This is a genomic window from Dyella sp. BiH032 (assembly GCF_031954525.1).
Classification (GTDB): Bacteria; Pseudomonadota; Gammaproteobacteria; order Xanthomonadales; family Rhodanobacteraceae; genus Dyella_D.
On the sequence record NZ_CP134867.1, the window covers coordinates 228852 to 285538 of the forward strand.

Here is a 56687-nt window from a genome sequence, read left to right on the forward strand (position 1 = left end):
ATGCGCTGGCTCCTGTTGATCGGCACTCTCCTCTCGCTCGTCCTGAGCTTCACCCGCCACAGCGGCGGGGCGATGGGACTTTGGCTGTTGCTGGCCATCGTCGGCGCCTTCGCCACTACGCTGGCTTTCGCGCAGGCGAGAATCAGCGCCAGCTCGCGCATGGAAACACTTTCCGAGTACGACCTGCAGCGCCTGCGCGAAGGGAAAACGCCCTTCCGGCATTGAGCGGCTGGCAGCGCCGCCGCACATTTTCGTAGTGCTTCGATTGCCTCTCCGGACCCTCCTGGATGACGTTCCGTTTCGCAACTGAAAGTTGCGAAAACGTCCAAAGGAGCAACTCATGATTGGCAAACTGGTGGGCATCGGCCTGCTCATGCTGGCGGCGTTTCCTGCCGCGGCCGCGGATCGCGTGAACCTCTATTTCTGCGATGGCTGTTCGGTGGAGCAGGAACGCGAGATGGTAAAGGGATTGACCGGCGAGATGGGCACTTTCGACTTCTACGTCGGCAACTTCCCTGCCCAGACCATCCACAAGTACCAGTTGTCGCGTGGCTGGTCGCAGCCGCCGTGCAGCAATGGCCCAGGCGATCCCAACTGCAACCAGGAGATGACGGTGCCGACGCTGACCGCCCAGCCGACGTGGGCGCGCGCGACGGTGGAAACTTACGTCTACAACAAGGAGGTGGAGCAGCCGTATCTGGAGGCTTATCAGTATCTGGTCCAGTTTTATTACACGGAGCCGATGGGCTTTAAGAAGTTCTACGAGTTCCAGATCATCGATCCGGCGCAGACCGCGTCGACGGCTTATCAGTCGTTCTACGAGAACGGCCGGTTCCTTCCCCGGAACAGCGGGATCCTGGGCAATCCGGTCAACCCGGTGATCGATTATCCCGACCCCAGTACGACGGCGTTCGACATTTCGCGTGCCGGGGCGAAGCGCGATCTCCTGCTGGAGTTCGTACGCAGCAACATGCTGCAGCGAGTGAATATCGGCATGGACAACGTGGCCAAGGTGCTATCGGCACTCGGGATCATCGACAACAGCAAGTTGCCCGGCATCGACGTCATCGTGTACCTGGCCGATGGCGGCAAGGCGACGCTGCGGCTCAATAACAGCACGACCGTTCCGGTCTATGAAGTCGTGGAAGACTCGCTGCGCGACTCGCATGGCAACCCGGTACCCATGCAGCCGGAGCAGCTGGCGAATCAGATCATGGAGTTCGATTACACCGGTTCAGGCAAAGCCTATGACATTACGCTGATGCGCAATCAGCTCGAGTTCCTCGGCGCCGGCGTGCAGGAAATCCAGGTTGCGCCGCGCTGGCAATGCGGAAGCGTCATGAGCAGCCAGGGAACGGTCACCGTGACTTGCCGACCCCGCTGACCATCGAGGCGGTGACGCGGAGGTCACCGCCTATTTCATGCCGCTCATATCGGTCACGAAGGAACGAGCTTAGCCATGGATATGAAGACACGGGTCCGCACGGTCGCCTACGCCGTTTTCATGACGGCTTTCTCGTCGACGGCGGCAGTCAACAATCTTGATGCTCCGTACCGCGCGGAACGCGTGCGGTTGCCGCGAACGCGCTATGAATTTCAGATCATCGATCCTGCCGACACCGGGTCAGCGATCTATCGAAGGTTCTGCGACAAAGGGGAGTTTCATCCGCAAGAGGCCGATACGGCTGGCGTACACGTCCTGCCGATCACCGACTATCCGAATCCCGCCACGACGGTGTACGACGTCGTTCCTCGCGGCCGCGCGAGAAGCCAGCTGCTCGATGCCGTTCGCTACAACATGCTGCGTCGGGCCAACGTCGACATGGATAGCGTTGCAGGCGGGCTATCGCGCCTGGGTTTGCTAGGCCGGATTCTCCAGCCATCGATCAACGTCGTGGTGTACTTCGCGGACGGCGGCCACGTCGCACTCGCACTTGGAAACACGACGGCGCTTGTCTTCGAGCTGGATGAAACGTCTGCGCGTGACTCGCATGGAAACACGGTCCCCGTACTTCGGGAACAGATCGCGACGGGGAAATGGACATTCGATTTCCATGGACCGGGCAATCCCCGGGACGCAGGGCATCTGCGCGATCAACTTCGATTTCTTGGCGTCGACATCGACCGGCTTCCGCCAGACGCCGCGGGCTACACCTGTGGCGTTATATCCGGCGCCGATACCTTGTCCTGCGGGGTGCATTAATGAAACAGCGGCCGAAGGGCCGCTGTTTCCGGGATGGTGGCAACCTCAGTCGATGATGTCGACGTCCTTCGTTTCCTTCAGGAACAACAACCCGATGAAGAACGTCCCCACGGCCACGATGATCGGATACCAGAGGCCGTAGTAGATGTCGCCTTTCCATGCGACCAGCATGAAGCCGATGGTGGGCACGAAACCGCCGAACCAGCCGTTGCCGATGTGGTACGGCAGGCTCATCGAGGTGTAGCGGATGCGCGTGGGGAACATCTCCACCAGCCAGGCGGCGATCGGGCCATAGACCATGGTCACGTAGATCACCAGGATCGCCAACAGCACGACCAGCATGACGTAGTTCGATTGCGCCGGATCGGCCTTGTCGGGATAGCCGGCTGTCTTGAGCGCCGCGCCGGTGGTGGCACCGAATGCCTTGCTCTGCGCCGCGAACGTGGCGCTGTCCAGGCTGCCGCCCTCGAACGAATCGATGGTCTTGTCGCCGATCTTCACCTGGGCGACCGCGCCAGCGGGTGCGGCTTCGTTGCGATAGGGAATGCCCTTTTTCGCCAGGAAGGTCTTGGCCACGTCGCAGGAACTGGTGAACTTGCTCTTGCCCACCGGATCGAACTGGAAGCTGCAGGCATTCGGATCGGCGACCACCGTGACCGGCGCGCTGGCCGCGGCGGTTTCGATGGCGGGATTACCGTAGTGGGTCAGACCCTTGAAGATCGGGAAGTAGGTGAGCGCGGCCAGCAGGCAGCCGGCAAGCACGATGCTCTTGCGGCCGATGCGGTCCGACAGCCAGCCGAAGAACACGAAGAACGGCGTGCCGATGATCAGCGCGCAGGCGATCAACAGGTTCGCCGTGGTTCCTTCGATCTTCAGGCTCTGGGTCAGGAAGTACAGCGCGTAGAACTGGCCGGTGTACCACACCACTGCCTGGCCCGCCGTGGCGCCGAGCAGCGCGAGGATCACCAGCTTCAAGTTCTTCCACTGGCCGAACGCCTCGGTGAGCGGAGCCTTGGAGTGCTTGCCTTCGGCTTTCATCTGCCGGAACACCGGCGACTCCTGGAGCTGGAGCCGGATGTAGACCGAAACCGCCACCAGCACCGAGGAGATCAGGAAGGGAATACGCCAGCCCCAGTCCTCGAACGTCTTGTCGCCCAGGCTCAGGCGCGTGCCCAGGATCACCAACAGCGAGAGGAACAGGCCGAACGTGGCGGTGATCTGGATGAAGCTGGTGTACAGACCGCGCTTGCCGTGTGGCGCGTGCTCGGCGACGTAGGTCGCCGCACCGCCGTACTCGCCGCCGAGTGCCAGACCCTGCAACAGTCGCAGAGCGATCAGCAGCACCGGCGCGATGATGCCCACCGTGCCGTAGCTGGGCAGCACGCCGACCAGGAAGGTCGACAAGCCCATGATGATGATGGTGATCAGGAAGGTGTACTTGCGCCCGACCAAGTCGCCTAGGCGACCGAACACGATGGCGCCGAACGGCCGTACCGCGAAGCCGGCGGCGAAGGCCAGCAGCGCGAAGATGAAGGCGCTGGTCTCGTTGAGGCCGGAAAAGAAGTGCTTGCCGATCAGCACGGCGAGCGAACCGTACAGATAGAAGTCGTACCACTCGAAGACGGTGCCCAGGCTGGAAGCCAGAATCACCCTGCGGTGACTGGTATCAAGCGCGGCGGCGTCCGTTGCAGTCGTAGCCATGTTGCTCCCCTACGGATATCAGTGTCCGGCCGTTGCTGGCGGCCGGAGGGCGAAGGACGTCGTCCCGTGAAGCCCGGAAAGGCGGCGCACCCCCGTGCGCCGCCCCGCGGGTCAGAACTTGTAAAGCGCGTTGAGGCTGACCTGGTTGCCGCCCAGCTTCTTCCGGTCGGTGCCGTTGGTCGTGTAGTCGAGCTTGTCGTAGATCCACTCCGCACCCAGTTCGTAGGCGCCAGAGGCGTATTGCAGGCTGAGCGCGGTCTGCCGGTTGCGCAGGCGGCCATTGGTGAAGGGCGCCTTGCCGGCCCAGCGGATCACGTCCTTGTCGTCCGGATTGCTCTGCGCGTAGAACGCGTTGACGCTCCAGTTCTTGGTGAAGTTGTAGCCGACCTGCAGGTAGCCGCCCTTGTCGGAGATGTCGCCGAATTGCGACAGGTCGCCGAACACCTGGCCAATGCCTTTGCCGGCATAGACGAGGGCCTTGAGGTTCCACGGGCCGGGCTTCCAGTTGGCGCCGATCTCGTAGACCAGGCTGTTGACCTTGTCCTTGATAGGCGCGGCCACGGTGTCGCCGACACCCTTGAGGTTGACCTGGCTGTAGTGCGCGACGAAGAAGGCCAGCCAGTCCTTGTCCTGTACGTGCAGGCGCGCTTCCACTTGCGGGCGGAAGCCGGCATTGCCCGCGGTCAGATAGTTCAGGTTGTCGCCGGGGCCGTTCCAGGTGCCTTCGAAGGCACCCAGGTCGAGCCGCCACTTAGGTCCGGACGAGGAGCCGTGGTTGAGGTCCTGCATCCACACCACGCCAGGGAAACGCCAGCCGATCAGGCCGGTGCCGAAGCCCAGCGGGAACGCGATATGCGACAGCGAGTTGGGGACCATGTCCAGCGGGAAAAGGAGTTCCCACTGCTGGCCGATGCGCACGGTGCTGCCGATCTCCGGATTGGTCAGGTCCATGTAAGCCTGGCGCAGGCGCGGCACGGGTTGCTGCTCGCTGTACGGGCCGGTGCCGTTGAAGCCACCGAAGAAGTCCATCTCGATGCGGCCGCCGCCGCTCCAGTTGTCGGTGAACTTGGCGCCCTTGAAGTCGAGCCAGAAGCGCGTGTTGCGCACGTCCACGCCGCTGAGCGAGCCGGACGAGGGCGCAGCACTGGTGCGCGGAATCGGGTACTCCGCGTTCTGGCCGTTGCCGAACGAGAAGTTCTTGCTCTGGCTGAAGGCGCTGGCACTGATGAAGCCATGCAGTGCGACCGACACGCCAGGTGCGGCGCTGAAGGTTTCCTTCGGCGGCGGCGCCGCGGCCACTTTCTGCGCGGTGGCATTGGCTTCGGCCGCCTGTTGCTGCGCCTGCGCCACTTGTTGCTGCTGTTGCTGCTGCTGAGTCTGTTGCTGACGCAGCATGTCCTTCAGTTCCGCCAGTTCCTGTTCGAGCTGGGACACGCGGGATTCGAGCTGCTGCTCACGCGTGGCGGTCTTGGGCTTGGCTTTGGCCGCCGGCTCGGCCTGCGCCCCCAGCGGCAGGCCCAGCGCGACGGCGATCGCCAGCGCGACAGCGGTACGGTGACCGCCCGAACGAATCGACACCATGGTCTTTGCCTCCCCGGGGCTATGGCGAGACCGAGCTTGGTGATGCTGCAATGCGTACGCCTATTCCCCATTGGTCGAACCTCGACCAAAGTCGAACCGACGCTGTCACGACCGCTTTGCCGGCCTTTCGCTACACTCGCCCAACGCGCCGTCGGCAAAGGGTTTGTCGCGGCCATCCACGTCCGCGGGCGCACATCCGCCCGGCCAGCAGGAGCCGTCCATGAGCAAGGTCTACCCCGTCAAGCCCGAGTTCGCCGCCAAGGCCCGTGTCCGCAAAGAGGATTACGAGCGCCTTTATGACGTATCCGTGCGCGATCCGGAGGGCTTCTGGGGTGACATCGGTCAGCGCCTGGCATGGACGAAGGCGCCGACCCGCATCAAGAACGTGTCCTTCGACCCGAGCGATCTGCACATCCGCTGGTACGAAGATGGCGAACTGAACGTCTCGGCCAACTGCCTGGATCGCCACCTGGCGACGCGCGGCGACAAGACGGCGATCATCTTCGAAGGCGACGATCCGAACGAGTCGCGCCACCTCACCTACCGCGAGTTGCATGCTGAAGTGTGCAAGTTCGCCAACACCCTCAAGAACCTCGGCGTGGTCAAGGGCGACCGTGTTGCTATCTACATGCCGATGATTCCCGAGGCCGCCGTGGCCATGCTGGCTTGCGCACGCATCGGCGCGATCCACTCGGTCGTGTTCGGCGGTTTTTCGCCGGATTCGCTGGCCGGCCGCGTCGCCGACTCCACCGCCAAGGTGATCGTCACCGCCGATGAAGGCGTCCGCGGCGGCAAGAAGATCCCGCTCAAGACCAACGTCGACGCAGCACTGGAACGGCCCGGCACCAACAGTGTGGAGACTGTGATCGTAGTACGCCGCACGGGCAGCGCCGTGCCCATGCAGTCGCCACGCGACCGGTATTACCACGTACTGATGGAAGGCCAGTCGGTCGATTGCCCGCCGACGCCGGTGGAAGCCGAGCATCCGCTGTTCATCCTCTACACCTCCGGTTCCACCGGTAAGCCGAAAGGCGTGCTGCATACCTCCGGCGGTTACCTGGTCTACGCCAGCTACACCCACGAGATGGTGTTCGACCTGCGCGAGGACGACGTGTACTGGTGCACGGCCGACGTGGGCTGGGTGACCGGTCACAGCTACGTGGTCTACGGCCCGCTGGCCAACGGCGCCACGACGCTCATGTTCGACGGCGTGCCGAACTATCCCGACACCAGCCGCTTCTGGAGCGTGGTCGACAAGCACAAGGTCACGCTTTTCTACACCGCGCCCACCGCGATCCGCGCGCTGATGCGCGAAGGCGAGGCGCCGGTGAAGAAGGCCTCGCGCGCGTCGCTACGCCTGCTCGGCTCGGTGGGCGAGCCGATCAATCCCGAGGCGTGGGAGTGGTACTACCGCGTGGTCGGCGACGAGCGTTGCCCGATCGTGGACACCTGGTGGCAGACCGAGACCGGCGGCATCTTGATCACGCCGCTGGCCGGCGCGATCGATGCCAAGCCGGGTTCCGCCACCAAGCCGTTCTTCGGCATCAAGCCTGCCATCGTCGACGCCGGCGGCACCGTGCTGGACGGCGCGACGGAAGGCAACCTGGTGATCACCGACTCCTGGCCCGGCCAGATGCGCACGGTGTACGGCGACCACCAGCGGTTCATCGAAACGTATTTCACCGCTTACCCGGGCAACTATTTCACCGGCGACGGCGTGCGCCGCGACGAGGACGGCTATTACTGGATCACCGGCCGCGTGGACGACGTGATCAACGTGAGCGGCCACCGCATCGGCACGGCGGAGGTGGAGAGTGCCCTGGTCGCGCATCCGAAGGTTGCCGAGGCCGCCGTCGTGGGTTGTCCGCACGAGATCAAGGGCCAGGGCATCTATGCGTACGTCACCCTGATCGCCGGCGAGCAAGGCAGCGACGAACTGCGCAAGGAACTGATCGCCTGGGTGCGCAAGGAGATCGGCCCGATCGCCACGCCGGACTACCTGCAGTGGGCGCCGGGCCTGCCGAAGACGCGCTCGGGCAAAATCATGCGCCGCATCCTGCGCAAGATCGGCGAGAACCAGCCCGACCAGCTCGGCGACATCTCCACGCTGGCCGATCCAAGCGTGGTGAAAAACCTTGTCGACGAACGCCTGATCAAGTGAAGGAACCAGGCATCGGGCATGGCACATCGGTGAACGCGCCGCATATTCCATTCCCGATGCTCCCTTCCCTGCCGCCGCCCCCATGCCCGACGTCCTGATCGCCGACGACCATCCGCTGTTCCGCGATGCGCTCCAGCGCGCGGTGCTCAGCGCCATGCCCGAAGCCAGCGTGCATTGCGCCGACAGCGTGCACAGCCTGCTGGTGTTGGTCGAGCAATTCCCGGAAGCCGACCTGCTGCTGCTCGACCTGCACATGCCCGGCGCGCGCGGCTATTCGGCGCTGGCGCACATCCGTGGGCAGTTTCCCGGACTTCCCACGATCGTCGTCTCCGGTCACGAGGAGGCCCAAGTCGCCAGGCGCGCGCTCGCGCACGGTGCCTCGGCCTACATTCCCAAGTCCAGTTCCGGCGAGGACATCGTGCAGGCGATCCGCACCGTGCTCGATGGCGACGTATGGCTGCCGCACGCGCTGTTGAGCGACGCGGGGTCCGCGCTGAAGGACGACGAAGCGGAGATCGCCACGCGCGTGGCGTCGCTGACTCCCCAGCAGTTCCGCGTGCTCACGATGATCGCCGAGGGTCTGCTCAACAAGCAGATCGCCTACGACCTGGGCGTGTCGGAAGCCACGGTGAAAGCGCACATGACCGCCATCATGCGCAAGCTCGGCGTGAACAACCGCACGCAGGTGGCGCTCGCGGCGAGCCAGCTCGCCGTGGAGCCCGGCAGCATGCAACAGCCCTTACCCGACGACGACGAATGAACCGGCACTAGGCGGTGGTCTTGCGCAGCCTGGCGCTGAGCAGCGCGCGCAAGGCGGCCGGCCGCACGGGCTTGTGCAGCAGCGGATAGCCCAATAGCCGCGCACGTTGCTTCAGTTCGCTACTGCCGTCGGCGGTGATCATCGCCACGGGCGGCAGATCGCCGAGAACGCCGCGCAAGTATTGCAGCGCCTGTAGCCCGTTCATGTCGTCGGCGAGGTGGAAGTCCGCCAGGATCATGTCGACGCCGCCCTGCCTGAGTTCCTGCTCCGCCTGCTTCAGGTCGAGCGCCACGCGGCAGTCCACGCCCCAACGCGTCAGCAGGGCGCGCATGCCGTCGAGGATGGCCGGATCGTTGTCTAGGCACAGCACGGTCAGCGGAAGGCGCTCGACCACCACCGCGGGCTGCGTGATCGCGCGGCGACGCGGCGGCATGGCATCCACGCGCGGGACCACCACCGCGAAACGGCTGCCGCGGCCGACGCGGGAGGACAGTTCAAGGCGATGGTCCAGGATGTGCGCAATGCGATCGCAGATGGACAAGCCCAGGCCCAAGCCTTTCTCTCCCCAGGGCGAGGGCCGCTCCAGGCGCTGGAATTCATCGAAGATACGCGCGCGCTGTTCTTCCGCGATGCCCGGTCCGGTGTCCCACACCTCGATGCGCACCTCCTTGCCGATGCGCCGCGCGCCGACGAGGACGCCGCCGCGCTGGGTGTAGCGCAGCGCGTTGGAGACGAAGTTCTGCAGGATCCGGCGCAGCAGCTGCGGATCGCTGCGGACGGCGAGGCGGGTGTTCACGATGCGGAATTGCAGGCCGCGCTGTTCCGCGATCACGGCGAACTGGGCCTTGAGCGAGTCGAACAGGTCGGCGACAGCGAAGCTGCCGATGTCCGGGCGATAGCTTCCGGCGTCGAGTCGCGAGGTATCGAGCAAGGCGTCCAGCAGATCTTCGGCGGCGCGGAAGGAGGCGTCGATGCGCTCGGCGAGTTGCGCCGAATCCGGGTCCAGGCCCGGCTGCTGGCGCAGCGCGGAGGTGAACAGGCGAGCCGCGTTCAGCGGTTGCAGCAGGTCATGGCTGGCAGCGGCGAGGAAGCGGGTCTTGGACGCATTGGCTGCTTCGGCCTCGCGTCGCGCGCGCGCCGTGGCGGCGAGTGCCTCGCTCAGTTCGGCGGTGCGCTGGCCCACGCGCTGTTCCAGCGTCTCGTTCGCTTCGATGAGCGCCTGTTCGGCGTGCTTGTAGGCGGTGACGTCGGTGTAGGTAGTGACGTATCCGCCGCCAGGCAGCGCGCGTCCGCGCATCTCGATCACGGTGCCGTCGGGGCGGATACGCTGGAACAGATGAGGCGAGCCGGCGCGCATGTAGCCGATGCGCTTGGCAACGTGTTCTTCCACTTCGCCGGGGCCACACTCGCCATGCTCGGCGTTCCAGCGGATCAGGTCGGCCACCGGCACGCCGACATAGACCATGCCGTCGGGATAGTCGAACAGTTCCAGGTAGCGGCGGTTCCATGCCACGAGCCGCATGCCGGCGTCGACCACGCTGATGCCCTGGGAGACGTTCTCCAGCGTGGTGGATAGCAGCTCGCGGTTGAAGCGCAGTTCCTGCGAAGCCTCGTCCATCAACGCCATGGCTTCGGCGATATCGAGGCCAGATCCGGACAGCGCGCCCATCAGGATGCGCCGGGCGCTGGCCGCGCCCACCGCGGAGGCCAGCAGGCGTTCGGTGTACTGGATGAGCGCGCGGTCGGCCGATTCGCCGGCGGTCAGGGCGCGTCCGCGCCGCTCGCCGTATTCCTCGAAGGCTCGCTGGCTGCTGCGTTCGCCGACGATGCGCTCGGCGATCGTGCGCAGGTCGGCCACCGAGACGCGTCCGCGCCAGTCGCTCGCACCGCCGCTGTCCACAGCGTAGGGCTCGATGAACATCGCCGCGTGGAGTCTTTCCTCCAGGCTGGGGCGGAAGCGCAGCGAGATGAAGACCAGGCAACCCACGTTCGCGAGCAGCGACCAGAACGTGCCATGCATGACCGGATCCCAGCCGCTGAGGTGGAACAGCGCCTGCGGCTGCAGCCAGCTCAGGCCCAGCGGACCTTCTTTCAGCCAGGACGCCATTGGATTGGTCGCGGGAATCAGCAGCGTATAGACCCATACCCCGAAGCCGGCGAGCAGGCCGGTGGCGACACCGCGGCGGCTGGCCCCGCGCCAGTACAGCGCGGAGACGATGGCCGGCGCGAACTGTGCCACGGCGGCGAAAGCCAGCAGACCGGTCGCCGCGAGATCGGCGCTGTCCGCGACCGCGCGGTAGTAGACGTAGGCCATGCAGGCCAACGCGACGATGGCGATGCGCCGCACCAGCAGCACCAGCTGCGACAGGTCGCTGCGCTGCTCCAGGCGCAGGCGCCGGATGCGCAGCAAAGCCGGCATCACCAGGTCGTTGCTGATCATTGTCGAGAGCGCCACGGAGGACACGATCACCATGCCGGTCGCGGCCGAGAAACCGCCGATGAAGGCAAGCAGGGCCATGCCCCGATCGCCGTTCGCCAGCGGCAGGTTCAGTACCCAGGCATCCGCGATGCCGTGGCTGACTGCGGGAAGGCGCAGACCCGCGGCCACGATCGGCACGACAGCCACGCTGACGATCAGCATGTACAACGGGAACATCCATCGTGCGCGATAGAGATCGTTGGGGTCTTCGCACTCCACGACGCCGATCTGGAACTGGCGCGGCAAGCAGAACATGGCGCAGAACGCGAGCAGCGTCTGCGCCATGAAGCCGGGCGAAATGCCTTGGGCAAACTGCCGTACCGGCAGCTCGACGGTCGCTTGGAGTCCGGGGCCATGCCATAACGCGTAGACCGCCAGTGCAGCGAACGCGGCCAGCTTGATCAGCGACTCCAGCGCGATCGCCAACATCATGCCGTGGTGATGTTCGGTCGCGTCGATGGTCCGCGTACCGAACAGTATCGAGAACGTGGCCAGCAGGATGGCGCACCACAGCGCGCTGTCGCCGAATTGCGAGCTGCCGCCGCCGAGCGCGGCGTAGGACATGGATACGGCTTTGAACTGGAGGGCGAGGTAGGGAACGATCGCGATCACGGCGATCAGAGCCACGGCCGCCGCGAGAGCGTGCGATTTGCCGAAGCGCGCGCCGATGAAGTCGGCGATCGAGGTGATGTTGCGCTGTCGGGCAACTACGGCGAGCCGGCGCATCAGGCCGAAGCCGAAGATAAAAAGCAGCGCGGGCCCGAGGTAGATGGGCAGATAGCCGAGGCCTTCCCGCGCGGCCGTGCCGACGGCGCCGTAGAAGGTCCACGACGAACAATAGACGGCCAGGGCCAGGCTATACACGATCGGACGCAGTTTCGGCTGCCGCGGATAGAGCGGACGGCGATCGCCCGCGTAGGCCACCACGAACAGCAGGCCCACGTAGAGCAGCGACGCGAGCAGCAGCAGCCAGCCGGCGATCAAGGGTAGTTCTCCCGTCATGGGCACTCCGTCGCCTCTAGTGCACGCAAGCGGGCGGCCATGGGCCTGTCTGCCGCTTGTTCCATCCCCGTCCGGCCGGCACCATGCGCGCATGACGACGACGCACGGCCAGGTGCCAGCGAAAGTAGCAGAGCACCTGCGCGATGACGAGATACACGTATGGCGGATGGCTTACGACCACCACCAGGGGCGGTCGCCATTCCGGGTATTGCTGGCCGCCTACGTGGGGTGCCCGGTCGAGCAAGTGCAGCTGGAGTCCGGCGAGTTCGGTCGTCCGCGACTGGTCGGCGCCGGCGCCGGAGGATTGCATTTCAACTGGTCGCACAGTGGCGACAGGGCCTTGTTCGCCGTGGCGCGGGGCGTCGAGCCTGGCGTGGATCTCGAGCGCCTTCGCCCCAGGCCGCGCGCGCTGGCCATCGCGGAGCGGTATTTCAGTCACCAAGAGGCGGCAGCGCTGGCGGCGCTTGCCCCGGAACGGAGAGACACCGCCTTCCTGCAGCTATGGACCGCCAAGGAGGCGGTGCTGAAGGCAACAGGGCGCGGGCTCGCGTTCGGCCTGCATCGCCTGCATATCGAGCACGCAGAGGAACGATTGGCTCTGCGCTTCCTGGATGGCGAGCTGCCAGCGGACTGGCAACTGCATCGCCTCGAGGTCGATGCGTGGCACGTGGGAAGCCTGGCATGGCGCGGCGGGCCACGGACCATTCGCTTGCGGACACTTGCTCCCGCCGCCGGTTAAGCGCAATGTTGCCGGTCCCATTCCCAGCGGGATGCCGGGTTGTCGTGGTCCCGCAGGGCTTTCCTTTGGCGAGCCGACGTACCCATGACCCTGCTTAGCGTCAACCTCAACAAGATCGCCGTGCTGCGCAATTCCCGTGGCGGCGACGAGCCCAGCATGATTCGCGCCGCGCAGACCTGCATCGAAGCCGGATGCGGCGGCATCACGGTGCATCCGCGTCCCGACCAGCGACATGTGCGACCGGACGACGTGCGCGCGTTGGCGGCGTTATTGCGCGGGCGGGTCGAGTACAACATCGAGGGCAATCCGTTCGCCGGTGCTCGCGGTACGTATCCAGGGCTGATCGAGCTGGCACGTGAAGTGAAACCTACCCAAGTCACCCTGGTACCGGACAGCGATAGTCAGATCACTTCCGACCATGGGTTCGATCCGCAGGATCAGCGAGATCTCGACAAGCTGCGCCCGCTTGTGTTCAAGCTGCGCGAACTAGGTTGTCGGGTGAGCGTGTTCGTCGATGCGGGTTCAAGTGCCTTTGAAAACCTGGCCGCGATCGGTGTGCAGCGCATCGAGATCTACACCGGGCCTTATGCACATGCGTTCGCCGAAGGCGATGCGCACGGCATGCTGGAGTTGTGTGCGGAAACCGCACGGCGTGCGCAGCAGGCGGGCCTTGCGGTCAACGCTGGTCACGACCTGAGTCAGGCCAATCTCGGCGCTTTCCACGCTGCGATTCCGGGGCTTGCCGAGGTGTCGATCGGTCATGCCTTGATCGGCGAGGCCTTATACGAAGGCTTGGCGAACACTGTCAGGAATTATCTGCAGATTCTGCGTTGACGTTGGATTCCCGTGTCGCTTGAGGGGCCGCTGCGCGCGATGCGCAGCGTTTCCTTTATGGACGTCTGGACGTCCATAGAGCTGTTGCCCTCGGGGATTCCCGCAGCAATGCTGCCGTGAAGGCGAACGACTGATCTGCGGGCGTCGAGCCCATCGCCCAAAAAAAACCCCCGCCGAAGCGGGGGTCTCATGGGTAGTGTTACTGGATCCGTCGCCGGATCACTGTCCTTCCGTAAAGCCGATCTTGGTAAGGCCGTAGCTCTTGGCAGCAGCCAGGACTCGGGCCACGTGCTCGTAAGCCACGCCGTCATCCGCATTGATCTGCAGCTCGGGCTGGTTGGACTGGCTGGCGATCACCGCGATCTGGGCACGCAGGCCCAGTTCGTCGACCGGCGTATCGTTCCAGTACAACGCGCCCGACTGGTCGATCTTCAGACGGATCGGATCCGGCGGGTTTTCCGGCTGAACCACGTTCGGGTTCGGCTGCGGAAGGTCGATCTTCACTTTGTGCGTCAGGATGGGCGCCGTGATCATGAAGATGATCAGGAGCACCAGCATCACGTCGACCAGCGGCGTGACGTTGATGTCAGCCATCGGCCCCTTGCCGCTGCCACTACTGAAAGCCATGACTCTTACTCCTTGCCGGTCGTAATGAAACCGACATGGACCATGCCCTGCTCCTTGGCGCTGCCAAGGACCTTACGCACGATCTTGTACTCCGTCGTCTTGTCCGCGCGGATCTGGAGTTCGGGCTGCGGCGACTTCGCCGCCGCAACCGCGAACTGAGCCTTCAGCTCGGCTTCCGTGACCTCGACATCGTTGAGGTACATGGTGCCGTCAGGCTTGATGGCCAGATCCATGGGTTCGACCGGTTCCGTATCCGTAACCTTCGGATTCGCGGTCGGCAGTTCAACGGTGATCCGGTGGGACATCAGAGGCGCGGTGATCATGAAGATGATCAGCAGCACCAGCATCACGTCGACGAGCGGCGTGACGTTGATTTCCGACATCGGACCGCCGGAACTGTCTCCAGTGCTCATCGCCATGGGTCAATCCCTCACTTGCCTTCGACGCGAGCGCCGGTGGCGAAGAAGTCGTGCAGGTCGTGCGCGAACTCGTCGAACTGAGCGTAGGTCAGGCGGTTGGAGCGGTTGAAGAAGTTGTAGGCGAGCACCGCCGGGATCGCGGTGAACAGACCGAACGCGGTCATGATCAGCGCCTCACCCACCGGACCGGCCACCGCTTCCATCGAAGCGTTACCCGACGCCGAGATCTTGATCAGCGCGTGGTAGATGCCCCACACGGTACCGAGCAGACCGATGAACGGAGCCGAGGAACCGACCGTGGCGAGCAGGGTCAGGCCGCCTTCGAGACGCAGGCTCTCGCGAGCCACGGCCTGGCGCAGGGCGCGATCGATGAACTCGGAGCGGCTCAGCGACTCGGCCAGGCGACCACCGCCAGCCGAAGCCTGCTGGTGGTGAGCCACCGCGGAAGCGGCGTCCAGAGCGATCTTCGAGAAGGGTTCGCCCTTGGGCTGGGCTTCCAGCTCGCGGATGGCGTCCTGGGTGGAGCCATTGTTCCAGAAGCCGTTGATCACCTTGTCGGCGCGGCTACGGACCATCGCGTTGCGAATGGCGTTGGCAATGATGAAGTACCAGGAGGCGAAGGACATGACCACCAGCACCACGAACACGATCCAGCCAAGGAAATCGAAGTTGTGGATCAGGTGGTCGAAGCCCATCGACTTCATGGCTTCGGCGTTGGTGGTACCGCCCGCAGCCGGGGTCGGAGAAGGAGTCTGTTGGAACATAACGCTACCCTTGGAAAGTCAAGCGTGAACTGGCGACCGTAACTTGTGGTTACAGCTGATTGAGGTTGAAGTTGACCGGAACGCGGACGTAACCCTCGGTCTTCTGTCCGTTCCTGATGTTCGGATTGAAGCGCCACTTACGTGCCGTTTCAACCGCGGCCTGATCCAGCTCACGGTAACCGCTGGACGTTTCCACCTTGATGTCCTTGGGCGTGCCATCCACGCCGACCAGAATCATCAGAGTGACCGTGCCCTCGTGACGCTGGCGAATCGCCTGCGGCGGATACTTGGGCTGAATACGGCTGTTGTAGCTGATGTCCTGGCTGGCGCTGATGTCCGCAGGCGGAGCCGGGGGAGCAGGCGGAGCCGGCGGCGGAGCCGGGATCGGATTCGTCGTCGCTTCTTCGACAGCCGGCGGCGGAGCCGGCGGCGGCGGTGTCGGCGGCGGCTTGACCTGCTGGATGATTTTCGGCGGCGGCTGCTTCGGCGGTTCCGGCGGCGGCGGCGGCGGGGGAGGCGGCGGCGGCGGCGGCTCGATGAAGTTCACCTGGACGATGCGTTCCTTCTTCTGCTGATCCTGCTTCGGCGGGGCCATCGGCGCCACCAGCAACAGGAACGCGAACGCGTGCAGCGCGATGGCAACAGCCAGCGCCCAGGTACGCCTCCAATTGAACGGCCCTTGGCCGGTTGCTTCGTTACTTGAGGCCATCTGTCACTAATCTGAAGCTAGACAATCGGTGAGACGTGGTCACGACACTTGGCGGCAAGTTGCCTCCACGAAGGACGACATTTGCCACTGGACACGAACACGGGAAGGTTTTCAACGGTACACCAGCACATGGCGTTTGTATAGCATCTGAGGGGCAGATAAATGGACGTCCATCCGCCCCTTCAGACAGCACTTGAAAACGCCGCGGCTGAACTTACTTGCCGGCTCCTGCCGTCTTCAGCCACGCCTTCGCTTTGTCGGCCGTGGCAGGGTCCTGTGCGGCTTTCTGCATGGCCGCGATCGCTCCCTGCTTGTCCTTGAGTCCGCGGCACGCTTCGGCGAGCAGCATGTAGGCCGTGCCCTTGTGCTGGACGCCCTTGTCGATGCCCTGCTGGATCAGCGTCTTCGCCTCGGCGTTCTTGCCCTCGCTGATGAGCAGCTGGCCCGCGCGGATGGCGGCTTCGCCATCGCTCGCCTTGCCCATCGCCTTCTTGTAGGCATTGATAGCGTCGGACGGCTTGTCGGCCACGTAAGACGCGTCGCCGAGAAGCTTCAGATTGTCGTAGCTGTCGGTCACGACGCCCTTGCTCATGCCCTCGTTGAGGGTGGCGACCGCCTTGGCGGCGTTGGGCTTCGGATCGCTGCTGTCCTGGCCGGTGACCAGATACAGCTTGGCGAGATTGACGTAGTCCTTCTCGCTCTTGAACGCGCCGGCGGCCTTCGACTTCTCCATCAGCTGGATCGCTTCCGGATACTTCTGCGACTGCATCAGCACGGCCACGGCGTTGTTGAGCGCGGTGGAATCGTTCGGATTGGCGGCGAGCTGCTGCTGGGCGAGCTGCGCGGCCTGGTCGCCCTGGCCGGATTCGGCGTAGCTGGCCATCAGGATCTGGTTCCAGCTGTCGTTCGGCTTGTCGGTCAGCGACTGCGCCTTCTTGATTGCCGCGATGGCCTGCGGGTACTTCTCGAGGCGGTAGTAGGCATTGCCTTCGAGCGCATACGACTCGGCCGTTTCTTTCTTGCCTTCGGTGCGCCACTTCTCGATCGTGTCGATCGCCGGCTGGTACTGCTCGTCGGCCAGGTAGAACTGGGCGAGCATGTATTGCAGCTGGAAGTAGGTGTCGTTCGGCAGCACGCCGATGTCGAGCGAGCGCTTGAGCAGATCGATGGCGCCCTTCACGTCCTGCTCGTTGTAATGCAGGTTGGCCAAGCCCTGCAGGGCCAGCGCCTGGGCGTACTTGCTCTTGCTGCTGTCGACGATGGGCTGGAGGATCTGCTCGGCCTTCGCCTTGTCCTGCGCGTTGACTGCGTCGAGGCCTTCGTTCAGTGCCTTCTGATCCTTTTCGCTGGTGAGGTCCAGCTTCGGCTCGGTACGCGTCGCATTGGGGTACAGCGCTTCCTTCTTGTCCTTGGAGTTGCTGTCCTTCGCGATGACCGGGCTGCTCGCCAAGGTCAGCGCAAGCGCCGCACCGGCAAGCATCTTGATCAGGGGAACGTGCTTCATGGCAGTCCTCATGTAAGGTTTCACGCACAGGGGTGCGCGGGGGATCATTGAGCGTAACCCGAGCGGGCGCTAGGAAACAAGTCGCAGCGCCGCAAGAAAGTTTGTTAAAAATCAATAAGTTGCAACATTCACCAGCGAATCTTTTCGAGATGGACCGCCAAACGTCATGTAGGCGTTCTCGTACAAACCTCGGAAACTGGCTGGCTGGCCGCGCGCGAAGCGCATCGTGGAGTTATCGGCGGGGCGACTTCAGAGCTTGAGTACCGGCCGGCATTCTCGTGCTTACGTACTAATGCGTTAATGCGCAAGCACAAAGAAATGGCCCGTCTCGTTTCCGGAACGGGCCACTCTTGGTCAGATGTCCAGGTTCGCGACTTTCAGCGCATTGGCTTCGATGAACTCGCGTCGCGGTTCGACAGCCTCGCCCATCAGCATGGAGAACATCTGGTCGGCCGCGAAAGCGTCCTCGATGCCCACCTGCAGCATGCGGCGCGTCTCGGGGTTCACGGTGGTCTCCCAAAGCTGCTCGGGGTTCATTTCGCCCAGACCCTTGAAGCGCTGAATAGTGCGGCCCTTCTTCGCCTCCTCCAGAAGCCAGCTGCGCACTTCCGCAAAGCTCAACACACCGCGAGAAGCGTTGCCGCGGCGGACGACCGCGTCCTTCTGCACCAAGCCGGCGACTTGCTGGGCAGCGTGCAAAATGGGACGGAATTCCGAACCGGCAAAAAACGGCTGCGGGAGCAGCCAGGTATGGCTCAGTCCATGCTGCTCGCGCACGACTTCGATCGATGCGGGATGCTCGGCGGTCGCCGGGCGCAGCAAAAGTTGGTAGCGAGGCTTGCCGAGACCGCTGGATGCCAGGCGCTGCGTGACGCCATTCAGCCAGGCCTGCATCGCCGAGGCGTCGTTCCAGAGGCCCGGTTCGATCGGCGTGTGTTCCAGGAAGGCGGTGAGTACGTTTGCATCGAAACGATGACCCAGGCGCTGGATCTGATCCAGCGCGGACTGATAATCGCGCAGCAGTTTCTCCAGTGCTTCGCCCGTCACTGCAGGGGCATCCGCACTGTAGGTAAGACCGGCGTTGTCGACGGCGCTGGAAATCAGGTACGCGTTCAGCGCGGCATCGTCTTTCAGGTACAACTCCTGCTTGCCCTGCTTGATCTTGTACAGCGGCGGCAGCCCGATATAGACGTGGCCGCGCTCGATGAGCTCCGGCATCTGGCGATAGAAGAAGGTCAGCAGCAGCGTGCGGATATGCGAGCCGTCCACGTCGGCGTCGGTCATGATGACGATGCGGTGATAGCGCAGCTTGTCAGGGTTGTATTCCTCTTTGCCGATGCCCGTGCCCAGCGCGGTGATCAGCGTGCCGACCTCGGCGGAGGACAGCATTTTGTCGAAGCGCGCTTTTTCGACGTTGAGGATCTTGCCCTTCAACGGCAACACAGCCTGCGTCTTTCGATTACGGCCCTGTTTGGCCGAGCCGCCTGCGGAGTCACCCTCCACCAGGAACAGTTCGCAAAGAGCTGGATCCTTTTCTTGGCAGTCGGCCAGCTTGCCCGGAAGGCCGGCGATGTCGAGAGCACCTTTGCGGCGAGTCATTTCGCGCGCCTTGCGCGCCGCTTCGCGGGCACGCGCGGCATCGACCACCTTCGAGGCGATGGCCTTGGCTTCGTTGGGATGTTCGAGCAGGAACTCGCCGAGCTTCTCGTTGACCGCCTGTTCCACTGCAGTCTTCACCTCGGACGACACCAGCTTGTCCTTGGTCTGAGACGAGAACTTCGGGTCCGGCACCTTCACCGAAAGCACGGCGATCAGGCCTTCGCGCATATCGTCGCCGGAGAGCGTGACCTTGGCGTTCTTCGCGAGGCCTTCTTTCTCGATATAGCCCTGCAGCGAGCGCGTCAGCGCTGCGCGGAAACCGGTGAGGTGCGTGCCGCCGTCGCGCTGGGGAATATTGTTGGTGAAGCAGAACATCGTCTCCTGATAGGAGTCGGTCCATTGCATCGCCAACTCCACCGAGATGCCGTCCTGCTGGGCACTCAGGCTGATCACATTGGGGTGAAGCGCCGTCTTGAGCTGCGCTAGGTGCTGGACGAACGAGCGGATGCCGCCCTCGTAGGCGAACGTATCCTGGCGCCCTTCTCCGCGCTCGTCCTTCAAATCGATCGTCACACCCGAATTGAGGAACGCCAGCTCACGCAGACGCTTGGCGAGAATTTCGTAGTGGAACTCGATGTTGGAGAAGGTTTCCGTACTGGGCAGGAAGCGCACGGTCGTCCCGCGCTTGGCCGAAGGACCCACTGCCTTGATCGGATACAGCGGCTCGCCCATGGCGTATTCCTGCTGATACTCCTGATCCTCGCGATAGATGGTCAGCCACAGGTGGGCGCTGAGCGCGTTCACCACCGAGACGCCCACGCCATGCAGACCACCCGACACCTTGTAGGAGTTGGCGTCGAACTTGCCGCCGGCGTGCAGCACCGTCATGACGACTTCGGCTGTGGAACGCCCTTCTTCCGGATGCGTATCGACGGGGATGCCGCGACCGTTATCGGCCACGCTGACTGAGCCATCTTCGTGGATGGTGACGACGACATGGTCGCAATACCCAGCTAGCGCTTCGTCGATGGAGTTGTCGACGACTTCGAACACCATGTGATGGAGGCCAGTGCCGTCATCGGTATCGCCGATGTACATGCCCGGGCGCTTACGCACCGCTTCAAGACCTTTAAGAACCTTGATGTTGCTCGAATCGTAGGATGCGTTCATGCCTTGATCGTTTCCTGGCGCCGTCGGCCCTATCCGGCACGGCGCCATGGAGGCCGAACAGGGACACTAAGGGTTAATTATAGCAGGGGTGGCGATCACCCCCTGTTCCACGTGGAACACATGCGCTGAGAGCCCCTGTAGGGCCCCAGGAAGCTCGGTTCCGGTAACCAGCACCTGGGCACCGGCCCGGGCTAACTCGCCTGCCACGGCGCCCTGATGCGCCAAGTCGAGTTCCGAGGCCAGATCGTCCAGGCATACGACCGGCCACTCCCCCTTCAGCTCAGCGAACAAGCCCGCCTGGGCGAGCATGCAGGCCAAAGCCGTCAGCTTCTCCTGACCACGGGAAAGGTGTTCCCTCAGGGGCGCCAGTTCGTAAGCGATGGACCAGTCGGCCCGATGACTTCCCGCGGTGGTGTGTCCTCGGCCCAGGTCTCGCCCGCGCAATTCCGCGAGCGCATCAGCAAGCCCCCTGTCTTCAGCCCAGCCTCGACGATAACGGAGTTCTACTCGGCCAAGTTCGGGCAGAAGGCCGGCGATGGAGCGCTCGATATGCGGACGAAGCAGCTCAAGGTATCTGAGCCGCATGGCATCGATTTCCTCGCCTGTTTGAGAGAGTTCTGCTTCCCATGGTTCGAACAACTCAGCCGGTACTGCGCCCCCGGAGCGCAAAAGGCTGTTCCGCTGCTTCAAGGCCCGCTGGTACCTGCGCCACGCGTGCAGGAAACCGTGTTCCACGTGGAACACACCCCAATCAAGATAACGGCGGCGTTCCTCAGCGCCACCGGCGATCAATGCGTGCGAACCAGGTTCAAAACAAACTACCGCGCACTCACTGACCACTTCTCCCAGGGCTGCGGACTGCCCATCAAGTCTGGCCTCCCAACGCGCACCCTCACGCCCCAGCCCCGCGCGCCCTATCCGACCGTCTTCGTGGCGAATCTCTGCGTACACAGACAAAGAAGCCGCTCCGCGCTGCAGCAAGGCTTCCTTAGCGCCACTGCGAAAAGAGCGCCCATGGGACAGCAGAAATGCAGCCTCCAGCACGCTTGTCTTTCCCGCGCCGTTGGCCCCGACAAAGGCGTGGATTCCCTCACCCAGGGGCAGATCGACGTCAGACAGGCAGCGAAGCCCGCGAACCCGCAAACGTTCGAACTTCATAGGCAAAACACAGAAGAAAGAACGCCGGAGCGTCTTTCGACGGCTCCGGCGCTGGAGATCACCGCGCTGACCCGATGGGCCCGCATCGATGCTGCCATCAGAGGCGCAACGGCATGATCACGTGCCGCGCCTCGTCGTTCTCGTCTTCCTGCACCAGGCAACTCGACTGTGCGTCGCGCAGGTTCAGCCGAGCTCGATCGCCTCGCAGCGCCGAAAGCGCGTCGAGCAGATAGCCCACGTTGAAGCCCACGGCGAGGTCGGAAACGACCGTATCGGCTTCAAGTTCTTCCACGGCTTCTTCCTGCTCCGGGTTGTGCGCGACGATGCGCAGCTTGCCCGACGACAGTTCAAGCTTCACGCCGCGGTACTTCTCGTTGGAAAGAATCGCCGCGCGCTGGAGCGCACTACGCAGCACTTCTCGGTCCAGCACCGCGGTCTTGTCGGCACCAAGCGGAATCACCGCTTCGTAATCGGGGAAGCGACCGTCGATCAGTTTCGACGTGAACACCACTTCGCCGCGGCGCACACGAAGATGATTACGTCCGAATTCCAGCTCGACATGGCCGTCGCCGGTCTCGAACAGCCCGATCAGCTCGTTTACGCCCTTGCGCGGGATGATGATCTGGCGCCGCGTAGACACCTTGCTGTCCAACTGCGTTTCCTTGAGCGCTAGCCGATGTCCGTCGGTCGCCACGCAACGCAGCGTGTGCTCCTGCAGATCCAGCAACATACCGTTCAAGTAGTAGCGAACGTCCTGATTGGCCATCGCGAAGGCGGTGCGTTCCATCAGATCGCGCAGCACTTCTTCCGGCAGGCTCACGCGCTCGACCAGCTCGATCTCGTCGATGGTCGGAAATTCCGTGGCCGGGAGCGTGGCGAGGGTGAAACGACTACGGCCTGCATTGAGCGCAGCGCGATCGCCGTTGAGCTTAAGCTCGATCTGCGCTCCATCGGGAAGAGCACGAACGATGTCGAATAGCTTACGTGCGGGAATCGTCGTCTCGCCGTCCACCAGCTTGTCGGCTGCCGTGGTGGCGATCATTTCGACTTCGAGATCGGTACCGGTCAGCGAAAGCTTGCCGTCGGCGACCTTCACTAGCAGGTTCGCGAGCACCGGCAGTGTCTGGCGACGTTCGACGACGCCCACCACCTGCTGCAGCGGCTTGAGCAGAGCTTCTCGTTGGATGCTGAATTGCATGTAGGCGCTTCCCCTAAACCTGCTGTTCTGTTTTTAAAAGAAGTTCGGTGGTAGCAGTAGGTGGCGTGGATAACTCGAAAACCCGCCTTTTCCGCTTTTAAATCAAAAACTTAAGAAATTTGATCGGTGTGATCGAACAGGCCCGCAGAGTGTGGGTCGATTGTGGATAACTGGGGGGCCCGGGAACGTCCACCTATTATCCACAGCTTCCACTATCCCTTTTCAAGCGCTTATCCAAGATCCGCACTGCCCCGTCAGCCGGTGAGGATGCGAATGAGCTGTTCCCAGTCCTGCCGCATGCGGGTGTCGGTCTCGCAAAGCTTCTTGATCGTGCGGCATGCGTGCAGCACGGTCGTGTGATCGCGTCCGCCGAAGGCCTCGCCGATCTCCGGCAGGCTGTGCTCGGTCAGTTCCTTGGAGAGCGCCATGGCGAACTGCCGTGGGCGAGCCAGTGAACGCACGCGCCGCTTCGACAACAGATCCTGCAGGCGGACCTGGTAGTAATCGGCGACCGTTTTCTGGATGTTCGGCACCGTCACCGCCTGCGCGTGCGTGGCCAGCAAGTCGCGCAGCGTCTCCTCCGCGAACTCGGTCGTGATCGGTTTGCCATAGAAATTGGCCCGGGCCGCGAGCGTGTTGAGCGCGCCTTCCAGATCGCGCACGTTGGAGCGGATGCGCTTGGCCAGCAGCATCGCCACATTCTCGCTGACAGCCACCCCCTTCTCGTGCGCCTTCGCCAGCAGGATCGCCGCGCGGGTCTCGAAATCCGGCGGTTCGATCGCCACCGACAGGCCCCAGCCCAGGCGCGACTTCAAGCGCGGCTCGAGCTTGTCCACTTCCTTCGGGTAGCGATCGCAGGTGAGGATGATCTGCTGCTTGGATTCGAACAGCGCATTGAAGGTGTGGAAAAACTCCTCCTGCGTCGTGTCCTTGCCGGCGAAGAACTGGATGTCGTCGATCAATAACGCGTCCACGGAGCGGAAGCGCCGCTTGAACTCGTCCATGCTCTTGGTGCGAAGCGCTTCGATCATCGAGCCCACAAATTGCTCGGAGCGCAGGTACAGCACCTTGAAGTCCGGATTGCGTTCGCGCATCAGGTTGCCGGCAGCGTGCATGAGATGCGTCTTGCCGAGGCCCGTGCCGCCGTACAACAGCAATGGGTTGTAGGCCCGACCAGGGTTCATCGCCACCTGCATCGCCGCGGCTTTGCCGAGCTGGTTGGACTTGCCCTCGACGAAGGTTTCGAAGGTGTAGTGCGGATCCAGGTTGTGGCTGAACGGAGGGGGCGCCGGTGCGGGTTCGGCCGGCAGAGCGGCCGCCGGTGCGGAGGCAGGGCGCGACATCGCCGAAGCCGGACGCGGCGGCATGCGCGCGGCGCTGGAACCGACTTCCAGGCGTACCGAGAGCTCATGCCCGGTCAACTGCGTCAGCATGGCCTCGATGCGGGGCAGATAACGCTCCCGCACCGTGTCGAGGGTGTAGGGATTCGGCGCGAACAGCTGCAGACCCATCGTGTCGTCGCGGGCCTGCAGCGGCATCAGCCAGGTATGCAGGTCCTCGGCGCTCAATTCGCCTTCGAGACGCTCGAGACAGCGCCGCCAGAGATCACTCATGGGTATTCTTCAACCACAGCAGGGGCGCTTGCGCGCGGGGTGGACCGGAAAGTCTAGCAGCAGGTTACCGGTTCTCGGCCAGGGCCTATCCACACGATTATCCACAGGATACGCAAACCCCGGTTTCCCAGGGGGTTTGACATCTCGCGCAAGTACCGCGCATAATTTCCAACCTTTTTACCCACATACTCACAGGAGGAAGCCATGTCGAAGCGGACCTTCCAGCCCAGCAAGCTCAAGCGCGCCCGCACGCACGGCTTTCGTGCCCGCATGGCCACGGCCGATGGTCGCAAGGTGCTGAACGCCCGTCGTGCCAAGGGCCGCAAGCGCCTGATCCCGTAAGCGGAGCAGCCGCATGCGTGCCGGACTGCCGCGCGAGGCGCGGATCCGTCGCGCCGGTGACTTCGCTGCGATGCGTAATACCAGCGGCCGCCTCGGCGGCCGCTGTTTTTCTGTGCGCTACAGGGAAAACGGCCTCGATCACGCCCGGCTGGGGCTGGCCATCTCCAAGCGTGTCTCCAAACGCGCCGTCGAGCGCAATCGCATCAAGCGCCTCGTGCGCGAATCCTTCCGGCGCATCCGGGCGCAATTGCCCGCCGTGGACTTGCTGATCATGGCCCGCGACCATGCCGCCGGCTTGCCGGGCCCGGAACTGCTCGCCGACATCGACCTGCTGTGGAAGAAGCTGATGTCGCGCCAAGCCTCGCCTGCATTGAAGCCGGACGACGCGGCCGGCACAATCGCGCGTTGACCTTTTTCCCGCCTTCCCTCCGCAGCCCTTCGGCCGCGGGATTCACCATCGGATCTGTTACGCGATGAATCAAACGCGCACGTTCCTCATCTTCGCCCTGCTGGCCGTGGCTTATCTGCTGTGGATGGACTGGGAGAAGGACTACAGCCCCAAGCCGGCTCCCACTCCCGCCGCCGCGACCAGTAGTGCCGCGGTGCCTTCGGCGGATACTGGCAGCAGTGTTCCTGGCGCCACCACCTCGGCGGCAGGTACGGCCAGCGTGCCGGCGAACGGTGCGCCTACGGAAGCGAAGGCCCAGCTGATCACGGTCACCACCGACGTGCTGCGCCTGACCATCGATACCCGCGGCGGCAGCGTGGTGCGTTCCGAGCTCCTGCACTATCCGTCCGAGCCGGTCACCAAGAAGAATCCCGATCCGGCCCCGGTTCGTCTGCTCGACGAACAGGACGAGCATTTCTTCGTGGCGCAGAGCGGCCTGGCCACCGTCCAGGGCAATGGCGCCCCGGCGGCGCCGACCCACCTCACCGTATTTCAGGCGACGCAGACCGCCTATCAGCTGGCGGAAGGCAAGGACGAGCTGAGGGCCGACCTTATCTGGCAGGACGCGTCGGGCCTGAAGGTCACCAAGGCGTACGTGCTCAAGCGCGGCAGCTATGACGTGTCCGTCGAGCAGAAGATCGACAACGGCACCGCCGTGGCGTGGCAGGGCAATGCGTACGAACAGCTGCAACGCGTCGCGCCGCCGGGTAACCGCAGCTGGTTCCAGAATTTCACGGATCCGGCCGCGCACAGCTTCTTCGGCGCATCGTGGTACAGCCCGCAGGACAAGTTCGAAACCCTGCCCTTCACCGACTTTCAGAAGAAGCCGCTCAACCGCTCGATCACCGGCGGCTGGGCCGCCATGCTGCAGCATTACTTCGTGGTGGCGTGGATTCCGCCGGTGCAGGAGCCGAACGCTTACTCCACCAGCATCGTCAACCCTGATACGGCAAAGCCCTATTACCTGATCCGTACGGTCGGGCCCTCGCTCACCGTCGCTCCAGGTCAGAGCGCGACCAGCGCCTCGCGCCTGTATCTCGGCCCTAAACTGCAGGGCACGCTGGACCAGATCGCTCCGGGCCTGGAACTGTCCACCAATTACGGCTGGCTGACCGCGATCGCGCAGCCGCTGCATTGGCTGCTGTCCAAGTTGCATGCCATCAGCGGCAACTGGGGCGTGGCGATCATCCTGCTGGTGCTGCTGCTCAAGGCTGCGCTGTGGAAACTCACCGCTGCGCAGTTCCGCTCCGGCGCGAAGATGCGCAAGCTGCAGCCCCGCGTCACTGCGCTCAAGGAGCGCTATGGCGACGACAAGATGAAGATGCAGCAGGCCATGATGGAGCTGTACAAAAAGGAGAAGGTCAACCCGATGGCCGGCTGCCTGCCGATCCTGGTCACCTTCCCCGTCTTCCTGGGCCTGTATCGCGTGCTGATGGAAAGCGTCGAGCTGCGACAGGCGCCGTTCTTCGGCTGGATCCACGATCTTTCCGCACCCGATCCGTTCTTCGTGCTGCCGGCGATCTATGTGCTGGTGATGCTGGCCACGCAGTGGCTGACGCCTACCACCGGCATGGATCCGACCCAGGCCAAGATGATGAAGGTCATGCCGATCATGTTCGCCGTGCTGTTCGCGTTCTTCCCGGCGGGCCTGGTGCTGTATTGGGTCGTGAACGGCGCGACCAGCCTGGCCCAGCAGTGGTTCATCACCCGGCAGGTCGACCGGGCCGACCACAAGGCCAAGACCGCTTGATCGAAAAGGCCGCGCAAGCGGCCTTTTCTTTTCCACGGGCCGGATGTGCGTGCCGTGTGCCCGGCACCGGCCGATAATGGCGCTTTCCGCTTCGCGATCCGCATGAGCCACAACCACGACACCATCGCCGCCGTCGCCAGCGCTCCCGGAGCCGCCGGGGTCGGCGTGCTCCGCGTGTCCGGACCGGCCGTGCCCGACATCGCCCAGGTCCTCCTGGGCCGTGCGCCCGAGGCACGCCACGCGCATTTCGCCGCCTTCCGCGATGCCGCCGGACAGCTGATCGATCGCGGCCTGCTGCTGCATTTCCCAGCCCCGGCTTCCTATACCGGCGAACACGTGCTGGAGCTGCAGGGACACGGCAGCGCGGTGTTGCTCGACGCCCTGCTCCGCCGCGTATGCGAACTCGGTGCACGTCTGGCGCGCCCTGGCGAGTTCACCGAGCGGGCCTTTCTCAACGGCAAGCTCGATCTGGCCCAGGCTGAGGCTGTGGCGGATCTGATCGCTGCCGGTTCGCAAGCGGGCGCGCGCGCCGCCCTGCGTTCGATGGAAGGCGTGTTTTCGCGGCGGGTGAACGGCTTGCTGCGATCGCTGATTGCACTTCGTGTACATATCGAAGCGGCGATCGATTTTCCGGAGGAGGAAATCGACTTCCTCGCCGACCCCGCGATCGCCCGGCAATTGCAGGCGCTGCGCGAGCAGTTGGCCGGCCTGCTGCGCGAAACGCAGCGTGGCGTACGCCTCACCGATGGCCTGCGCGTCGCCATCATTGGCCGACCGAATGCGGGCAAGTCCAGCCTGCTCAATGCGCTGGCCGGGAGCGACCGCGCCATCGTCACCGATATCGCCGGTACCACGCGCGACGTACTGCGCGAACAGCTCGACATCGACGGCGTATCGCTGGAACTGGCCGACACCGCCGGCCTGCGCGACACCGATGATCCGGTGGAACGCGAAGGCGTGCGTCGCGCCCGCCACGAACTCACCCGTGCCGACGTTGCCCTGCTGGTCACCGACGCGGAGGGCGCAGATGCCGATCAACAGCTCTTCGCTGACGTGCAGGGCCAGATCGAGCGCATCGTCCTGGTGAACAAGATCGACCTGGACCGACGCCCCGCGCACAGCGAACAGCGCGACGGCGCCTGGTGGCTATGGGCGTCGGCGAAGCACGGCGATGGGCTCGACATGCTGCGCACTCATCTCCGGCAACTGACAGGCGCCGGCAGCGGGGAGGGCGCCTTCAGTGCACGTCGTCGCCACGTACTGGCACTGGAGCAGGTAGCCGAGCACCTGGATCGCACCGCCGTCGTCTTACGCGATACCCGCGCGGGCGAGCTCGCCGCCGAAGAACTGCGCCACGCGCAACATGCGCTGGGCGAGATTACCGGCACCTACACCAGCGACGACCTGCTCGGTGCGATCTTCAGCTCGTTCTGCATCGGCAAGTGACAAAGGGCGAATAGCGGATAGCCTCCGCAATACAGCGCCTTACGGAACCATCTGCTGCCGTTCCTGACGCGTTGGCGCTAACATGCTGAGTTTGCGGGCGCTGTTCCGGTCGAAACCCAGGCATGCTCACTTTCTTCTTCGGCGCCTTCGGGCTGTCCACTCTCTGGCTTATTCCATTGATCTGGCGCGGAATCCGCGCGCTGGTCGCCAAGCGCCGCAAGCGGCCCGTCGGCGGCCAGGGAACGATCCGCTATGCGTTGGGCGCGACCTTCGTGGTGCTGGCGAGCGCGACGCTCGAAGGCTTGGTCGTGGCGCATTACACCGATGATCCAGCTGCCGGCGGTGCCGTCTGCCGCATGCTGGCGAATGGACTCACTTCCTCGCTTGGCGCGGCCCTTACGGCGTTGATCATGCTGGTGCTCCTGGCAGCGGCGTTGCGCTGGTATCCCGGCATCTCCTGGCGCGCGATGTTCGCCCGGACGTCGGCCCAGGTGGATGTGCTGGCCGCGCTCATCGAACGCCTGCTCGCCTCGCGTGGTGTCCGCGTTCCCACCCGTCGCCAGCGTGGCGCGGTACGACGCGCTGGTGCGGTGCCGGCCTCACGCCGCCAGACGCGTCCATTGGCGGCACGGCAAACCGTTTCTACGGCAGCCAATGCATCCGTACCCACCATGGAGCGCACCGCGCCCGCCACCTTCGGTTCCTCCGAGATCGCCAACCGTCGGCCGTCGGTTCGCGAATCCGTGATTCGCGAACCCTGGCTGCAACCGCGCAGCGTTCCCGCGGCGACACCCGCCGCGCCGCGGGTTTCTACCGGACGCATCGCGGCCGCCATGGCTGCCGCTGCATCGACGCGAACGAGCGCAGAAGACGTGCATCAGAGAAACCTGCCGGCCACGCCGGCACCGGATCCGACACCCTCGCCCTACGTCGAAGTCGCCGAGGCCTTGGCGATGTCGATCGAAGCCGCTCCGGATGCGGACCGCGCCGTTGCCCCCGCGCCCGTCGCAAGCGTGGACGAAGCGCTGGAGATTTCACCCGCTCCCCAGGTTTCCCGCGCCGTCCCCGCCCCTGGCCGTCGCCTTGCCGCGAACGACGACGAGCCGGCGAATGCGGGCCCGGTCTTGCCATCCGTAGTGAATCTTCCCGCTCGCCAGCGCCATGGCGTCACACTGCCGCCACTGTCGCTGCTCGCGGCCCCGCCGCCGGTCTCTGACGCCGTAAGCGAAGCGCAGCTGGCGGAAACCGGCGAACTGATCGAACAGCGCCTGCGCGAATTCAAAGTGCCGGTGAGCGTGGTCGGCGCCTCTGCCGGCCCGGTGATCACCCGCTTCGAAGTGGAACCGGCGGTGGGCGTGCGCGGCAACCAGATCGTCGCGCTGATGAAGGACCTCGCGCGCGGCCTCGGTCGCACCTCGATCCGTGTGGTCGAGACCATCCCGGGCAAGACCTGCATGGGCCTTGAGCTGCCGAATGAGCAGCGCCAAATGATCGCCTTGTCGGAGATCCTCGACTCGCGCGAGTACCGTGCCTCCGACTCGCTGCTCACGCTGGCGATGGGCAAAGGTATCACCGGCGAACCGGTGGTAGCGGACCTGGCCCGCGCGCCGCACATGCTGGTCGCCGGTACCACCGGTTCGGGCAAGTCGGTGGCGGTGAACGCCATGATTCTGTCGATGCTGTACAAGGCCACGCCGGACGACGTGCGCCTGATCATGATCGATCCGAAGATGCTTGAGCTTTCCGTCTACGAAGGCATTCCGCATCTGCTCGCGCCAGTGGTCACCGACATGAAGCTTGCCGCGAACGCACTGGCCTGGTGCGTTGGCGAGATGGAGAACCGCTATCGTCTGATGTCCGAACTGCGCGTGCGCAACCTCGCCGGCTACAACCACAAGGTGCGCGAAGCGCGAGCGCTGGGCAGGCCGTTGCTCCATCCATTTCCGGCGCATCCGGAAGTGCCCGAGCAACTCGACACTTTGCCGATGATCGTGGTGGTGATCGACGAGCTGGCCGACCTGATGATGGTTGCCGGCAAGAAGATCGAGGAACTCATCGCCCGCCTCGCGCAGAAGGCGCGCGCTGCCGGCATCCATCTGATCCTCGCGACCCAGCGCCCGTCGGTCGACGTCATCACCGGTCTGATCAAGGCCAATATCCCCACGCGCGTCGCGTTCCAGGTGTCGTCGAAGATCGATTCGCGCACCATCCTCGACCAGATGGGTGCGGAAAGCCTGCTCGGCCAGGGCGACATGTTGTTCCTTCCGCCCGGCACCGGTTATCCGCAGCGCATCCATGGCGCCTTCGTCGCCGACGAGGAAGTGCATCGCGTGGTCGCGCACCTCAAGCAGTACGGCGAACCCGACTACAAGGACGAGATCCTCGCCGGCCCGCCCGGCGAAGGTGGGAATGGCGAGCTATTCGCCGAGGAGGGCGCCGATGCCGAGCTCGATCCGCTCTACGACGAAGCCGCGGCCTTCGTGCTGCGTACGCGCCGCGCCTCCATTTCCTTCGTGCAGCGTCAGTTCCGCATCGGCTACAACCGCGCGGCGCGATTGGTCGAGGCGATGGAGGCGGCGGGATTGGTTTCGCCGATGGGCATCAACGGGCAGCGGGACGTCATTGCACCGGCACCGGCTGACTGAGACTCTCTCACTCCAACTCTCTCCCCAGAGCGGACAGAGGGGTCAAGTGCGTGTGGTTAGCCAGGTGTTGAGTTCATCCAGCATCGGCATGCCGCCCTGCGCTCCCAGCCGCGTCACCGACAATGCCGCCGCGGCGCAGGCATTGCGCACCGCCTGCGGCAGGCCTTCGTGCAGGAACACGGCAAGCGCACCGTTGAAGGTGTCGCCGGCGCCAGTGGTGTCGATGACATCGACGGCGAATCCAGGCTGGTGAGTGGCTTCTCCGTCTTCGCGATACCAGGCGCCTTCGCCACCGCGGGTGAGGACGACGGGACATGGCGCCTGGCGCATCAGTTCGCGGAAATCATCATTGGGATCGGCGCCCAGCAAGGTCGCCAGCTCGTGCTGGTTGGGCGTGACATAGCGCGCGAGCTTCAACCATTCCACGGGCAGCCGCTGAGCCGGGGCGGGGTTGAGGATGACCGGCACGCCGAGTCGGTGGCCGAGCCGCAGCGTGGCTTCGACGGTTTCCAATGGGATTTCCATCTGCACCAGGACGGCATCGGCGGAGCGGATGACATCGCTCGCTGCTTCCAGTTGCGCCGGCGTGACCCGTGCATTGGCGCCGGGCACCACGATAATCGAATTCTCTCCACCCGCAACGGTGATGGACGCGGTGCCGCTGCCCGCATCCGCGACCCGGCGTAGGTGACCGAGATGGATGCCCTCGCGCTCCAGCCCCTCGCGCAGTTGCGCGCCGAAGGCATCGTCGCCGATGGCACCGACGAGCGTCACCTCGGCGCCCAGCCGGGCGGCCGCCACCGCCTGGTTGGCGCCCTTGCCGCCCGGAACGGTGAGGAAGCGATCGCCCAGCAAGGTCTCGCCCGGTCCGGCGAAGCGGGGAGCCAGCGTCACCAGGTCCATATTGATGCTGCCGATCACTACTACGCGCGCCATGTCCGCTCCGACGTTTTACGGGAAGGCGGCGAGCATAAGCGAAGGCGCGCGTCGCGGTGGAATCCAGCGGCGCGTGGGCGGAACCTCAGTGGCCGCTGTCCGGCATGGGACTGGAGGGCTCGGGCGTGCCCTGTTTCTCCTGGCGCTTCTCGATGGCCCGCTCTTTCATCGCGAGGTAGCGCTGGCGCTGGCTGTCGGTCAGCACCGACTGAATCTGGCGATCGCCGTCTTCCATGATGGCGCGTGCCTGGTCGCGCCGGTCCTGGCCTTTCGCGCCCCCGGCACGCAGATCCCGGATCTTTTGCTGCTGGGCCTGAAGAATGGTCGCGACTTGCGCCTGCTGCTGGGCGTTGAGTTGCAGGTGCTTGCCTAGGCGCTCGGCGCGTTCCTGCGGGTCCGGTGGGCGGCGCTGTCCATGCATGGCCTGGCCATTCGGCGGCGTGGCGGTGTCCTGCGCTTGGACACTGAAGGTGCTGACAAACGCACAGGTGAGTGCGAACGCGATCAGAGGGGTCTTCATCGGCACATCTCCTCGGCTAGGTGGGGCCGGGAACGGCCTCAGCCGGGTCGGGTTGACTTGAAAGCCACGCGCCAGGCCCGAAGATTCCTTGGCATCGCCGCCCGAGGAAAGCCCATGATCCACCTCCACTACTGGCCCACCCCTAATGGCCACAAAGTCACCCTGTTCCTGGAAGAGGCTGGTCTGCCCTACGAGATCAAGCCGGTGAACATCGGCAAGGGCGACCAGTTCCAGCCGGCGTTTCTCGCCATCTCCCCCAATAACCGCATGCCCGCCATCGTGGATACCGCGCCGGCGGACGGCGGTGAACCGCTTAGCGTGTTCGAGTCCGGCGCCATTCTGCAGTACCTGGCCGAGAAGACCGGCCGTTTCCTGCCCGCCGACACGCGCGAGCGTTTCAAGGTGCTGCAGTGGCTGTTCTGGCAGGTGGGCGGACTGGGGCCGATGCTGGGGCAGAATCATCACTTCAACCGCTATGCGCCGGAAAAAATTCCGTACGCGATCAACCGCTACGTCAACGAAACGCGCCGCCTCTACGGCGTGCTGGACAAGCAGCTGGACGGACGCGCCTTCATCGCCGGCAAGGACTACACCATCGCCGACATGGCGTGTTATCCATGGATCGTGCCGCACGAAGCGCAAGGCATGTCGCTGGACGAGTTTCCCCATCTGAAGGCCTGGTTCCAGGCCATCCACGCGCGGCCCGCGACGAAGAAAGCCTACGAGATCGGCGAGTCGATCAAGGACCGCTTCGACCTGGTCACCGACGAGGAGGCGCGAAAGGTGCTGTTCGGTCAGGGTGCCAGGGGCTGATGCGGAGGCGGCGCGCGCAGCGACTACGGGCCGCTTTTTCGGATGTTTTCTCTGGAACCGCTGGCTTCGCGTAGCGCGAAAGGTTCTAATCCGCGCTTGTTCTTGCGCTCGACGCAGCAGTCCAAGCCAGCAGTCCCAGGGAAGTACCCATGCGCGCCTTTCTCCTCGCCACGCTGATGACAGTGGCTATGCCGACCATGGCCGAAAAACTCACTATCGAACGCATCTTCGACGGCGGCAGTCTCGCCGGGCCCGCTCCGCGCGGCCTCAAGATTTCGCCGGACGGCAGCCGCATCACCTTCCTGCGAGCGCGGCCGGACGACCAGTTCCAGCTGGATCTGTGGGAATACCGGCCCAAGGACGGCAGCACCCGGATGCTGGTCGACTCGCGCAAGCTCGAGCCGCAGGGCGAGCAGCTTTCCGACGCGGAAAAAGCCCGCCGCGAGCGGGCCCGCACGGCCGGGCTGCGCGGCATCCTCAGCTACCAGTGGTCGCCGGACGGCAGGCAGCTGTTGTTCCCGATCGGCGGCAAGCTCTACCTGTACGACCTGGGCGCCGCCAAGCCATCGCCCCGCCTGCTCGATACCGGCGGCGACGCGATCGATCCGAAGATCTCGCCTAAAGGTCGCTACGTGTCGTACGTGCGCGACCAGAACCTCTGGGTGATCGACCTGGAGAGCGGCGATGCGCGGCCGTTGACCCGCGACGGCGGCGGCACCGTCCACAACGGCGAGGCGGAGTTCGTCGCACAGGAGGAAATGGACCGCAGCGCGGGCTACTGGTGGGCACCGGACGACAGCGCCATCGCCTTCGAGCGCTACGACGAAGCCAAGGTCCCCGTGGTCAAGCGCACCGAGGTCTATGCGGACCGCACCGATGTGGTCGAGCAACGCTATCCCGCGGCAGGTGATCCGAACGTCGCCGTGAAGCTGGGTCTCGTCTCGCCTACCGGCGGGCAGCCGCGCTGGGTGGACCTGGGCAAAGATGCGGATATCTACCTGGTGCGCGTGAACTGGCTGCCGGATGGCAAGCACCTGAGCTACCAGCGCATGCCGCGCAGCCAGCAGAAGCTGGACCTGCGCCTGGTCGACGCCAAGACGCTGGCGCAGCGGACGCTGCTGACCGAGACCAGCGACACCTGGATCAACCTCAACGACGACCTGCGCTTTTTGAAGGACGGTAAGAGCTTCCTCTGGGGCAGCGAACGCAGCGGCTTCCATCATCTCTATCTCTACGGGCTAGACGGCAAGCTCAAGCATCCCGTTAGCCAGGGCGATTGGCAGATCGATGGCGTGCTGGCGGTGGACGAAGCGGCTGGCAAGGTCTACGTGGGTTCCAACCGCGACTTCGTGCCGGATCGCCAGATCTATGCGCTCAAGCTCGACGGCAGCAATGCCGCCGCGCCGGTAAGCGTCAGCCAGGGCGCGGGCACGCACATGGCCGAGTTCGCGCCGAACGCGGCCTTCTACCTGGATACGTACTCCAGCGCGGACACGCCGCCGCAGGTCAGCGTGCACAAGCCGGATGGCGCCTTCGTCAGCTGGATCGAGCAGAACAAGCTCGACGAGAAGCATCCGTTCTGGCCGTATCGCGCGAGCCTGATCAAGCCCGAATTCGGCACGGTGAAGGCACCGGACGGGCAGACGCTGTACTACCGCCTGTACAAGCCGGCCGGCTTCGACCCCGCGAAGAAGTATCCGGTCTTCGATACCTACTACGGCGGACCGCATGCGCAGCTCGTGACCAACGCCTGGGGGGATTACTTCAATCAGTACATGGCCAGCCAGGGCTATGTGGTGTTCACCCTGGACAACCGCGGCATGGCACGGTGCGGCCGCAAGTTCGAGGACGCGATTTACCAGCAGCTCGGCGCGGCCGAAGTGGAAGACCAACTCGCCGGCATCCAGTGGCTGAAGGCGCAGCCCTGGGTCGACGGCCGCCGCATCGGCGTCTTCGGCTGGAGCTACGGTGGCTACATGACCACCATGATGCTGGCCAAGGCTTCCAACGAGCTGGCCGGCGGCGTGGCCGTCGCGCCGGTCACCGACTGGCGTCTTTACGACACGTTCTACACCGAGCGCTACCTCGGCCGCCCACAGGACAACGACGCCGGCTACATGCGCAGCAGCCCCTTCGCCTGGCTGGACGGACTCACCAGCAAGCTGTACCTGGTGCACGGCATGGCGGACGACAACGTGCTGTTCGTCAACTCGACCAAGCTGATGGCGGAACTACAGAAGCGCGGCACGCAATTCCAGTTCATGGCGTATCCCGGTGCCAAGCACGGTCTCAACCTGCCCGGACAGCGCAGCCATGTGTATCACCTGATCGCGAACTTCTTCGATCGCGAGATCAAGGGTGCGTCCGCGCCGGCCGCGCCGCGTCCGGCCACCGCGGCCTCCGTCGCGCCCTGATGCGAAAACACCCGCCGAAGCCGGCGGGCGTTTTCGTGGGCGAGGAGCGAGTCGGCCTACTTGCCGACGTTCGGCCCGCGGACCGGTTCGGCACGCACCTGCCGATCCACTTCGACGTTGATCACGCCCGGCTGGGCCCGGAAACGCACGATGCCCTCTTCCGCCGTCATGCCCTCGGGCAGAAGCACCACCATGGCGGGCGCCCAACTGACGCTGCGTACGAAGGTGGCGCCGGTCGCAGCGCAGGCGGCGTGCATGGCATCGACGGACGTGCCGTCCTCGAAGCTCACGATCAGCTGCACCCGGGGCGCCGGGCGTGAAGAGACAGAGGAAGAAAGGACGCTATCGGTGTCGGCCATGACGGTGGTGCTCCCTGGGTTGGCGGCGCAGGCGGCACCCGCGCCGAGCAGAATCAAACATGGAAGGTACAGCGTGCGGCGGCCCGTCATCGCGTCACCCGTCACGTCATGACGGCCGCAGCGGCACGGTCACTGCACGTGACCGACGCCCGAATCGCCCTGCTCGAGCGGCGGCGCGGTTCCGGCCACGGCCAGCAAGGCCTGGGCGTAGCCGTCCTCGATGCTGATGGTGGAGACCTCGTCCCAGGCGAAGAACGACGCCTCGCGCAGCCACTCGGCATCGGGACTGATTTCCTGCATGTAAAAGCCGTCTTCTTCGACGGAGATCAGCTTGCCGATGTAGCAGACCTCGGACTCGTCCTCGCTGTCCACATGCACGCCGATGACCGGCGCCTGCTTGGCGGCGGCCTGCACCACCTCGCGGATGTCGTCCAGCGGGAAACCCCGCGGCATGCGAGGCAGCAGGTGCTTCATGGCCAGGGCCTTCTCCATGAAGATGGCGTGCTTGTCGGGTGCTTCCAGCTCGGAGACGTCCCGGTGGCGCATGACATACATGCCGTCGTAGGTGATGCTGTCGCCCACCACCCAGAGCAGGAAAAACTCGCGGCCGACCCCGCCGACATAGCCACAGAAGCTGCCGTGCTCGAGTTCACCGCGCCATAGACGGACCAGTTGTTGCAGGCGCTGCGCTTCGCGCAGTTGAGCCCGCTGGCCCGTCGTCTTGAGTTCAATCACCTTTCCCATACGTCGCGAATTTTAACAGCGGGGGTCTTTCCCCATGTTTACAGGATGTAACGGCTCAGGTCCTCGTCCTTGACCAGGCTCGCCAGGTTTTTGTCGACATATTCCGCGTCGATCAGGTATTTTTCGCCGGATTTGTCGGCAGCTTCGAAGGAGATCTTTTCGAGCAGCCGCTCCATGACGGTATGCAGGCGGCGGGCGCCGATGTTTTCCGTGCGCTCGTTCACCTGATAGGCGACCTCCGCCAGGCGGTTCACGCCCGACTCCGTGAAGTCGATCGTCACGCCCTCCGTGCCGAGCAGCGCGACGTACTGCTTGGTCAGCGCGTTATGGGGCTCCCGCAGGATGCGCTGGAAGTCGTCCACCGACAGCGCCGAAAGCTCCACGCGGATCGGCAGGCGGCCCTGCAGCTCGGGGATCAGGTCCGAGGGCTTGGCCAGGGAGAACGCGCCCGAGGCGATGAACAGCATGTGGTCGGTCTTGATCGGGCCGTACTTGGTCGACACGGTCGAGCCTTCGACCAGCGGCAGCAAGTCGCGCTGCACGCCTTCGCGGCTCACGCCGGCGCCGCCCCATTCGGAGCGTTGGGCGATCTTGTCGATCTCGTCGATGAAGACGATGCCGTTCTGCTCCGCCGAATACACGGCCTGGGCGCGGATTTCCTCGTCGTTGAGCAGCTTGCCGGCTTCTTCGTCGATGAGCAGCGGACGCGCGAGCTTGATCGCCAGCTTGCGCTTCTGCGACTTGCTGCCGCCGAGGTTCTGGAACATCTGGCGCAGCTGCTGGCCCATTTCCTCCATGCCGGGCGGAGACATGATCTCGACGCCCACGTTCATGGCGAAGTCCAGTTCGATTTCGCGATCGTCCAGCGCGCCTTCGCGCAGCTGCTTGCGCAGTTTCTGGCGGGTGTCATTGTCGCTCGCGGGCGCCGGATCGTGGCTCCAGTCGGTCGGGGACTGACGGCGCGGCAACAGCGCATCCAGGATGCGGTCCTCGGCACGATCCTCCGCTTGCGACCGCACGCGTTTGACCGCCTGCTCGCGGGTGAGTTTGTAGGCCACATCCGTCAGATCGCGAACGATCGACTCGACGTCCTTGCCCACATAGCCCACTTCCGTGAACTTGGTGGCCTCGACCTTGACGAACGGCGCGTTCGCCAGCGTGGCCAGGCGCCGTGCGATCTCGGTCTTGCCCACGCCGGTCGGGCCGATCATCAGGATGTTCTTCGGCGTCACCTCGTCGCGCAGATTCGGGTCCAGCTGCATGCGGCGCCAGCGGTTGCGCAGCGCGATCGCCACGGCGCGCTTGGCGTCGTGCTGGCCGATGATGTAACGGTCAAGTTCGTTGACGATTTCGCGGGGAGTGAGTTCGGACATGGCTTGGCTCGGGGAACAGTGGGCGGGGAGCAGGGAATGGCCGGCGAAAAGACAGCGAACAGGTAGGCGTTCCCTGCCAGCCGCGTGCCGTTTCCGAGCTCGTCAGAGCTCTTCGATCGTCGTGTTGTGATTGGTATAGATGCAGATATCGCCGGCGATCTTCAGCGACCGCTCGACGATCTGGCGTGCATCCAGCTCAGTGTTTTCCATCAGCGCGAGCGCGGCGGACTGCGCATAGGGGCCGCCGGAACCGATCGCGATCAGGCCGTGCTCGGGTTCGAGCACGTCGCCGTTACCGGAGATCAGCAGGGATGCGTCCTTGTCGGCGACCGCCAGCATGGCCTCAAGGCGGCCCAGGCGACGATCGGTACGCCATTCCTTGGCCATTTCCACCGCCGCGCGCGTGAGATTGCCGCCGTGCTTGGCCAGCTTCTCCTCGAACAATTCGAACAGCGTGAACGCATCGGCCGTGGCGCCGGCGAAGCCCGCCAGCACGTCGCCCTTGCCCAGGCGGCGGATCTTGCGCGCGTTGGCCTTCATCACCGTGTTGCCCAGGGTGACCTGGCCATCGCCGCCGATCACGACGCGACCGTTGCGGCGGACGGAAACGATGGTGGTGGCGTGGAACGATTCCATGGCGGGAACTACCTCGGATGCGGATTCCACGATGTGGGGAAAGCCTCCCGTAAACCCAAGGGGCGGAGCGCCCGGGTCGTAACAATTCGCTGCTGCAACGCCTTTCGGCAGGCCTTTGCGATTGACAGCAGCCTTCACACGCTTTTTACTCGGCGCCGAGGGGTTCCGTCGCATGAACTTGTGACGGGCGAGAGGGAGGAGGCGCCTCACGGGGAAACGGTCCCGCAGGACCGTGCGAGGCACCTTGAATCGCCGCATCGAACCGGGCAGTTCGTGCCGTTTTTTCTGTTTGCTTGGTATTTGGATCGATCTATATCCGCGTTTGAGAATTTAGATCGATACAAATTGCTCTCGGTCCCCTGATCGAAGCCCAAGCGGACGGCACGGTCGTCCATCGCGTCCCGGCTGGTTTCGGCGCGACCCCCTCGAATGTCGGCTTCCGCCCGCGTGGGCGGACCGGGTTCTGCCTCGCAAGGGGCTTCATGGGGAGATCACAAACCAATGTCGAGTAAGCATTCGAGCAGGTCATCGTTGGGCGGTGCGCTGCGTCTTAGCGTGCTGGCCCTGGCTCTGGGGAGCTGTTTCGGCGGCACCGCCGCGCTGGCGCAATCCAACTCATCGGGCGCCATCTTCGGCCGTACCGAAGCCGCACCGGGCACCACGGTGCATATCGAGAATCCATCCACCGGCTTCAGCCGCGACGTGAACGTGGACGCGGACGGCCGCTATCGCGCCGGCTCGCTGCCGGTGGGCGTCTACAAGGTGAGCGTGCAGCGCAACGGCCAGACGGTGGACAGCCGCGACACTGTGCAGGTCAACGTGGGCACCGGCACCGAAGTGAGCTTCGGCGCGGGCGCCGCAGCGGCCGGCGGCAGCGCCAAGAACCTCGAGGGCGTGAGCGTGGTGGCCAGCGCCGTGCCGGCGATCGACGTGTCCTCGGTGGATACGCGCACCGTGCTCAACGCCGAGCAGCTGCGTCGCCTGCCCCTGCCGCAGACCGTGAATGCCGCGGTGCTGCTGGCGCCCGGCGCCGTCAACGCGGACTCGCGCTACGGCAATGCCGTCTCGCTGGGCGGTTCGTCCGCTGCGGAGAACCAGTACTACGTCAACGGTTTCCCCGTCACCAACCCGCTTACGGGCCTGGGCGCCACCACGCTGCCGTTCAACTCGATCGAACAGGAACAGGTGTTCACCGGCGGCTACGGTGCCGAATACGGCCGTTCCACCGGCGGCGTGGTCAACATCGTGACCAAGCGCGGCACCAACGAGTGGAAGGGCGGCCTGCAGGTGCTCTACACCCCGGCCGGTCTGCGTGAAACCGAGAACCCGACCTACCGCCCCGGCGACGGCGCGCAGATCACCGGGCGCGACAAGCACTCGGCCAAGCTGTGGGAAACCACCTACGCCGCGTACCTCGGCGGCGCGCTCATCAAGGACAAGCTGTTCTTCTTCGGCGCCGCGGAAGCCATCAAGTCCGAGAACAATACCTACTCGCTGAGCAAGAACACCACCCGCTCGTACAACACCAACAAGACCAACCGCTGGTTGGCCAAGGTCGACTGGAACATCACCGACAACCACATCATCGAGCTGACGGGCCTGAGCGACACCGCATCCACTTATGCGGACCAGTTCGTATACAACGGCGTCAACGACATCCAGTACGGCCACAAGGGCTGGCGCAGTCAGAAGAACCAGGGCACGGCCGGCTCCTCGCCGGGCGGCCAGGTCTATGTGGGCCGCTACACCGGCTACATCACCGACAACCTCACCATCGATGCGCTGTACGGCAAGGAACGCACCGATCACGTCGACCTGACGTCCGGCTCGAGCTGCACCTACTTCCAGGACAACCGTGACAGCGTGCCGCCGTCGCAGCGCCTGCAGGGCTGCAACATCTCCAGCGGCATCGCCGCGCCCGGCGCGTATGACGAGACCAACGGCTGGCACCTGAACCTGGAATACCGTCTGGGCGATCACGACTTGCGCGCTGGCGTCGACCATTACAACGTCACGTCGCTCAACGGCTCTGACACTTCCGGTGGCGTGGGCTGGTTCTATTACGACAACCCGCCCAGCGGCGTGATCGAATCGCGCGGCGACCTGGTGGTGCCGCCCGGCCACACCGGCATCGTCGAGCGCTACGTGTTCCGCGCCATCGGCCAGGCCAAGGTCAAGCAGGAGGCGCAGTACCTCGAAGACCACTGGCAGATCACCGATCGCTGGCTGGCCTATGTGGGCCTGCGCAACGAGCAGTTCGAGAACCTCAACGCCGACAACGACGTGTTCGCCAAGCAGCGCCATCAGCTGGCGCCGCGCCTGGGTCTGTCGTGGGATGTGCTGGGCGATTCGAGTCTGAAGATCTACGCCAACGCCGGCCGCTATCACCTGGCCATTCCGAACAACGTGGCGGTGCGCGGCGCGTCCGGTTCGCTGTACGAGACGCAGTGGGGCACCTACGACGGTGCGGTCAACACCAACGGCACGCCGCCGAACTGGCAGCCGATCGAGGGCACCGTGTACGCCAACGGCGCCGACGGCACGCCGCCTGACCCGCGCTCGATCTCGGCGCAGAACCTCAAGGCCTACTACCAGGACGAATACATCCTGGGCTTCGACAAGCAGTTTGCGGATCACTGGACCTTCGGCGCCAAGGTGCGCTACCGCAAACTGCGCAGCATCATCGACGACTGGTGCGACGACCGTCCCTTCATCAAGTGGGCCGCCGATCACGGCGTGGATTACGCTGATCCGTCGCCGACCTGCTACATCATCAACCCGGGCGCATCCAACCGCTTCCTGATCGACCTCGACGGCGACGGCAAGCTGGAGGACATCAAGCTCAGCAAGAACGACATCGGCCTGCCGGAAGCCAAGCGCAAGTACTACGCGCTCGACGCCTACCTGGAACATCGCTTCGACGGCAAGTGGTACGGCCGCGTCGACTACACGTTCTCGCGCAGCTACGGCAACTCCGAAGGCCTGCTGAAGTCCGACATCGGCCAGCTCGATCCGTCGGTGACGCAGGACTGGGACCACAAGGAACTGATGATCGGCTCGAACGGCCCCGAGGCCAACGACCGCACGCACCAGATCCGTGCCTACGGCTACTACCAGATCAACCCGCAGTGGCTGGTGAGCGCCAATGTGCTGATCCAGTCGGGCCGTCCGAAGAACTGCATCGGCGTGTATCCGGGCGACATCCCGCCGGAGATCAACTACGGCGCGTCGTACTTCTACTGCAAGGGCGAACCGACCCCGCGCGGCAGCAAGGGACGCCTGCCGTGGACCTATCGCCTGGATCTGGGCCTGCAGTACGCACCGGCGTTCGCCAAGAACAACCTGACCTTCAGCGCCACCGTGGTCAACGTGTTCAACAAGCAGACGGTGCAGAGCATCAACGAGTCGGGCGAGACCGGCAGCGGCGCGCCCAACCTCAGCTACCAGCAGCCCCTGTCGTACCAGACGCCGCGCTACGTGCAGTTCGGCGCCCGCTACGACTTCAGCCTGTAAGCGTGTAACCGCGAGCGCCACGGCGGCGGAAGATCGCCGTGGCGTCTCTCCCCATTGGCCACCGGCTCGCCGGTGGTCTTTTTTTTGCCGTCAATCCGGCCTGCACCGTAATGACGAGCCGCCGATCAAATCTTCCGCTTCGCCCGCGGATGCGCCGCGTCGTACACCTTTGCCAGGTGCTGGAAATCCAGGTGCGTATAGATCTGCGTCGTGGCGATGTCCGCATGCCCCAGCAGTTCCTGCACTGCACGCAGGTCGCCGGAGGACTCCAACATGTGGCTGGCGAACGTATGGCGCAGCAAATGCGGATGGACACGCTTGGCGAAGCCCTGCGTCAGCGCCAGCTGCTTGAGCCGCGCCTGCACCGTGCGCGGACTGATCGGTGCGCCGCCGCGTCCGCGGAACACGGGCGTCTCCGGCGCCCTGCCCTCGGCTTCGCCTAGCGCGCGCAAGGCGCTCACCGCATGCCGGCCTACCGGCACGATGCGCGTCTTGCTGCCCTTGCCCAGCACGCGGACTTCGCCGGCGTCGAGGTCCAGGTCCAGCCAGCGCAGACCGACCAGCTCGGACAGACGCAGGCCCGACGAATAGAACAGCTCGAGCATCGCCCGGTCGCGCACCCCGAGCGCGCCTTCGCCGCCCGATTCGACCAGGGTCGCGGCCTCGTCGACGTCCAGCACCTGCGGCAGCTTCCGGTGCACTTTCGGTCCGCGCACGCCGGCGACGGGGTCGTGTTCCAGCAAACCTTCGCGACGGAGCTGGCGGAACAGGCTGCGGCAGGACGAGAGCAGGCGCTGCAGGCTCTTCGGCGACAGCCCTGCGCGGTGCTCGGCCGCTACGAAGGTGCGCACCCGGTGTGCGTCGAGCTTGTGGAAGCCATCGATGCCCTGCGCCTCCATCCAGCGCAGCAGCTTGTCCAGGTCGCGCCGATAACCGTCCACCGTGTGCGGCGACGCCTTGCGCTCGCCGGCGAGGCGGCCGAGCCAGGCCTGCACCTGGCTGCGCGGATCCATCTCAGGCGCCGTCCCGCGTTCGCTGCAGCGCCGCGGTCACCGTGGCCGCGATCATCTTGAGGAATACCGTGCCCATGCCCGGCTGGAAGCGGTCCGGATCGCGGCTGCCGATCGCGAGCATGCCCAGGTCGCCCAGCGGCATCAGCGCGGACGACTGGATCTCCGGCGCCTGGTCAGCGAACAGGCGGTAGAGCCGTTCGGCCGAAAGACGTCCGGCGACCGGTTCGTGATGGGCGAGGAAATCCGCGAACTCCGGGAGCTCGTCCCGGCCGGCCGGAGCTCGCACCAGCCAGTCCGCGGGCGGCAGCTCCACATGGCCGAACACCATCAGGCGCACCTGGTCGGTCTGGAAATCCTCCGACAGACGTGCGATCACGCTGCGCGCCGCGATGGCCGGGGTATTGGCGCGCAGCACCGCCACGTTGAGGTCATGGATGCGCTGCATCAGCCGCTCGTTTTCAGCAGCGACGGCGGTCAGTTCCGCCAGCCGGCGTTCCAGCTCGGCGTTCTTCTCGCGGAGGTTCTGCAGCTGGTAGGCGGCCAGGGAAGCGACCTGGCCCTGCTCACGCGGCAGCTCGAGCTGCCCGGCCAGTTCCGGAAAGTCGTTGAGGAAGCCCGGATGGCGCCGCAGGTAAGCAGCCACATCCTGGGCCTGGAGATCGTCGAGAGCGGTGTCGGTCATGCGGGGATACCTCGTCAGCCGATGGGGCCGGATCGCCGTCCGGCCCCGAGTGTGCGATGCGCGGCGAGTCGCTTCAATGCGCCATGCCGAGCCACTCGCCTTCGAATGCGAACGCGGCCGGGCCCGTCATCCATAGCGTATGCCCGGGGCCGGCCCAATCGATCTGCAGTCGGCCGCCCGGCAAATCCACGTGGACGCGGTCGTCGACCGCGCCGCGCTGGCGCAGCACCGCCATCGCGGCGCAGGCGCCGGTACCGCAAGCGAGGGTCCAGCCGCTGCCCCGCTCGTGCACGCGCAGGCGCACGTGGCTGCGGTCGACGACCTGCGCGAAGCCGGCATTGGCGCCTTCGGGAAAGCGCGCATGCCCGGTCAGCAGCGGACCGAGCCGCGCCAGCGAGGGCGCGTCGAGATCGTCGATGGCCAGTACGACGTGAGGATTGCCCATCGACACGGCGCCGACCTCCAGGGTCTCGCCGCCGGCATCGAGGGCATAGCGATCGGCCTGCGCATCGGCCTCGAAAGGAATCTGCGCCGGCCGGAATGCCGGCTCGCCCATGTCTACGGTGACGCGGTCGGCCGCCAGCAGGCGCACCGCGACTGGACCGGAGGGGCTTTCCAGCCGCACGGTTTCGCCCAGCGGCAGTTCGCCGGCGCGGTGCAGCCACGCGGCGACGCAGCGCACGCCGTTGCCGCATTGGCCGGATGGCGAACCGTCGGCGTTCCAGATGCCGTAATAGAAGCGGCACGACGGGTCGCGCGGCTGCTCGATGCTGATCAGCTGGTCGAAGCCGATGCCGGCGTGGCGATCGGCCATCGCGCGGATCTCGGCCGCATCGAGCGCAAGAGGCGCGTTACGGGCATCGACCATCACGAAGTCGTTGCCGATGCCGTGCATCTTGGAGAAGCGCAGCGTCATAACAGCACCGGGCCTCAGTGCGCGGCCGGCGTCGCCGCCGTGGAAGCCGGCGCCGGGGCGGCGGGCGCGGTGGTCGTCGCGGGTGTCGGCTTCGGCGGCGGCATGAACAGCGGCCCCTTGTTGCCGCAGCCGGCCAGCGCGGCCATGACGACGCAAAGCAGGAGCAGCGGGATCGATCGGCGCATGAGCATGGATTCCTACGGAGACGGCCGCAGTATAGCGAGCCGGCCCCGCGGGTCCGCATGCGCGTTCGCGGCGTTGCGCCACGCCGGGCGGCGCGGCGCTGCCGCTATCATGCGCGCACCGGCCGCGCCGCGGCCGCACGAGACGTAGAGATGGACTGGACCACGCTGCTGCGCCTGCCCAGCACGATCCTGCTGGCGCTCGCCGCACTCGCCCTGCTGTTCACGCTGGCGCAGCTGCTCGCGCTGCGCGCGCGGCTTCAGGCGCAACAGCGGCTGGCGGCCGCCGTGCGTGCGCTGCTGCTGACCGCGGGTTTCGTCCTGACCCTCGTGCTGGCCGGCGGAGGCTGGAGCCTGCGCGGCTATCGCCTGCTGTCGGAAGAAACGCCGGTGGTGGACATCGACGCCCGCATCCTTTCACCGCAGCGCTGGTCGCTCACCCTGCGCTGGCCGGATGGCACCAGCCGCCAGGTCCAGTTGGCCGGCGATGCCTGGCGGGTCGAGGCGGTGGTGCTGAAGTGGAAGCTGCCGGCCCTGCTGGCGGGCCTGCCGCCGCTCTACCGGCTCGATCGCCTGAGTGGCCGCTACGACGATCCGCAGCAGGAGGCGCAGGCGCCCCGTACCGTGATCAGCTTCGACAGTGCAGGCGCCTACGACCTGCGCGACGTGCAACGGCAGCACCCGCAGTGGCTGCCGGGCGTGGATACGGTGTTCGGCAGCGGGGCCTTCCTGCCGCTGGTCGACGAGGGACACTACAGCGTCAATCTGATGCGCACCGGCGCGCTGGTGGCGCGGCCCGACGAGGCGACCGAACGGCGTATCGGCCAGCCGTTCGGCAACTGACGCCCGGGCGCGGCTCAGGCCAGCGCCTTCTCGTAGCGCCAGGCATCGGCGCCGTCCTCGTAATAACTCGCGTAGCGGCCGATCCGGGCATAGCCCAGGCGTTCGTACAGGCGGATGGCGGCGTGGTTGTCGGTTCGCACTTCCAGCCGCAGCGCACGCCGGCGCTTGCGCCGCGCGGCGTGTTCGGCCGCCTCGATCAGCGCCGAGCCCACGCCCTTGCCGCGCGCCTCCGCCCGGGTGGCGATCGAGTACAGCCGCGCCACGCCGCTGCCCTTGCGGAAGAACACCACGGCCGTCCCCAGGAAATACCGGTGATTGGCGCTGGCCACCAGCACCTGCGCGGTCTCGCTGTCCAGGTGGCGACGGTACTGGGCGCGGCTCAGGCGGTCGCCGGCGAAGCTTTGTTCCTCCAGCGCGACCAGGTCGTCCAGATCGGAAAGCTCGGCTCGGCGCACACGCACGGCGGCGGTCGCGGGCATGGGTGTCATCAGTGGTGCATCCGGTGCGGCGTCGGGCGCGGCGGCGGTGGAGGGAGGGCGGCGAAGCGCGGCACTCTAGTCCCGTGGCGGGCGCGCCGCAATCGCCCGTGCGTCACGTCCCGCGGGGCGGCATTTAGATGACCTTCAGACCTTTCCCTTGTGCGCCGTCCTGCCTGTGCGAAACTGCGCGCTCCGTGCCGCCCCGTTCCCTCGACGAGACGACACCCTGCGTCCCGCTCGAACCTAAGGTGCCATGGCCCGGCTCGTCATCGTCGTCGAGAAAGCCTCCGACTGGAGTTCCTACTACCCGTCCGTCGACGTGGTCACGGCGATGGACTACCTGCGCGAGCCGGTCTCCGCCGACGACGAACGCACGCACGTCATCAACCTCTGCCGCAACTACAAGTACCTCGGCACCGGCTACTACGTTTCGCTGCTGGGCGAGGCGCGCGGCCACAAGGTGATGCCCTCGGTGCGCACGGTGAACGACCTGCGCCGCCGCTCGCTGTACGGCCTGGACATCGAGGACCTCAACCAGAAGCTCACGCACTTCCTGCCGGCCGGCGGCCGCGACACCACCGATTTCGGCATCCTGGTGTACTTCGGCGAGACCGCCTACACCGCGTTGCAGGACCTCGCGCGCCAGGTGTTCGAACTGTTTCCGTGCCCGCTCTTGCGCATCGAGTTCGAGCGCGACCGCGTGTGGCAGGTCAGCTCGATCAAGCCCGTCGGCCTGCATACCCTGGACGACGCCCAGGAAGACGCCTTCGCCGAGGCGCTGGACCACTTCTCCAAGAAGCTGTGGCGCAAGCCTAAGGCGCGCAAGCGCTACCGCTACGACATCGCCATGCTGGTCGACCCGAACGAAGTCATGCCGCCATCCAACAAGAAGGCGCTGAAGTCCTTCGTGCAGGCCGGCAAGGAGCTGGGGATCGAGGTCGACCCGATCGGCAAGAACGACTACCAGCGCCTGGCCGAGTACGACGGCCTGTTCATCCGCGAGACCACCGCCAGCGACAACCACACCTACCGCTTCGCGCACCGCGCCGAGAAGGAAGGCATGGTGGTGATCGACGACCCCAGTTCCATCCTCCGCTGCACCAACAAGATCTACCTCAACGACCTGATGGTGTCGCGCAAGCTCGCTGTGCCCAAGACGGAGATCCTCTACCGCGAGGACACCAAGGGCCTGAAGGAAATCGCCGCGCGTCTGGGCTATCCGCTGGTGCTGAAGATCCCGGACGGCTCCTTCTCGCGCGGCGTGATGAAGGTGGAGGACGAGCAGGCGCTGGAAAAGGCGGCCGGCGAACTGTTCCAGCACAGCGCACTGCTGCTGGCGCAGGAATTCCTCTACACCGAGTTCGACTGGCGCATCGGCGTACTCAATCGCGAGGCGCTGTACGCCTGCAAGTACTACATGTCGCGCGGCCACTGGCAGATCTACAACCATGGCGCCAAGGGCACGGACAAGTCCGGCGGCTTCGAAACCATCCCCGTGCGCGATGCGCCGGCGGACGTGGTGAAGCTGGCGCTGAAGGCCACGCAGGGCATCGGCGACGGCCTCTACGGCGTGGACATCAAGCAGGTGGAAGGTCGCCCCGTGGTGATCGAAGTGAATGACAACCCGTCGATCGATGCGGGTGTCGAGGATGCCTACCTGGGCGAGGATCTCTATCTGCGCATCATGCAGGAGTTCCTGCGGCGCATGGAGCGCAAGCGGCTGGGCATCGCCGACTGAGGTTCGGGCGGTCCCGGCACCCGTCCTGGGTCGCCGGGACTCGAAGGCGCTGCTCCCTGCGCCGCGCCGACGGGTGCACGGCCTTCATGGCCGCCGTCGCGCTTCCCTGATGGCGCGCGTCCCGCGCGCCAAAGCTCCACTGCCAAGCGGAAGTCGTCAAGAACTCAGTGCCAGATGGCCTGGCGCTGGCGGGGGCGGCGCGTGCGCGCCAGTGCGAGCAGATCGCGCGGCAGGCGCGGTTCCAGCACCAGCAGCAGCGCCAGCGGGGCGCCGACCAGCCAGAACGCGGGCGTCCAGCCGAGCAGGTCGGTGCGGGCCGGCACCAGCGTGGTCAGCAACAGCACGGCACCGGCCAGCAGCCACAGCAGGGCGCCGGCAACGAGGCGGTGGTGGCGGGAGGCATCGGTAGGCTGCGTACGCATGGCGGCGGTCCGTCGGGGGTCGATGAGTGCAGCTTGCGGGCGCTCCATCTCACGGACTGCGACCGCCGCGACGGCGCCGTCTCCGGTGGCCGCGGTCTCGCTTTCGCCGGCCGACGCGGACGCGTCCTTCTTCCCCGGTCTTCTCTCTGCGCGGCTCGCCGGCGGCGGCGGGGATTAGAATGCCCGGCTGCGGCCGGCCGCCTGCCTCGCGGCGACCGCCATTCATTCCAAGGAGCACTTGATGAGCGCAGCGCAGTTCGCCGTCTTCGGCCACCCGATCGCCCATTCCCTGTCGCCGCAGATCCACCAGGCGTTCGCGCGGCAGTTCGGCATCGCGCTGGAGTACCGCACCATCGATGCGGCACCGGCCGAGTTTCCGGCCCGTGCGCGGCGCTTCTTCGCCGAAGGCGGCCGCGGCGCCAATGTCACGCTTCCGCATAAGGCGGCCGCGTTCGAGCTGGCCGACGAGCGCAGCGAAGCGGCCACGCGCGCCGGCACGGCCAATGTGCTCACACCGCTGGGGGACGGACGCATCGCCGCGCATAACACTGACGGAGATGGCCTGGTGCGCGACCTTGCCGAGCGCCATCGCGTGGACCTGCGCGGACACGACGCCCTGCTGCTCGGCGCGGGCGGCGCGGCGCGCGGCGTGGCCTGGGCCCTGCTCGATGCCGGCGTGCGCACGCTCACCATCGTCAACCGCACGCCGGAAACCGCCGACGCGCTGGCCGATGCCATTGGCGATCCGGCCCGTGCGCATACGCGCTACTGGGAGGACCTGGACGACATCGGCAGCTTCGACCTGATCATCAACGCCACCTCCGCCGGCGTGCTGGGCAAGCCGCTGGATCTGCCGTTCGGCTTCGTCGGCAACCGCGCCACCTGCTATGACCTCTCCTACGGCAAGGCCGCGGCCGGTTTCCTCGCCTGGGCGAAGGCCGCGAACGCACGCTATGCCTTCGATGGCTTGGGCATGCTGGTAGAGACCGCCGCGGACGCCTTCCAGCTGTGGCACGGCAAGCGGCCGGACACCGATCCCGTCTACGGCGAACTGCGCCGGCAATACGGCTGATCCATGAGCCTGGCCTGCCGACCCGGCTGCGGCGCCTGCTGCATCGCCCCTTCGATCAGCTCCGCGATCCCCGGCATGCCGAACGGCAAGCCGGCGGGCGTGCGCTGCGCTCAGCTGACCGAGGACAACCGCTGCGCCATCTTCGGCCGGCCCGAGCGCCCGGCCGTCTGCTCCAGCCTGCGGCCCGAGCCGGCCATGTGCGGCGCGGACCGCGGACATGCGCTGGCCTACCTGCGCGCGATGGACGAAGCGACCTCGCCCTGGCCGCGCTCCGCCTGATGCACGCCCTTAGACGTCTAATTTTTTGGACGTCTAAAGCGCTCCGCCGGCAAGCGGCCCTCCGCAAGCTCCTGCGAAGTTCCGCGTGTTAGCGTGCGCGGCGCAGGGGGGCTACATCATGCGGGGAGTAAGCATCATGTCGTCGAAAGGTTTCGTACGTCTGGGGCCGGCGATTGCGGGGTTGCTGGCGGCATTGGGGAGCATCGGGGCGGCCCATGCCGCGGCGGGCGATCCGCCGATCGGCACGCGCGGCGTGGTCGTGGCCGACCCGACGGTGCCGCGCCCGTCCGGCACGCCATGCGTGGTGCAGTTGTTCAACGACGTCAGCTTCGACGACTTCAATGCACGCCCTTATGACTACGCACCGCCGACTGGCTGCCAGGGGCGCTGGTCCAAGGTGGTGCTGGAAGCGGATTTCTCGGTGACCGCGGGCCGCCAGTACGACCGCACCGCCACCTTGTGGCTGGGCGGCGTCAACTTGTACTTCGGCACGACGCAGGAACCCTCGGCAGCGGTGTCGCCGAGCTGGCACGTGGAGCGCGACCTCACCGATTACGACGCCCTGCTGCGCAACGCCGGCAAGGGCCAGGCGGTGATCGGGAACCTGGTCAACGGCACGTATACCGGCGTCATCCACGGTAGCGCGCGCTTGCTGTTCTATCCCGCCTCGCTGCTCGCGCCGCCGGCACCGGTGCCGGACGCGGTGTATCCGTTGGGCGCCGATCCGGTCGGCAGCACAGTGTCGCTCAATACCTCCGCCGACAAGCTGTCGAAGACGCTGACTCTGCCGCGCAACGTCGTACGCGCCTATCTGGACGTGTTCGCGCAGAGCCAGGGCGGCGACGAGTTCTGGTACACCTGCGTGCCGGACGAATACGCCGCGCAGACACAGGAATGCGGCGGCGGCAACTTCCGCGAGGCCGAGGTGAGCATCGACGGCCAGCCGGCCGGCGTCGCGCCGGTCTATCCGTGGATCTACACCGGCGGCATCGATCCGTACCTGTGGCGACCGACACCCGGCGTGCAGACGCTCAACTTCATGCCCTATCGCGTCGACCTCACGCCGTTCGCCGGCCGGCTCAGCGATGGACAGCCGCACGAAGTCGCGGTGAACGTGGCCGGAGCACATGGCTACTTCTCCGCCACCGCCGCGCTGCTGGTCTATCGCGATCCTCACCTGAAGCAGGTCCTCGGTGGCATCACGCGCAATACGCTCGTCGGACAGGCGCCGACGCCGGTGATCGGCAGCACGCTGTCGACCGACGGCAGCGGCAATGTCACCGGCGACGTCACGACCAAGCTGACGCGGCAGTTCGTCATCGAAGGCTATGCCGTCACCTCCAAGGGTCGCGTGGTCAGCTCGGTCGCGCAGACGGTCGGCTTCGACGACACGCAAAGCTTCGTCATCGACGCCGATACCTTCCACCAGGTCAGCGACCAGCTCACCCAGGTGGACAGCGTGAGCAAGAGCCAGCTCGGCGCGGTGCTCACGGAGCAGGTGCGCCAGCGGGCCGCCTATCCGCTGCACGTGGATTACAACCAGCAGCTGGCGGCCGACGGCAGCCTTAGCGCGGCCACCACCGTGCACCAGGGCTATACCAGCCATGCGGAGCGTCGCTGGTTGGGCTTCACCGTGTATTCGGCGGACCTGAGCAACACCGTCGACAGCGGCGACACGCTGAACTTCGACGCGAACGGCGCGCTGACCAGCCATACCGGCCAGCATAGTTCGCAGAGCTTCGCCTTCGGCGACAACCTGGGCAGCTGCTATCGAGTCGACCTGACCACCGACACCGGTGCGCTCACCAGCTATGCCTCCGGCACCGGCTGTGCGAACGGCCAGAATCGCGTGTGGTGGATCGCACACCCGGACGGTTCCCCGGACAGCCGCAACCTCCAGGTGAACTGGTAAGTCATCGCGCGCGCCGCCCCGCCGGCGGCGCGCGTCTGGCGGGCAACATCCCCGCAACATCGTCTCTCTAAGCTGGCGCGCCCCGCGTCCCCACGCCCGGAACCGCATGCCAGCCCCACGCCCCCGCCGCGCCGAAGGCGCGACTCGTTATGCCCTGTTGATCGTGCTCGTGCTGCTGGCCGGCGCCGGCGGCGTGGTCGCCTGGATACTCAAGGCCAATCGCGACGTGCCCGCGTTGCCGGCCGCTACGGTGGCGGAAAGCGGCGAGATCCATCGCGACGGCCCATATGCCGATGTCACCCGGCTGCTGCTGCAGGCGCGCCACGCGGTGGCGCAGCAGCGCCTGCTCGCGCCCGAAGGAGACAACGCGGTGGAATGGTATTTGCGCGTACTGAAGCAGGAACCGCGCAACCAGGCCGCGCAGGATGCATTGCGCGAACTGTTTCCGTTCGCCGCGACGGCCGCCGAGCAGACCATCGGCCAGGGCAACGCGGCCGAAGCGCAGCGGCAGATCGACCTGCTTTCGCGCGCCGACCCGACCAACTACACCCTCACCATGCTGCGCGCCAAGCTGCAGGCCCAGCTCCAGGTGGCGGACGACCAGCGGCGCCGCGAGGAGCTCGCGCAGGCCGCTTCGCCGAAAGCGTCTTCTCATCTGGCCGCGCCGTCGCCGGTCGCCGCGCCACCGGCGCCATCCGTGCCTGTCGCACCCGTCCCACTGGATCCTGCGCCCGATGCGAGGCCGGTCGCGGCGGCAGCAAAAGAGACCCATGTATCTGCGCCCGCGAGCACGTCGCCGGTGCTCAAGCGCCGCGTGGAACCTTACTACCCCGCCGACGCCCGTCGTACGCGCCGCCAGGGCTGGGTGGACGTGCGCTTCGTGGTGGAAACCGATGGCTCGGTCAGCCATGCCGGCGTGGTCGATGCGGACCCGCGCAATGTGTTCGACCGCGCGGCCTTGAGCGCGGTGGAGCGATGGCAATTCGCGCCCGGCACGCGCGATGGCGCGCCGGCGCCGATGGAAGTGCGCCAGCGCATCGACTTTCGGCTGTGAGCAGCGCGCGAGCGCATAATCGCCCGCGGCACCCACGGAGGAGAACGCTCATGCGCAAGGCCACGCTCGCCCTGTTCCTGCTCGCCGCGTCCATCGCGACCGGCGGCTGTCACGACATGGCCAAGGCCGATGCCCGGCCGGTGGCCGGCTACGTTACCGACATGGCCGGCTTCGACGCCTTCATCGCCACGCATCCCACACCGGAACAGTTCCGCGCCAAGTACCCCGACGTACTGCTGGTGACGCCCGGCACCATGACCACCATGGAAGTGCGCAGCAATAACAGCCGCTACTTCCCCGAGCTGGACAAGGACGGCCACATCATCGGCGGCCGATTCGGCTGATCGTCACAAAGCGATTGCCAACGACGTCACATCGCTGACATCTGCCACGGCTACCGTGGCGCGCCGCCGGACCACGCGAAACGCGTCCACCCGGCGGCGCTCCATTCCAACGGCCAGGTGTCATGTCCCGTGCGTTTGCCGCCGCGTTTCCCCGGCGCGGCCTGCTTGTCGTTTCCCTCGCATTGATGGTCGCGGCGGCCGTGGCCGCATTCGCGCTGCTGCGCACGCCCGCCGTGGACGGCGCGGACCATCAGGCCAAGGGACCGGCAGCCGCGGCCAGCAGCGGCGGACAGGACAGCGGGACGGCGATCATGCTCGAACTGGCCAAGACCGCGATCGCCGAGAAGCGGCTCGTCGCGCCGGCTGGCGCCAATGCCTTCGAGTTCTATCTGAGTGCGCTGCAGCTGGAGCCGAACAGCACAGCCGCGACGGAAGGCCTGCGCGAACTGTTCGAGCCGGCGGTGGACGACGTCGAGCGCGCGATCAACGACAACCATCTCGACGAGGCGCAGCGCGAGCTTGGCCTGCTGCGCGAGTTCGATGCCACGAACTACAAGCTCGCCCTGCTTGGCGGCAAGCTGGACGCGCAGCGCCAGCTGCAGATTCGCGAGGACGAAGCGCGCGCGGCCGTGATCCAGGCGCAGGCGACGTCGGCGACTTCCTCCTCCACCGCCCGGTGACATGTCAGCGCAGCAGCGGCCCTGCCTTGCGCAGCAGCAGGTCGACCAGTTCCGGCTGCATGAAGCCGTAGTCGTCGGGAATACCCAGCACGACGACGCGCTTGCCCTTGAGCGGCCCGGCGAAGCGCGATTGCAAGCGCCGCCGGTGGGCGTTCTCCATCACCAGGATCAGCTCCGCCCACGCGACCTGATCGGCGGACAGCGGCGTGTCGGCATCCGGCGCGAGGCCGGCCGAATCCACCTCCAGCCCAGGCCACGCGTGGAACACCTGTTCCGCCGTGGGACTGCGCAGGCGATGCCGGCTGCAGAGAAAAAGGACGCGGCGCGCGGTCATCCGGCGGCGAGGTACTCGTCCTTCAGTCGCACGTAGTGGTCGGCCGAGTAGTGCAATTGCTCGATCTGCTTGTCGCTCAGCAAGCGCACGAACTTCGCCGGGTTGCCCACCCACAGTTCGCGTTCGCCCACCACCTTGCCTGGTGGGATGACCGCGCCCGCGGCGACGAAGCCGTACTTCTTCACCGTCGCGCCGTCGAGCACCGTGGCATGCATGCCGATCAGACAGTAGTCCTCGATGGTGCAGGCGTGGATCACGGCGGCATGGCCGATAGTGACGCCCTCGCCGACCAGCGTGGGAAAGCCGCCGGGTGAATACGGGCCGTCGTGAGTGACGTGGACGATGGTGCCGTCCTGCACGTTGCTGCGGGCGCCGATGCGGATGCGATGCACATCGCCGCGCAGCACGGCGCCGGGCCAGATGGAGACATCGTCGGCCAGTTCCACTGCGCCGATGACGGTGGCGGCGGGGTCCACATAGACGCGCAGGCCGAGCGTGGGGGCGATGCCCCGGTAAGTGCGGAGGTGAGTCATGGCCGCCATGGTAGCGGCAGGACCGCGGCAAAGCCTCCGTTCGCCGCTGAGCGGGCGGTACAGGCGCTTCCGTCGCCGCCCTCTACTGCTGTTGCCTTTCGAGCAAGGCCACCGTATGGCGGTAACCCGCGTCGATCGCCTGCTGCCAGCCTTTCCAATCCAGCATGCCGATGTGTTCCAGCGGTGGGGTGATCAGCAGGTCGGCGCGCTCGCGGCGGCGCAGGCTCGGGGCCTCGCTGTTGACCATGCCCGCGCGCACGAGCGTGGAGACCAGGCCGGGGCGCTGGATCGCCTGTCCTTGCAGCAGCACGCGCCACCACGGTGGGGTCGCATGTTCCTCGACCGTGGTGAGCAGGGAAATCTCGGCGCGGATGTCCACCGCAGTGATGTGGGCCACGCCGTCCTCGGCCATGACATCGGTGGGCAGATTGTTCACGAGCGCGCCATCCACGAAGACGCGGCCGTGGTGGAGCACGGGCGGCAGCACGCCGGGGATCGCACTGGAAGCGCGCAGCCACATCCATAGTGGTCCGCGCCGCCGCACCACCATGCCTTCGCCGGAAAGGCAGGTGGCGACGCAGAAGAACGGCAGGCCGAGGTCCTCGATCTCCAGCGCGCCGAAGGCGCGGCGCAGCATGCCGGCGGCGCGGCGCCCGCGGGTGAGCGCGACCAGCGGTACGGTCCAATCCGACAAAGGCCGCCCTTGCACGAAGGCGTGGCGGTAGATCTCCGTCATCTCGTCCAGCTCCCAGCCCGCCGCGACGCCGGCCCCGATGATGGCGCCGATGCTGGTGCCACCCACGCAGTCGAACCGGTGGCCGGCCTCTGCCAAGGCGCGCAGCGCGCCCAGGTGCGCGAGCCCGCGCGCGCCGCCGCCGGCCAGCACCAGGCCACGCGCATGGCCGCTGACCAGTCGCGCCACGCGTGCGATGTCGGCCTGGCCGCCGACATGGTGATGGTGCAGCTCGCCGCTGAACTGGCCGCGCCAACGCTGCGCCGCACCCAGGCTGGGCTGGCGGCCCGCATGCAGCAGAACCAAATGGCGCGGCCGGTGGCCGACGCGCGAGGGATGCAGCACCTCGGCCTCCGGCCATGGCCGGGCGGGCCGCGCAGCCTGGGCCGGCAGCAGCAGCACATCGGCCTGGCGCAAGCAGCGCTGGCGCCAGAGCGGGTCGCCCCGCGCGTCCAGATAGATCACGAAGCGCGCCTGGGCTTCCCGCGCGGCGAACCAGTCGCTGCCCCGGCCGGCGCCTTGCTCGCCATCGATCACGGCGCAGCTGCCGTAGGGTTCCAGCGCCATCGCCAGCTGCATGGCCAGCGCATGCGCGGGGACTTCTTCGTCCAGTGGAAGCAAGGCGAAGGTGCGCGCCACGCCTGGCGTTTCCTCCTGGCGCAGGCGGCGCTGCAGTCGCCCGATCGCCACCCGCGCCACGCCGAGCATGGCCTGCGGATGCTGCCCAGCGAGCGCCTCGAAGGCCTCGCGGTCCAGCCGCAGCAACTCGCAATCCCGCAGGGCCCGTGCGGTGAGCTGGCGGGCCTCGCCGCTGATCAGCCCGATCTCGCCGACGCTGTCGCCCGCGGAGACCAGGTGCGCCAGCCGTGCGGGTGCGTCGAACAGGCCCAGGCTGCCGCTCACCAGCAGGTATAGCGCATCCGCAGGCTCGCCCGCCTTGAACAGGGGCCGCCCGCCGGGAAGGCTGAACCACACCAGCCGTTCCGCCAGCGCCGCCATGGCCTCGTCGCCGAGGTGGCCGAACACGTCGCTTTGACGGAGCAGGTCGTTGAAATCCGTTTGACGCATAACGCGATGGTAGGGCGCGTTCTATGACACCTCCGCGTAAGCGGGGCGGGACCCGGCTTGATTTCGCCCGGGCCCGTCGCCACGCTGGCGCTCCCTAGGAGAGACGCATGGCCCAAGACACCGTGGCGCAAGACAACCCCCTGCTGGCCGACGACGCGCTGCCGGCCTTTTCGAAGATTCGGCCGGAGCACGTGGGGCCGGCGATCGACACCCTGATCGCCGACTATCGTGCTGCCGTCGACC

The 56687-nt window shown here is 65.7% G+C and carries 51 protein-coding genes (1 of these 51 only partly in view); 24 read left to right on the plus strand and 27 right to left on the minus strand.

All coding sequences use genetic code 11. The features are described from left to right. From RKE25_RS00955 to RKE25_RS00965, 3 genes are all read left to right on the plus strand, one after another. Entirely contained in the window at positions 1 to 225 is a 225-nt protein-coding gene (locus RKE25_RS00955) for a hypothetical protein (RefSeq protein WP_311840399.1), read from the plus strand. A 115-nt stretch (positions 226 to 340) separates the two neighbouring features. Continuing rightward, entirely contained in the window at positions 341 to 1384 is a 1044-nt protein-coding gene (locus RKE25_RS00960) for a hypothetical protein (protein WP_311840400.1), read from the plus strand. Positions 1385 to 1459: 75 nt separating this feature from the next. Beyond that, positions 1460 to 2203, plus strand: coding sequence for a hypothetical protein (locus RKE25_RS00965; RefSeq protein ID WP_311840401.1), 744 nt, complete (start codon positions 1460 to 1462; stop codon positions 2201 to 2203). A gap of 45 nt (positions 2204 to 2248) precedes the next feature. On the opposite strand, the gene RKE25_RS00970 is transcribed toward RKE25_RS00965, so the two are convergent. Both RKE25_RS00970 and RKE25_RS00975 read right to left on the minus strand, forming a co-directional pair. Then, positions 2249 to 3904, minus strand: coding sequence for an MFS transporter (locus tag RKE25_RS00970; RefSeq protein ID WP_311840402.1), 1656 nt, complete (start codon positions 3902 to 3904; stop codon positions 2249 to 2251). Between the two features lie 111 nt (positions 3905 to 4015). Beyond that, entirely contained in the window at positions 4016 to 5485 is a 1470-nt protein-coding gene (locus RKE25_RS00975) for a hypothetical protein (protein ID WP_311840403.1), read from the minus strand. A 220-nt stretch (positions 5486 to 5705) separates the two neighbouring features. Here RKE25_RS00975 and acs point away from each other — a divergent pair, with 220 nt between their 5' ends. Both acs and RKE25_RS00985 read left to right on the plus strand, forming a co-directional pair. Next, positions 5706 to 7646, plus strand: a complete 1941-nt coding sequence (gene acs, locus RKE25_RS00980) for an acetate--CoA ligase (protein WP_311840404.1) — start codon at positions 5706 to 5708, stop codon at positions 7644 to 7646. Between the two features lie 82 nt (positions 7647 to 7728). After that, on the plus strand, positions 7729 to 8406 hold the full coding sequence (locus tag RKE25_RS00985; RefSeq protein WP_311840405.1) for a response regulator transcription factor: 678 nt from the start codon (positions 7729 to 7731) through the stop codon (positions 8404 to 8406). Between the two features lie 7 nt (positions 8407 to 8413). Here RKE25_RS00985 and RKE25_RS00990 read toward each other — a convergent pair whose 3' ends face one another. Next, positions 8414 to 11869 (minus strand): PAS domain-containing hybrid sensor histidine kinase/response regulator, encoded by a 3456-nt coding sequence (locus tag RKE25_RS00990; RefSeq protein ID WP_311842298.1) that lies wholly within the window; start codon positions 11867 to 11869, stop codon positions 8414 to 8416. A 109-nt stretch (positions 11870 to 11978) separates the two neighbouring features. On the opposite strand from RKE25_RS00990, the gene RKE25_RS00995 reads away from it, so the two are divergent. Further along, a complete protein-coding gene (locus RKE25_RS00995) occupies positions 11979 to 12626 on the plus strand; it encodes a 4'-phosphopantetheinyl transferase superfamily protein (RefSeq protein ID WP_311840406.1) in 648 nt (215 codons plus the stop codon). Between the two features lie 84 nt (positions 12627 to 12710). Continuing rightward, positions 12711 to 13460 carry a pyridoxine 5'-phosphate synthase gene (locus RKE25_RS01000; RefSeq protein WP_311840407.1) on the plus strand — a complete coding sequence of 250 codons (750 nt, stop codon included), beginning with the start codon at positions 12711 to 12713 and terminating at the stop codon, positions 13458 to 13460. Between the two features lie 219 nt (positions 13461 to 13679). Here the strand turns inward: RKE25_RS01000 and RKE25_RS01005 are convergent, their stop codons facing one another. From RKE25_RS01005 to dnaA, 9 genes are all read right to left on the minus strand, one after another. Next, entirely contained in the window at positions 13680 to 14087 is a 408-nt protein-coding gene (locus RKE25_RS01005) for a biopolymer transporter ExbD (protein WP_214571209.1), read from the minus strand. Positions 14088 to 14092: 5 nt separating this feature from the next. Continuing rightward, positions 14093 to 14506: a biopolymer transporter ExbD gene (locus RKE25_RS01010; RefSeq protein ID WP_311840408.1), complete on the minus strand. Its 414-nt coding sequence runs from the start codon at positions 14504 to 14506 to the stop codon at positions 14093 to 14095. 11 nt (positions 14507 to 14517) lie between these two features. Continuing rightward, positions 14518 to 15270: a MotA/TolQ/ExbB proton channel family protein gene (locus RKE25_RS01015; protein ID WP_311840409.1), complete on the minus strand. Its 753-nt coding sequence runs from the start codon at positions 15268 to 15270 to the stop codon at positions 14518 to 14520. 49 nt (positions 15271 to 15319) lie between these two features. After that, entirely contained in the window at positions 15320 to 15979 is a 660-nt protein-coding gene (locus RKE25_RS01020; protein ID WP_311840410.1) for an energy transducer TonB, read from the minus strand. 214 nt (positions 15980 to 16193) lie between these two features. Beyond that, positions 16194 to 17483 carry a tetratricopeptide repeat protein gene (locus RKE25_RS01025; protein ID WP_311840411.1) on the minus strand — a complete coding sequence of 430 codons (1290 nt, stop codon included), beginning with the start codon at positions 17481 to 17483 and terminating at the stop codon, positions 16194 to 16196. Positions 17484 to 17837: 354 nt separating this feature from the next. Next, positions 17838 to 20252: a DNA topoisomerase (ATP-hydrolyzing) subunit B gene (gyrB, locus tag RKE25_RS01030; protein WP_311840412.1), complete on the minus strand. Its 2415-nt coding sequence runs from the start codon at positions 20250 to 20252 to the stop codon at positions 17838 to 17840. A 66-nt stretch (positions 20253 to 20318) separates the two neighbouring features. Continuing rightward, the gene (gene recF / locus RKE25_RS01035; RefSeq protein ID WP_311840413.1) at positions 20319 to 21410 is read right to left on the minus strand and encodes a DNA replication/repair protein RecF; all 1092 of its coding nucleotides are present in this window, start codon (positions 21408 to 21410) and stop codon (positions 20319 to 20321) included. Between the two features lie 97 nt (positions 21411 to 21507). Next, on the minus strand, positions 21508 to 22608 hold the full coding sequence (gene dnaN / locus RKE25_RS01040; protein WP_311840414.1) for a DNA polymerase III subunit beta: 1101 nt from the start codon (positions 22606 to 22608) through the stop codon (positions 21508 to 21510). Between the two features lie 254 nt (positions 22609 to 22862). Beyond that, positions 22863 to 24221, minus strand: a complete 1359-nt coding sequence (gene dnaA / locus RKE25_RS01045) for a chromosomal replication initiator protein DnaA (RefSeq protein ID WP_311840415.1) — start codon at positions 24219 to 24221, stop codon at positions 22863 to 22865. A gap of 204 nt (positions 24222 to 24425) precedes the next feature. Between dnaA and rpmH the strand changes: the two genes are divergently transcribed. The 5 genes from rpmH to RKE25_RS01070 all read left to right on the plus strand — a co-directional run bounded on the left by rpmH (position 24426) and on the right by RKE25_RS01070 (position 30852). Next, positions 24426 to 24563, plus strand: a complete 138-nt coding sequence (gene rpmH, locus RKE25_RS01050; protein ID WP_038622724.1) for a 50S ribosomal protein L34 — start codon at positions 24426 to 24428, stop codon at positions 24561 to 24563. A 13-nt stretch (positions 24564 to 24576) separates the two neighbouring features. Further along, positions 24577 to 24972 carry a ribonuclease P protein component gene (gene rnpA / locus RKE25_RS01055; RefSeq protein ID WP_311840416.1) on the plus strand — a complete coding sequence of 132 codons (396 nt, stop codon included), beginning with the start codon at positions 24577 to 24579 and terminating at the stop codon, positions 24970 to 24972. A 64-nt stretch (positions 24973 to 25036) separates the two neighbouring features. Further along, positions 25037 to 26761, plus strand: coding sequence for a membrane protein insertase YidC (gene yidC / locus RKE25_RS01060; protein ID WP_311840417.1), 1725 nt, complete (start codon positions 25037 to 25039; stop codon positions 26759 to 26761). Between the two features lie 102 nt (positions 26762 to 26863). Further along, positions 26864 to 28207 (plus strand): tRNA uridine-5-carboxymethylaminomethyl(34) synthesis GTPase MnmE, encoded by a 1344-nt coding sequence (gene mnmE, locus RKE25_RS01065; RefSeq protein WP_311840418.1) that lies wholly within the window; start codon positions 26864 to 26866, stop codon positions 28205 to 28207. A gap of 122 nt (positions 28208 to 28329) precedes the next feature. Next, on the plus strand, positions 28330 to 30852 hold the full coding sequence (locus RKE25_RS01070; protein WP_311840419.1) for a DNA translocase FtsK 4TM domain-containing protein: 2523 nt from the start codon (positions 28330 to 28332) through the stop codon (positions 30850 to 30852). Positions 30853 to 30894: 42 nt separating this feature from the next. Here the strand turns inward: RKE25_RS01070 and rbsK are convergent, their stop codons facing one another. Together rbsK and RKE25_RS01080 are read right to left on the minus strand one after the other, a co-directional pair. After that, a complete protein-coding gene (rbsK, locus tag RKE25_RS01075; protein ID WP_311840420.1) occupies positions 30895 to 31788 on the minus strand; it encodes a ribokinase in 894 nt (297 codons plus the stop codon). A gap of 85 nt (positions 31789 to 31873) precedes the next feature. Next, complete coding sequence (locus tag RKE25_RS01080; RefSeq protein WP_311840421.1) at positions 31874 to 32308, minus strand: hypothetical protein; 435 nt, start codon at positions 32306 to 32308, stop codon at positions 31874 to 31876. 114 nt (positions 32309 to 32422) lie between these two features. Between RKE25_RS01080 and RKE25_RS01085 the strand changes: the two genes are divergently transcribed. Together RKE25_RS01085 and RKE25_RS01090 are read left to right on the plus strand one after the other, a co-directional pair. Next, entirely contained in the window at positions 32423 to 33121 is a 699-nt protein-coding gene (locus RKE25_RS01085; protein WP_311840422.1) for a glutathione S-transferase N-terminal domain-containing protein, read from the plus strand. A 149-nt stretch (positions 33122 to 33270) separates the two neighbouring features. Continuing rightward, complete coding sequence (locus tag RKE25_RS01090) at positions 33271 to 35535, plus strand: S9 family peptidase (protein WP_311840423.1); 2265 nt, start codon at positions 33271 to 33273, stop codon at positions 35533 to 35535. 56 nt (positions 35536 to 35591) lie between these two features. Here RKE25_RS01090 and RKE25_RS01095 read toward each other — a convergent pair whose 3' ends face one another. The 4 genes from RKE25_RS01095 to hslV all read right to left on the minus strand — a co-directional run bounded on the left by RKE25_RS01095 (position 35592) and on the right by hslV (position 38647). Further along, on the minus strand, positions 35592 to 35984 hold the full coding sequence (locus RKE25_RS01095; protein WP_311840424.1) for a hypothetical protein: 393 nt from the start codon (positions 35982 to 35984) through the stop codon (positions 35592 to 35594). A gap of 39 nt (positions 35985 to 36023) precedes the next feature. Further along, positions 36024 to 36638, minus strand: coding sequence for a hypothetical protein (locus RKE25_RS01100; RefSeq protein ID WP_311840425.1), 615 nt, complete (start codon positions 36636 to 36638; stop codon positions 36024 to 36026). Between the two features lie 38 nt (positions 36639 to 36676). Next, positions 36677 to 38011, minus strand: a complete 1335-nt coding sequence (hslU, locus tag RKE25_RS01105) for an ATP-dependent protease ATPase subunit HslU (protein WP_311840426.1) — start codon at positions 38009 to 38011, stop codon at positions 36677 to 36679. A gap of 102 nt (positions 38012 to 38113) precedes the next feature. After that, positions 38114 to 38647 (minus strand): ATP-dependent protease subunit HslV, encoded by a 534-nt coding sequence (gene hslV / locus RKE25_RS01110; protein WP_311840427.1) that lies wholly within the window; start codon positions 38645 to 38647, stop codon positions 38114 to 38116. A gap of 531 nt (positions 38648 to 39178) precedes the next feature. On the opposite strand from hslV, the gene RKE25_RS01115 reads away from it, so the two are divergent. After that, entirely contained in the window at positions 39179 to 42160 is a 2982-nt protein-coding gene (locus tag RKE25_RS01115; RefSeq protein WP_311840428.1) for a TonB-dependent receptor, read from the plus strand. 125 nt (positions 42161 to 42285) lie between these two features. On the opposite strand, the gene xerC is transcribed toward RKE25_RS01115, so the two are convergent. From xerC to RKE25_RS01135, 4 genes are all read right to left on the minus strand, one after another. Beyond that, positions 42286 to 43173: a tyrosine recombinase XerC gene (gene xerC, locus RKE25_RS01120; RefSeq protein ID WP_311840429.1), complete on the minus strand. Its 888-nt coding sequence runs from the start codon at positions 43171 to 43173 to the stop codon at positions 42286 to 42288. A gap of 1 nt (position 43174) precedes the next feature. Next, positions 43175 to 43855, minus strand: coding sequence for a DUF484 family protein (locus RKE25_RS01125; protein WP_311840430.1), 681 nt, complete (start codon positions 43853 to 43855; stop codon positions 43175 to 43177). Between the two features lie 73 nt (positions 43856 to 43928). Further along, entirely contained in the window at positions 43929 to 44771 is an 843-nt protein-coding gene (gene dapF, locus RKE25_RS01130) for a diaminopimelate epimerase (RefSeq protein WP_311840431.1), read from the minus strand. Positions 44772 to 44785: 14 nt separating this feature from the next. Further along, positions 44786 to 44956 (minus strand): lipoprotein, encoded by a 171-nt coding sequence (locus tag RKE25_RS01135; RefSeq protein ID WP_311840432.1) that lies wholly within the window; start codon positions 44954 to 44956, stop codon positions 44786 to 44788. A 150-nt stretch (positions 44957 to 45106) separates the two neighbouring features. On the opposite strand from RKE25_RS01135, the gene RKE25_RS01140 reads away from it, so the two are divergent. Further along, positions 45107 to 45796 carry a hypothetical protein gene (locus RKE25_RS01140; RefSeq protein ID WP_311840433.1) on the plus strand — a complete coding sequence of 230 codons (690 nt, stop codon included), beginning with the start codon at positions 45107 to 45109 and terminating at the stop codon, positions 45794 to 45796. 14 nt (positions 45797 to 45810) lie between these two features. Here the strand turns inward: RKE25_RS01140 and RKE25_RS01145 are convergent, their stop codons facing one another. Continuing rightward, entirely contained in the window at positions 45811 to 46284 is a 474-nt protein-coding gene (locus RKE25_RS01145) for a GNAT family N-acetyltransferase (RefSeq protein WP_311840434.1), read from the minus strand. Between the two features lie 244 nt (positions 46285 to 46528). Here RKE25_RS01145 and RKE25_RS01150 point away from each other — a divergent pair, with 244 nt between their 5' ends. Then, positions 46529 to 48013, plus strand: a complete 1485-nt coding sequence (locus RKE25_RS01150; protein ID WP_311840435.1) for a RimK family protein — start codon at positions 46529 to 46531, stop codon at positions 48011 to 48013. Between the two features lie 164 nt (positions 48014 to 48177). Here the strand turns inward: RKE25_RS01150 and RKE25_RS01155 are convergent, their stop codons facing one another. Beyond that, positions 48178 to 48435 (minus strand): hypothetical protein, encoded by a 258-nt coding sequence (locus tag RKE25_RS01155; RefSeq protein WP_311840436.1) that lies wholly within the window; start codon positions 48433 to 48435, stop codon positions 48178 to 48180. A 241-nt stretch (positions 48436 to 48676) separates the two neighbouring features. Between RKE25_RS01155 and aroE the strand changes: the two genes are divergently transcribed. From aroE to RKE25_RS01185, 6 genes are all read left to right on the plus strand, one after another. Beyond that, positions 48677 to 49507, plus strand: a complete 831-nt coding sequence (gene aroE / locus RKE25_RS01160; RefSeq protein ID WP_311840437.1) for a shikimate dehydrogenase — start codon at positions 48677 to 48679, stop codon at positions 49505 to 49507. Between the two features lie 3 nt (positions 49508 to 49510). Continuing rightward, positions 49511 to 49786, plus strand: a complete 276-nt coding sequence (locus RKE25_RS01165; protein ID WP_311840438.1) for a YkgJ family cysteine cluster protein — start codon at positions 49511 to 49513, stop codon at positions 49784 to 49786. A gap of 136 nt (positions 49787 to 49922) precedes the next feature. Beyond that, positions 49923 to 51698 carry a peptide-N4-asparagine amidase gene (locus RKE25_RS01170; RefSeq protein ID WP_311840439.1) on the plus strand — a complete coding sequence of 592 codons (1776 nt, stop codon included), beginning with the start codon at positions 49923 to 49925 and terminating at the stop codon, positions 51696 to 51698. Positions 51699 to 51804: 106 nt separating this feature from the next. Further along, positions 51805 to 52752: an energy transducer TonB gene (locus RKE25_RS01175; protein WP_311840440.1), complete on the plus strand. Its 948-nt coding sequence runs from the start codon at positions 51805 to 51807 to the stop codon at positions 52750 to 52752. 50 nt (positions 52753 to 52802) lie between these two features. Further along, a complete protein-coding gene (locus tag RKE25_RS01180; protein ID WP_311840441.1) occupies positions 52803 to 53096 on the plus strand; it encodes a hypothetical protein in 294 nt (97 codons plus the stop codon). Between the two features lie 122 nt (positions 53097 to 53218). Beyond that, positions 53219 to 53776, plus strand: coding sequence for a hypothetical protein (locus tag RKE25_RS01185; protein WP_311840442.1), 558 nt, complete (start codon positions 53219 to 53221; stop codon positions 53774 to 53776). A 4-nt stretch (positions 53777 to 53780) separates the two neighbouring features. Here the strand turns inward: RKE25_RS01185 and RKE25_RS01190 are convergent, their stop codons facing one another. The 3 genes from RKE25_RS01190 to RKE25_RS01200 form a co-directional block, all read right to left on the minus strand. Then, a complete protein-coding gene (locus tag RKE25_RS01190) occupies positions 53781 to 54110 on the minus strand; it encodes a low molecular weight protein tyrosine phosphatase family protein (RefSeq protein WP_311840443.1) in 330 nt (109 codons plus the stop codon). Beyond that, positions 54107 to 54643 carry a gamma carbonic anhydrase family protein gene (locus RKE25_RS01195; RefSeq protein WP_311840444.1) on the minus strand — a complete coding sequence of 179 codons (537 nt, stop codon included), beginning with the start codon at positions 54641 to 54643 and terminating at the stop codon, positions 54107 to 54109. Before RKE25_RS01195 ends, RKE25_RS01190 begins: the two co-directional genes overlap by 4 nt. An 82-nt stretch (positions 54644 to 54725) precedes the next feature. Then, positions 54726 to 56444 carry a patatin-like phospholipase family protein gene (locus RKE25_RS01200; RefSeq protein ID WP_311840445.1) on the minus strand — a complete coding sequence of 573 codons (1719 nt, stop codon included), beginning with the start codon at positions 56442 to 56444 and terminating at the stop codon, positions 54726 to 54728. Between the two features lie 122 nt (positions 56445 to 56566). Between RKE25_RS01200 and RKE25_RS01205 the strand changes: the two genes are divergently transcribed. Continuing rightward, positions 56567 to 56687, plus strand: the 5' portion of a protein-coding gene (locus RKE25_RS01205) for a M3 family metallopeptidase (protein WP_311842299.1). Its footprint extends 1952 nt past the window's final position; only the first 121 of its 2073 coding nucleotides appear in the window; the start codon lies at positions 56567 to 56569; its stop codon lies off the right edge, out of view.

Excerpts from the sequence above, each read along its gene's own strand:
- RKE25_RS01125 (WP_311840430.1), bottom strand. The coding sequence starts at position 43,855 with ATGACCGACACCGCTCTCGACGATCTCCAGGCCCAGGATGTGGCTGCT.
- RKE25_RS01170 (WP_311840439.1), top strand. The coding sequence starts at position 49,923 with ATGTCGTCGAAAGGTTTCGTACGTCTGGGGCCGGCGATTGCGGGGTTG.
- aroE (WP_311840437.1), top strand. The coding sequence starts at position 48,677 with ATGAGCGCAGCGCAGTTCGCCGTCTTCGGCCACCCGATCGCCCATTCC.
- RKE25_RS01175 (WP_311840440.1), top strand. The coding sequence starts at position 51,805 with ATGCCAGCCCCACGCCCCCGCCGCGCCGAAGGCGCGACTCGTTATGCC.
- RKE25_RS01100 (WP_311840425.1), bottom strand. The coding sequence starts at position 36,638 with ATGGGAAAGGTGATTGAACTCAAGACGACGGGCCAGCGGGCTCAACTG.
- RKE25_RS01070 (WP_311840419.1), top strand. The coding sequence starts at position 28,330 with ATGCTCACTTTCTTCTTCGGCGCCTTCGGGCTGTCCACTCTCTGGCTT.
- rnpA (WP_311840416.1), top strand. The coding sequence starts at position 24,577 with ATGCGTGCCGGACTGCCGCGCGAGGCGCGGATCCGTCGCGCCGGTGAC.
- RKE25_RS01185 (WP_311840442.1), top strand. The coding sequence starts at position 53,219 with ATGTCCCGTGCGTTTGCCGCCGCGTTTCCCCGGCGCGGCCTGCTTGTC.
- RKE25_RS01195 (WP_311840444.1), bottom strand. The coding sequence starts at position 54,643 with ATGACTCACCTCCGCACTTACCGGGGCATCGCCCCCACGCTCGGCCTG.
- dnaN (WP_311840414.1), bottom strand. The coding sequence starts at position 22,608 with ATGCAATTCAGCATCCAACGAGAAGCTCTGCTCAAGCCGCTGCAGCAG.
- RKE25_RS01080 (WP_311840421.1), bottom strand. The coding sequence starts at position 32,308 with ATGAAGACCCCTCTGATCGCGTTCGCACTCACCTGTGCGTTTGTCAGC.
- rpmH (WP_038622724.1), top strand. The coding sequence starts at position 24,426 with ATGTCGAAGCGGACCTTCCAGCCCAGCAAGCTCAAGCGCGCCCGCACG.
- RKE25_RS01200 (WP_311840445.1), bottom strand. The coding sequence starts at position 56,444 with ATGCGTCAAACGGATTTCAACGACCTGCTCCGTCAAAGCGACGTGTTC.
- RKE25_RS00965 (WP_311840401.1), top strand. The coding sequence starts at position 1,460 with ATGGATATGAAGACACGGGTCCGCACGGTCGCCTACGCCGTTTTCATG.
- hslU (WP_311840426.1), bottom strand. The coding sequence starts at position 38,011 with ATGTCCGAACTCACTCCCCGCGAAATCGTCAACGAACTTGACCGTTAC.
- RKE25_RS01150 (WP_311840435.1), top strand. The coding sequence starts at position 46,529 with ATGGCCCGGCTCGTCATCGTCGTCGAGAAAGCCTCCGACTGGAGTTCC.
- gyrB (WP_311840412.1), bottom strand. The coding sequence starts at position 20,252 with ATGAACGCATCCTACGATTCGAGCAACATCAAGGTTCTTAAAGGTCTT.
- mnmE (WP_311840418.1), top strand. The coding sequence starts at position 26,864 with ATGAGCCACAACCACGACACCATCGCCGCCGTCGCCAGCGCTCCCGGA.
- RKE25_RS01180 (WP_311840441.1), top strand. The coding sequence starts at position 52,803 with ATGCGCAAGGCCACGCTCGCCCTGTTCCTGCTCGCCGCGTCCATCGCG.
- dapF (WP_311840431.1), bottom strand. The coding sequence starts at position 44,771 with ATGACGCTGCGCTTCTCCAAGATGCACGGCATCGGCAACGACTTCGTG.
- RKE25_RS01000 (WP_311840407.1), top strand. The coding sequence starts at position 12,711 with ATGACCCTGCTTAGCGTCAACCTCAACAAGATCGCCGTGCTGCGCAAT.
- RKE25_RS01085 (WP_311840422.1), top strand. The coding sequence starts at position 32,423 with ATGATCCACCTCCACTACTGGCCCACCCCTAATGGCCACAAAGTCACC.
- rbsK (WP_311840420.1), bottom strand. The coding sequence starts at position 31,788 with ATGGCGCGCGTAGTAGTGATCGGCAGCATCAATATGGACCTGGTGACG.
- RKE25_RS01190 (WP_311840443.1), bottom strand. The coding sequence starts at position 54,110 with ATGACCGCGCGCCGCGTCCTTTTTCTCTGCAGCCGGCATCGCCTGCGC.
- RKE25_RS01090 (WP_311840423.1), top strand. The coding sequence starts at position 33,271 with ATGCGCGCCTTTCTCCTCGCCACGCTGATGACAGTGGCTATGCCGACC.
- hslV (WP_311840427.1), bottom strand. The coding sequence starts at position 38,647 with ATGGAATCGTTCCACGCCACCACCATCGTTTCCGTCCGCCGCAACGGT.
- xerC (WP_311840429.1), bottom strand. The coding sequence starts at position 43,173 with ATGGATCCGCGCAGCCAGGTGCAGGCCTGGCTCGGCCGCCTCGCCGGC.
- RKE25_RS01145 (WP_311840434.1), bottom strand. The coding sequence starts at position 46,284 with ATGACACCCATGCCCGCGACCGCCGCCGTGCGTGTGCGCCGAGCCGAG.
- RKE25_RS01095 (WP_311840424.1), bottom strand. The coding sequence starts at position 35,984 with ATGACGGGCCGCCGCACGCTGTACCTTCCATGTTTGATTCTGCTCGGC.
- RKE25_RS01015 (WP_311840409.1), bottom strand. The coding sequence starts at position 15,270 with ATGTTCCAACAGACTCCTTCTCCGACCCCGGCTGCGGGCGGTACCACC.
- RKE25_RS01010 (WP_311840408.1), bottom strand. The coding sequence starts at position 14,506 with ATGGCGATGAGCACTGGAGACAGTTCCGGCGGTCCGATGTCGGAAATC.
- RKE25_RS01140 (WP_311840433.1), top strand. The coding sequence starts at position 45,107 with ATGGACTGGACCACGCTGCTGCGCCTGCCCAGCACGATCCTGCTGGCG.
- RKE25_RS00960 (WP_311840400.1), top strand. The coding sequence starts at position 341 with ATGATTGGCAAACTGGTGGGCATCGGCCTGCTCATGCTGGCGGCGTTT.
- RKE25_RS00955 (WP_311840399.1), top strand. The coding sequence starts at position 1 with ATGCGCTGGCTCCTGTTGATCGGCACTCTCCTCTCGCTCGTCCTGAGC.
- recF (WP_311840413.1), bottom strand. The coding sequence starts at position 21,410 with ATGAAGTTCGAACGTTTGCGGGTTCGCGGGCTTCGCTGCCTGTCTGAC.
- RKE25_RS00970 (WP_311840402.1), bottom strand. The coding sequence starts at position 3,904 with ATGGCTACGACTGCAACGGACGCCGCCGCGCTTGATACCAGTCACCGC.
- RKE25_RS00975 (WP_311840403.1), bottom strand. The coding sequence starts at position 5,485 with ATGGTGTCGATTCGTTCGGGCGGTCACCGTACCGCTGTCGCGCTGGCG.
- RKE25_RS01155 (WP_311840436.1), bottom strand. The coding sequence starts at position 48,435 with ATGCGTACGCAGCCTACCGATGCCTCCCGCCACCACCGCCTCGTTGCC.
- RKE25_RS00995 (WP_311840406.1), top strand. The coding sequence starts at position 11,979 with ATGACGACGACGCACGGCCAGGTGCCAGCGAAAGTAGCAGAGCACCTG.
- acs (WP_311840404.1), top strand. The coding sequence starts at position 5,706 with ATGAGCAAGGTCTACCCCGTCAAGCCCGAGTTCGCCGCCAAGGCCCGT.
- RKE25_RS01135 (WP_311840432.1), bottom strand. The coding sequence starts at position 44,956 with ATGCGCCGATCGATCCCGCTGCTCCTGCTTTGCGTCGTCATGGCCGCG.
- RKE25_RS01020 (WP_311840410.1), bottom strand. The coding sequence starts at position 15,979 with ATGGCCTCAAGTAACGAAGCAACCGGCCAAGGGCCGTTCAATTGGAGG.
- RKE25_RS00985 (WP_311840405.1), top strand. The coding sequence starts at position 7,729 with ATGCCCGACGTCCTGATCGCCGACGACCATCCGCTGTTCCGCGATGCG.
- RKE25_RS01005 (WP_214571209.1), bottom strand. The coding sequence starts at position 14,087 with ATGGCTTTCAGTAGTGGCAGCGGCAAGGGGCCGATGGCTGACATCAAC.
- RKE25_RS01025 (WP_311840411.1), bottom strand. The coding sequence starts at position 17,483 with ATGAAGCACGTTCCCCTGATCAAGATGCTTGCCGGTGCGGCGCTTGCG.
- RKE25_RS01165 (WP_311840438.1), top strand. The coding sequence starts at position 49,511 with ATGAGCCTGGCCTGCCGACCCGGCTGCGGCGCCTGCTGCATCGCCCCT.
- dnaA (WP_311840415.1), bottom strand. The coding sequence starts at position 24,221 with ATGAGTGATCTCTGGCGGCGCTGTCTCGAGCGTCTCGAAGGCGAATTG.
- yidC (WP_311840417.1), top strand. The coding sequence starts at position 25,037 with ATGAATCAAACGCGCACGTTCCTCATCTTCGCCCTGCTGGCCGTGGCT.